This is a genomic window from Candidatus Binatia bacterium (genome assembly GCA_023150935.1).
Lineage (GTDB): Bacteria > Desulfobacterota > Binatia > HRBIN30 > HRBIN30 > JAKLJW01.
Map to the genome: position 1 here is coordinate 1 of JAKLJW010000026.1, position 57,671 is coordinate 57,671.

Below are 57,671 nucleotides of genomic sequence, written 5' to 3' on the forward strand. Positions count from 1 at the left end.
ACTCTCCCGCGCATCAGGTCCGGCAACTGGCGTAGCTCGCCGAGCAGGCGCTCGCGCCGGGCCTCGAGCTGGGAGCGGTGGCGGTTCGTCATATCGGACACGCTATAGCGCTTGCCCAATCGCATCTGTCAAGGCCTTCCGACTCCACCCGGCGGGTTTTCCGAACCCCTTTGGGCTACTGGGTCTTCACCGCTTAGCGCCGGATCAGGGCCGTACCTGCGCTATTGACGGATCGCAGTGGATATCGTAGCGCGGCAACTCCCTTTGTTGGGCAGTTGGAAGATGACCGATCTGCCGATAGCCGAAATGCAGCCCGTCATCGGAGGACCGCGCGTGGTCCTCCGGCCGTTTCGACGCGAAGACGCCGCCGCCGTCGAGCGGCTCGCCGGTGCGAGAGAGATTGCAGACACCACCCTCCGGATCCCGCATCCCTACCCGGAAGGAGCAGCCGCGGCTTGGATCGCGACGCATGCGCCCGACTGGGCCGCCGGGAAGAATGTTCACTTCGCCATCGCCTTCCCGTGCGGCGAGCTCCTTGGCGCCATCGGCCTGGAACTTGCCCGTGAGCAAGGATGGGCCGAACTCGGGTATTGGGTCGGTCTTCCGTATTGGAACAACGGCTACTGCACCGAGGGCGGCATCTTGGTCCTGAAGTTCGCTTTCGGAGATCTGGGGCTGCACCGGGTTCAAGCGCGGCATCTCGTCCGCAACCCGGCATCGGGCCGCGTCCTGGAGAAACTCGGGATGCGCCGCGAGGGCATCCACCGCGAGGCGGTGAGGAAGTGGGGTCGGTTCGAGGACGTCGCGAGTTACGCGACCCTCGCTTCGGAATGGGAAAGAGAAGGCCGGAAGTGACGGCTCTGCCCGACCGGAACACAACTCGGCCCGCAGAAACGACGGACCTTCTCGCCGGCTCGAGTGTGCCGGGCGCGCACGCCCACGACCGTGACCGTCACCCGGGGTCCGCCGATTCGCTTCGCTCGAAGAACTTGCGCTGCATGGACCCCTGCCGTGTCGGTGCGGATACGTTCGAGGGTGGGAGCCGAACTGGTCCGTGCCGGCAGCGCGCTGGAAAGCCGCACGCGGCGCCTGGCCGGCGTTCAGCAACCGAGCACGATCTTGCCGAACGCGCCCGGTTCCATCACCAGGCGATGCGCCGCCGCCGCTTCGGCCAGGGGCAGCTCGCGGCCGACGATCGGTCGCAGTACCCCGGCTTCGAGACCTGCCGCGATCCCCGCGTAGGCCGCGAGGAGATCGTGTTCCGGCGCCACCAGTAGCGACATCCCACGCACGTCGGCGTCGCGCCGCATCAACTCGCGCGGATTGATTTCCACCGACCCGCGACTGCCGATGACGACGACGCGCCCCCGCGGCGCCAGCACTTCAAGGTCTTTGCCGAGGTTCGCATTGGCGAGCATTTCGAGGACGGCGTCGACGCCGTGCCCGCCGGTCGCGGCGAGGACGGCGCCGAGATAGCCCTCGCTGCCGTGGTCGAATGCGTGGTGGGCCCCCTGTTCGCGCGCCAACTCCCGGCCCCGATCCGTTCCCGCCGTTGCCACGACTCTGCAGCCGTGTGCACGGGCCATCTGAATTGCAGCAATGCCGACGCCGCCGCTGCCGCCGTGGATCAACACCGTTTCCCCGGGAAGCACCCGCGCACGTTGAAACAGCGCCCGGTACGCGGTTCCGTAGGGGATACCCAGCGCGGCACCGGCGGCGAAACCGACACCGTCGGGCAGCGGATGCACCTGGCGCTCGACGCACACCGCCCGCTCGGCGTACGCCCCGCTGAGCGTCCCCGCGGTAAACACGCGGTCGCCGGCACGCCAGCGGGTAACCCCACTGCCGACGGACTCGACGACCCCGGCCGCGTCGAGCCCGGGCGTGTACGGTAACGGCGCACCGTATCCCTGAGTCCCAGCGCGAATATAGGTGTCGACCGGATTGACGCCCGCGGCATGCACTCGCACAACCACCTGTCCGGGCCCAGCCTGCGGGTCCGCCAGGTCGACGTAATCGAGTACTTCGGGACCGCCGTGCGCGGCGACGCGGATGGCTTTCATACCAGGCCGGCGGTTAGCCCCAACGCCACCCACCCCAACCCCCCGATCCGCGGCATCCTTACCCGCACGTGGAAATTCCCCCGTCGACCGGGATGACCGTGCCGGTCAGGTAGGCGCCGGCGCGCGAGGCGAGGAAGATCGTCGCGCCGGCCATGTCTTCCGGCTCGCCGATGCGGCCGAGCGGGCAGGCGCCGACGATGGCGTCGCGGAAGTTGCGCAGAGTCTCGGCCATCATCTTACTCTCGAACGGCCCGGGCGCGATCGCGTTCACGGTAATGTGTCGCGGGGCAAGCTGATGCGCCAGCACGCGCGTAAGATGATGTACGGCAGCCTTGCTGGCGGAGTACGCGTAAGTTTCGAGCACCGGCGCGCGCAAGCCGTCGATCGAGCCGATGTTGATGACCCGTGCGGGGTCCTGCGGCGTGGCCGCCTTCACGAGTAGATCGAGCATCGCCCGGGTGAGGTGGAATACCGACTTGACGTTCAACGCCAGCACCTTGTCCCATGCCGCGTCGGGGTACTCGGCCAGCGGCGCTCCCCAGTTGGCGCCGGCATTGTTCACCAGCACGTGCACGGCGGATTCCCTCGCCGCCACGGCGGCCGCGAGCGCCTTCGTCCCGGCCTCCGTGCCGAGATCGGCCGGCACCGACACACACGTCCCGACCTTCGACAGCTCGCCGGCGACCTGGTCGCAAACGTCCGCCTTGCGCGAGGAGATATAGACTCTGGCCCCGTTCTCGACGAAGCCCCGGGCGATCATGAGTCCGATACCGCGAGAGCCGCCGGTTACGACGGCAACCTTGCCTGCGACCGAGAACAAGTTCTTCACCAGGTGCCCTCCTCGAACATGGCGTCGAGCTTGCCGGCTCGCCGCCGCAAGAACTCCCGCTGCTGCGGGTGCGTGAGAATGTACAGATCGCGGCGCTCGATACCGCGCACGACACGGCGCGCGACTTCCTCGGCCGGAATAGTTCCGCCCTTCATTTCCTCGGCAGGCGGGAGCACGGGTTCGGGGCCCGGGTTGCGCAAGTGCGCCGGGCGCATCCGCACCGTGTTCTCGTTGATATTCGTGGCAACGATCATCGGGCAGAGCACGCTGACACCGATACCCAGCGGCTTCAGCTCGCGGTGCAGCGATTCGGTCAGACCGACGACGGCGAACTTGGAGGCGCAGTAGATCCCGAGCCACTCCATGCCGACGAGGCCGGACATCGAGGCCGTGTTGACGATGTGTCCACCGGCGCCCTGCGCGACGAGCAGCGGAACGAAGCATTCGACCCCGTGTACGACGCCCCAGAAGTTCACGGCCATCGTGTACTCCCAGTCGCGGTGGGTTGCCGTGCTCATCTGGCCGAAGAGGGCGACGCCGGCATTGTTGCAGACGATGTGCACGGCGCCGAAGCGCTGCCGGGCCGCCTCGGCCAGGGCCCGTACGCTCTCGAGGTCGGTAACGTCCGTCCGTACCCCGAGCGCCTCGCCGCCGGCCGCCGTCAGCTCGCCCACGGCGCCGGCGAGCGCGGCGTCGTCCAGATCGGCAAGCACCAGCTTCGCGCCGCGCGCCGCAAACGCACGCGCCATGGCCATGCCGATCCCGCCGGCCCCGCCGGTGATCACCGCCACCCGGTCTTTGAAAGGATCGCTCATCATCGGCTGGAGTAGCACGCGGCCACCGGCGATGAAAACATCCCCGACCACGCTCCGGTCCCCGTGTTACCTTCGACTCACTTGAACGCGTCGATCAGCTCTTGCAACGCTACCAGTTGCCCGCCCCGGGTCGACGACGGCACCAGGATGGGGGTCTTCAGACCGGTGGCATACCAGGCTTCGAGTCCATCCCGCACCTCGGCAGCGGTTCCGAACAGGGTGCAGTCGCGCAGCCACCTGTCGCTCATCAACGACGGCAGCTTGTCGTGTTCGCCACCTTCGATGGCGGCCTGGATGGCGCGCATCTCGTCTTCGTAGCCGGCCTCGATCCAGTACGCCCGATAGTTGGGCAACATGACGTAGCCGGTAAGCGTCTTGCGATTGACGGCCGCGGCGGCGGCCCGGTCGTCGGCGATGCACACGGGAATCATGTTGCCGATGAAGAAGTCGCCCTGACGCGCCGCCGCGGGAAGAAACGAGATCGAGGCGGCCATGTGCGAGCGGGCGGCGTTGGCCCAGACCGCACCCTGGGCCAGTTCGGCGGATAGTTCCGCCATCTTGCGTCGCAGCGCCGCGAACACGATCGGCGGCAGGGTCCCCCAACGCTGAGCGCCCTTCTGCAGTTGAGCGGTGAACTCCCGCACGTCAGCCAGCGGCTTGCCGGTGCGCACACCGAGGCGGTCGGTCACCGGGGCATGGCTGATACCGATGCCGAAGCGGAAGCGGCCGCCGCTCAGCTCGTGGATCATGGTGACGCTCTGGGCGTAGTCGAACGGGTGGCGCGTATAGATGTTGGCGATGCTGGTGCCGAACGAAATCTCTTTCGTACAGAAGGCCAGCGCCTCGCACAGGCCGACGTTGTCGCCGAAGCTCGGGCAGTAAATCCCGGCGAAGCCCTGGCGCTCGACTTCGGCCGCGGCTTCGAGTGTGGCGCGCCGCTTGCCGGCCATGGCCGCCAGACTGACCGCCGGTTTGCGCAGATTGGTAGGCATGGCGCGGGCTACTCCTCTTCCTCGATTTCGCCCTGTTCGCCCCACCGCAGCTTGCAGCGCTCGGAGCAGAAATAGTGCGTCCAGTTGTCCACGACCACGATTTCGGGGCTTTCGGCGGTTTCGGCGGGAATCGCCGCGCCGCAATGTTCGCAATTCTTCGGTTCGGGCATGGGAGAGCCTCCTCGGGACGCTGGGACAGCGCCGTCGCTGCAACGCGAGATGCAGTCGATAACACGGGAGGCCACGGGAGGCCACGGGGTACCGCGGCCCGCGACCGTCCCCGCGACCGTCCCCTTGCGGCACTCGACCGGGAGGCGTATGGGGGGGCGCCTGAGGGAGGTATCCGTATGGCGAGCGTCGCAGCCCTGATGGTCACGGAAATGGTAACCGCTAGTCCCACGGAAACCGTGGCCGAGGTCGCGCGGCGGATGGCGGACAACAAGATCGGCGCGGTGCTGGTCGTCGACGGCCAGCGGATCGAGGGCGTCTTTTCCGAACGCGATCTGCTCAACCGCGTCGTCGCCGACTTTCGCAATCCGGAAACGACGAAGCTCGAACACGTCTGCACCCGCGACATCGTGACCATCGACGTCAAGGCACCGGTGAAAACCGTGCTGGACATCTTCCGGGAGAAAAAGATCCGCCACCTGCCCGTCGTCGACGGCGGCAAGCCGGTGGGCATTCTGTCGGTGCGCGATTTCCTCGAGTACCTCGTCGGCGGACTCGAACGTTACATCGACGACCTGCGCTACAAGCGCGAACTCGCCGAGGGAGTCGACCCCTACGACCATATCGGCGGGTCGTACGGCAAGTAACGGCACCATCCCATAACGCGCTGCCGTTGAGCTGCGGCGGGCCAATGGATCGCCGCTATAGCCCGTCGCCAGCTCGAACGGCGGGTTAGCCTCGGCGGTGCTGCCACTCCGCCGGATCGCGACTCGCGTGCAACACCGCGAGCACGATAGTGATGTCGCCTTCCACGGCGAAGTAGACGGCGTACGGAAAGCGCCTGACGAGCGCGTGACGAATGCCGCCGCGCAGTTCCTGGTACTTGAGCGGGCTGTCGGCGATGCGGTTGTACGATGCCCGAACTTCATCCAGAAACTCGACGCCGAGCCCTGCCTGTTCCGTCTCGTACCATTCGAACGCCGCCTCCACATCGAGATCGACGGACGGCTCCGAGATCAACCGAGACTTGGTCACCGCGGCTTCTTGGCCCTCTCGGCCAAGCGATCGATCACTTCGTATGCTGAGCGAGCACGACTCGGATCACGCCGGTATTCGGCGAGGCGTTCCTCGGCGACTTGCAAGTGGCTCTCCGGAACGGGTAGCTCTCCCGGCCGCTCGGCAATTCGATCCCACAGGTCCTGCAGATATCGAACCTGTTCGGTCTTCGACAGTTCCGTGAAACCAGGTGGCTCGGCAATCGTTGTCTGTTGCATGCTTCGATCCTCGGCCCCGACAATACCGTAAGCCCCGTGCGGCCGCCAATGGTGGAGGCTAACGGCGCGGTTCAGGCGCGGCGGCGCTGCCAGCCGGAAGCTCCCGCCGCCGCATAGCCGGCCGGCGCCTCGGCGACGCTGTAGCCGCGCCGACCGAGCTTGGTCAGCATGGCGACCACATCGCACCCGGGCCTGCACACACAATGGCCGGCGTCCTTTCGCAAAAGAACCGTCCCTCAAGAGCGGAGTTATGGCCATCGCACGGCCGCATCGCCGTGCGCCGAGCGTGACCGGCCGGTTATCGCTGTCACCCCGATGACGATTGCGAGCCGGTAGGCAACGCCGCCGCCGGCAATCTGCCGGCGTTCCCCGCATCTAAAGCAGGCTGCCCGGGCTGGCCTTCGGCTTGCTCCACTGCAACGGCGACCCGTTTCCGCGGCCGCGGCACACGTGGCCGGGGCGGGCGCGAAAGGGAGCAGCCATGGGTCTGAGCCGCAACGTATCGATCGTACGCCGCAGCATCCGCCTGCGCATCCCGCCCTGGTCTCGCCATGCGATCTGCGCCGCCGGAACGGTCGTGGTACTCGCGGCGGTAAGTCCGCCGCTGCTGCACGCTCAGGATCTCGTCGCCCTCGCAGCGCCGGTGCTCGAGCGGACGGCGGGATCGACCGGGGCAACGACGCAGCCGGCCGAGAAGAGGCCCGACTTTCACCGCATCGACCTGCACTCGGTTCCGGCGCAGCGAGCGCCGGAACCGTTCACCCTGCGCGACTTCAGCCTCGGGTACAGAGCTGCGCCATTCACCCTCGGGCTGGCCGAGATCGGCCCCGATCCGGTCGATTGCTCGTTGGTGACCACCGCGCCGGCTGCCGGCCGCACGGCCGGCGGCCGGGCGTGTGCACAACCGATTCGCGTGAATCTGCTCTGGTGGTGAGGAAGCGCGACCGGAGGGGGGCGCGTCGCGCTTACTCTTGCGCCCGCACGAACGCCGGGCGCGAGGCCAGCCGGCCCACGTACTCCTGCAGTACCGGGAAACCCTCCAGCAAACCGAGGAACTGACCCCACGCCAGGGTCGAGCCGACCATCACGTCAGCGGTGCTGAACTCGTTCCCGAGCAGGTATTGCTTGCCTTGCAACGCGCCGGAGAGCACCTCGGCCACCTTCTTCCACGCCACTCTGCCCGCTTCGACTTTGGCCGGCGAGCGCTCTGCCTCGGGCAGCCTGACCGTGTTCATGAACACGTCGATAAGCGGCGGCTCCATGGTCGCGATGGTGTAGACGATCCACTGGTAATAGGGACCGCGCACCGGCGAGCCAACCGGCGGAGCCAGCCGCTTCTCCGGATACTTGTCCGCCAGGTAGGCGCAAATGGCCGCCGACTCGATCAAGGCCAGGTCGCCGTCGACCAGTGCCGGCAGTGCCCCGTGCGGGTGTATTTTCAGGTAGTCCGGGGCCTTGTGCTCCTGCTTCGACATGTCCAGAGTCACCAGCTCGTACGGTACTCCGATCTCCTCCAACAACCAGCGCGGGCGTATCGAACGCGACTGCCTGGCGTGATACAGCTTCATCCGTGTCCTCCTAACGCAACGTTGCGAACAGTGCGGGTATACTGTCTGAGCGTCGCCGTCGTGTCGACACCCTGCCGAACGGCGCACTGAAGCCGGTCCCCGGTCGAATTCCGGAACGAAGCCGGAACGGCCCGCCGCATGGACGTCTTACGCGGCCCGGCGTAAGGTTGGGCGGCTATGATCCTGCTCGCTGCCGTGCTGCTGCTTTCCTGGTCCACCGTCCTCCGATGCCACGAGGCCTTTGCCGAGGTCACACCGATCCCGAGTGCGGGCTGCGGCGCGACGACCGTGGCACACGGGCGCCCGCTGGATCGGACCATCTCCGTCGACGGCGTCGAGCGGCACTATCTGCTCGACGTCCCCGAAAGCGTGCGGGCCGGCAAGCCCGCACCGGTGTTGTTCGATTTCCACGGTCTCGGACACAGCGGGGCCGGGGTCTGGCGGGTATCCGAGTTCAAGGACATAGCGGCGCGTGACGGATTCATCGCCGTGTATCCCGACGGCTTGCCCGTGCGGCTCATCGGCCGCAGCGGTGCAGGGTGGGAGATTTACAAGATCGCCGGCAACCGCGACGTGGACTTCGTCCGCGCCCTCCTCGACTATCTCGAACGCACGTATTGCGTCGACCGCGCCCGCATCTTCGCCACCGGCTTTTCGAACGGCGGCTTCCTGAGTCACGTGCTCGCGTGTGCGCTGCCGGATCGCGTCGCCGCTGTCGCTTCCGTCAGTGGGGGCCGGGTGACGGTGCCGTGCACGCCCGGGCGTGGCGTCCCGGTGCTCATCATTCACGGCCGACAGGATACCGTCGTTCCCGTGGAGCAGGCCCGGCAGGCCCGTGACTTCTGGATACGGCACGACGCCTGCCGCGAGAGCGCCAGCAACGGTTGCGAATACCACCGCGAGTGTCGCGACGGGGCCGAAGTACGGTACTGCGAAGGCGACTTCGGCCACCGCTGGCCGCCCGCGGCCACGCAGCAGATCTGGGATTTCTTCCGCGCCCATCCCATGCCCGGGAAGTGACTCGGGCGAGTCTATCGGCCGGGCTGCGCGCTGTCGGGTTCGACGACTTCCTCGACGGTAAAGGGAACGCGCCGGCGAAAAGGTTCCGCGCGAATCGGGCAGTCGGACACCTCGCACACCGCGCACAGCGACCGCCGGCACGGATCGAGGTGAAACACGAACGAGCCTTCGATGGCGCCGGCGGCAAGCAGCCGTCGCTCGAGCGCGTCGGCGGTGTCGTGCGCGCGATCCACCGTCCAGAACTCCGGCATGACCAGGTGCGCTTCGACGTAGCTGAACCGGCCCGAACGAATGGCGCGCACCTGATGGACGCGGATCACGCCGGGTTCGGGCGTGGCGTTGAGGATCGCGACCAGCCTGCCGAGTAAAGTCACGTCCTCGGCATCGAGAAGGCCGCCGGCGGCTTGACGCACGAGTTGCAAGCCGGTCCAACCGAGATTCGCGGCGACGACGACAGCCACGAGCGGGTCGAACCAGACGATGCCGGTCACCCGCACCAGCGACAGGCCGGCGATCACGCCGACCGTCGTCCAGAAGTCGGACAGGACGTGCCGGCCATCGGCCACCAGGGTCAGCGAGTTGTGGCGTTGCCCGGTGCGGACGAGGAAGGCTCCGAGCGCCAGATTCACTGTGCCGGCGGCGGCGACGATTGCCAGGCCGGCGTCGAGCTCGCGCACTTCCACGCCCTGCACCAGGGCCGAGACCGCCTGGTAGACGATCAGCAGAGCGGCAGAGGCGATGAGGCCGCCCTCGAAGGTTGCGGAGAAGAACTCGATCTTGCCGTGCCCGTAGGGATGACCGCGGTCGGCCGGCGTCGCCGCGAGGTGCAGGCTGAAGACCGCGAAGCCGGCAGCGACGACGTTGACGATGCTTTCGAACGCATCCGACAAGATCGCCGTCGAACCGGTGAGCCGATAGGCGAAGAACTTGGCGCACAGGAGCACGGCGCTCACGGCGAGCGACGCCACGCCGGCCCGAAGCCGCACCCGCACGCCATCCGCCGGCGCTCCGGGTTCGTGTTCTATGTTCCGCGCGGCGCGGTCGGCACGGTCTTCCAACGTTCCGCTACTCCTCCCCGAGGGCCCGCCTGGCGTCGGCCATCGCGGCGCGGAAGATGCCCTGCGCCATCAGGGACGTTTCCGCCAGCATGCGGCGCTCGTAGACATCACGCTTGAGCGTCTGGGCCGCGGCGTCGCCGACGGCGGCACGCGTCGCCCATTCGGCCACGTGCGCCGCCAGTGCCAGGTTGCCGGTTTCGAGCAGCATGCGGCCGCGTGCCACCAGGCGGTCGACGCCGCCGGCCAGCGCGGCGACCTCCGCCGCCTGCGCCGCCGCACTGGCCGGCAGCAACTCGGCGGCGTTGCCGTTCCACCACCCGCCCCACAGACGCAGCAGGTTGCGCACGATGAACTTGGGATGGTCGTAGTTCGCCTGCAGGAACGGCCGCTGCGCCAGCTCGGGGTCCGGCTCGACCGCCTGAACGATTTCCTCGGGTGTCTCCCCGGCGTTCATCCGCGCCAGCACCCGATCGATCAACACGCGCAGATAGCGGGCGGTCTCGGTGAGCACCGTGCGCACCGCGGCGCGGCCGTGCACGACGAGACCGTGACCGGGGAAGAGCCACTCGGCATCCAGTCCCGCCATGGCTTCCAGGGCCTCGGCCCATTCCACCGGGTAGCGCTGCACCTTTTGCGGGTTACCGCAGTTCGGGGCCTGCCAGATGATCAGATCGCCGGTGAAGAGGTAGCCGCGGGCGGGCACCCAGACGTAGCAGGCGTCGTCGGTCTCGCCCCTGGCGGCAACATAGTGCACCTCGAGATCGCCGAGGCGTTGCGTCATGGCCTCGCGGAAGGTCACGCTCGGCCAGTGGAACCGGCTCGGGAACATCGGTGCGGGCAGGCTGAACTGGCGCTGATTGATGCGCGCGTTCCAGCCGTGGGTAAGCGCGTAGCGGCGGAAGCGCGCCGGGCAGTTCTCCTGGGCCACGATCAGCGGACGTTCGCCGGCCGCCAGGTACGGACCGAGGCCGAAGGCGTGGTCGGCGTGGCCGTGGGTATAGACCGCGGTGTGCAGAGGCGCATCGCTCCAGGCGCGTACGGCGCGGTGCCAGGCGTCGGCTGTGTGCTCGAAACCCGGATCGACGAGCAGCAAGCCGGCCGGCGTACGCAGGGCGTAGGTGTTCACGAACGTGGCGGCCAACAGCACGTCCGGCGCCGCTTCGTGGGAATCGGCGAAGAACTTGACCGTCGCGTGCAGTGGGTCGGCGGTAACCATCGGCGAAGACGTCGTCATGCTGGGAGGGTTACGCCATGAACGCGCGGCGGCGCAAGTTGCGTCGGAGGGCCGGCGGCGGGGGGACCGGCACTTGCGCCATGCGGACGTCGGCGTGCGGCGCTTACGGCGAGCCGACTTTCCTGCTATGCGGCGCGGGTGCCGGGACATGCGCTCAACGAGATCGAATCGAAGGCTCTGCTTGCCGGGGCCGGAATTCCCGTCATTCCGACCGTGCCGGCCCGCGCCGCCGCCGAGGCGGTTGCCGTGGCCGGTCGGCTCGGTTTTCCCGTTGCGTTGAAGGTGGTGTCGGCGGCGGTCGTGCACAAGTCCGAGGCCGGTGGAGTGCGTCTCGGGCTCGATTCGCCAGCTGCCGTCGAGGCCGCGTTCGCGGCCATCCTCGCCGCGGTTGGTGCGGCAAGGCCCGATGCAGCGATCGACGGCGTGTCGGTCCAGCCGATGGCGCCGGCCGGCGGGCTGGAACTGGTTGCCGGCGCGAACGTCGACCCGCAGTTCGGTCCCGTGGTGATGTGCGGCCTTGGCGGCATATGGGTGGAAGCGCTTAACGACGTGAGTTTTCGGCTCGTGCCGCTGACGCCCCGCGATGCCCGGGAGATGTGGAACGAGCTGGCGGCGGCCGCCGTGCTGAAAGGGACGCGCGGCCGAGCGGCGGTGGCGATCGACGCTCTCGCCGACGTGTTGCTGAAGTTGTCGGCGCTGCTCGTTGCGCGGCCCGACATCCGCGAGATCGATCTCAATCCGCTGCTCGCTTACGCCGACCGTGTCGTTGCCGTCGATGCCCGAGTGTTGCTGGAGATGGCTCCGTGACGCTGCCGTTTCGTCTCTTCGATCGCGCCTTTCACCCGCGCGTCGTCGCCGTCGTCGGCGACAAGGCGATGAACGGCTTCATGTGGTTGCGCGCGCTGCAGGGGTTCGCCGGAAGGCTCTATTCGGTGCAGATCGATCCGCACGAAATCGCGGCGATCGAGGCGCTCGGCGTACCGAACGTCCGCACTCTCCGCGAGATTCCGCAACCGGTCGACTACGCGGTCGTCGCGGTGCCGCGGGCGGTGGTACCGCGCGTGCTCGCCGATTGCGTGCAGGTCGGCGTGCCGGCGGTGACGCTGTTCACGGCGGGGTTTTCCGAAGCGGGTGACGACGAGGGCGTTCGTCTCGAACGGGAAATCGTCGCGCTGGCACAGCGCGAGGGCGTCCTCCTGATCGGTCCCAACTGCATGGGAGTGGCCAATCCGAGTCTCGGGCTGTGCAATTACCCCGGTCTGCCGTCGGGTGCGGCGGCGGCGGGGAAGGCGAGTTTCATCGGCCAGAGCGGCACGCACACCATCGCCTTCTGTCAGCGGGCGCCCGCTGACGGGCTGGGGGTCCGTACGGCGGTGAGTATCGGCAACGGCGCCGTCGCCGACGCGACGGACTTCCTCGCGTACATGCGCGACGACCGCGAGACGGCGGTGATCGGCGCGTACATCGAGGGTGTTCGGGCGGGCCGGCGCTTTTTCGAGGAGTTGCGGGCGACCACCCCCCGCAAGCCGGTGGTTCTGTGGAAGGGCGGCGTCAGCGCCGCCGGGGCGCGCGCAATCTTCTCGCACACGGCCGCCCTGGCCACCCCGACGGCCGTATGGCGCGGTATGGTCCGGCAAGCGGGAGCCCTGGCCGTCGATTCGCTGGATGCCCTGATCGACACGGCGCGGGCGCTGGCGGCAGGCAAGGGCGCAACAGGCTGGCGCGCGGGTCTGGTGGCGATGACGGGCGGGCCGTCGGTGGCGATGACCGACGCCTTCGCCGCCGCGGGTTTGTCGGTTCCGCCGCTCGACGACACGTCTCGCAGCGTCCTCGCGGAGTTCTTCCAGAAGGTGGGGGGAAGCTTCGGCAATCCGCTCGACGCCGGCAGTACCATCGTCATGGGGTTCCGGGCCGACAACCTGGAGCGCATCCTCGCGGTCCTCGACGCGGCGCCGGAAATAGATGTCGTGGCGCTCGATCTCGGGGCGGGCCTGACCCTCGACATCTGGCGGGAGCATCCCGATCTGGCCGCGACCGTTATCGCAGTGCTGGCGGCGTTCGCGCAGCGTTCGCCGAAGCCGTTCGCCGTGGTCGTCGACGCCCCGCACCGTCCGGCCGAATCGGCGGCGCTGCGGCGCCAACTGCACGACCGCGGCGTACTCGGCTTCGCCACCGCGCGGCGCGCCGCCTGCGCCCTGCGTCAGGTGGTCGAGTACACGCACTTGCGCATGGCGATAAGCTAGCCGCGCAGGGGCGCCGTGCGCGGGAGATCGGGCGCCCGCGCCTGAACGCCGAGGGCAACCTCGAGCGTCATGGCAACGAAGGCCGCAAAATACACCTCGCGTTGCCCGATGAGCATAGAGGTCAGAAACAGTAACAGGACGAAGAACACCGTCGACGACACCGCGATCGATCGTGCGTCATCCGCGAATCCCCCGACCGCCAGCCGGTCGACGAGTTCGCGCATCATGGAGTAGAGGAACGGCATGTCCATGAGCGGCACGGCAAGGCCGCTGCGCTCCGCGACCCGCTCCGACCGCTGCGCGGCGACGGTGACGGCAACCCCGAGCACGATCCAGAGAAAGAACAGCGGTAGCGGAGGACCGATGAACGACAAACTCGCGAGGGCCAGAGTGCGGTCGAGCAACAGGGCCGTACTCACCGCGCCGAGCCGTACGAAGCCAACGATACGGCCGTTGCGGACCCGTTCCGCGGCGAGGGCCTGTGCGATCGGGTCCGGAACTGGCGCGGTCGTCATGCTCGGTTGCCGACCTTACCAGGGCCAGCCCCGGACTAGCGTGACCGCAACGAAGACGATCCACAGCGCCAGCAGAACGTTGGCGCGGCCGAGCCAGCTCGCCTGCCGGCGCAGCGACTGTGCCGCCGGGCTGTCCGGGGACTCCTGCACCGCGACGGTGGCGCGCGGTCCGACGACGAAATCGTGCCAGGCGCTCACCGCGAGGATCGCCGCGAAAAGCAGGAGTTTCCATACGACAGCCCGGCCGAAGGGCGACATCAGGAAGTCCGGGTCGCGCAGATCGCCGAGCCTCACGCCGCGTCCATAGAGCTGCCAGGTGCCGGTCACCAGCAGAATCCCGAAGGACACCCAGCCGACGGTGCGAAAACGCAGCCCCGCCGCGTGCAGAAAGGCGGCGGCTTGCGCTCGATCGCCGCGCCGCAGCAGCGGCACCACGACGAGGACGAGAAAGAGCATGCCACCCACCCACACCATCGCCGCGAGGATGTGCAGCCACACCGAGAGGATATAGGCAGTTTCCATGACGCTCCGCTCCGCCGCCGGTAGCGCCGATTAGATACACGAAAGCGCCCCTGCTGGCGACGCCGAGCCGGCCTCTCCCCCGTAGTCGTACACGTACACGGCAACTCACCCGTAGACGTCAAACCGCTCGTGGTCCAACTTCATCGCTGCGTGCCATCGGTCCGTGTACGAGTACGCGTACGGAATGGAAGCTGGACTGGCGCTACGCGGCGAAGGCGGTAGCGGCCGGGTACGGACCGAACTGATCGACGCTAGGGCAGCGCGGGCGGGGTGAGGTCCACGGGCGGCGGGGTCGGACGGCGGCGGCTTCGCGACCGACGGCGGATCTCACCAGCAACGGGTCGTGCAGTGACCCACCGTCCACAGGGGGCAGGTCTCTCCGCAGCGTAGCCGCCCCTCGCTCAGCAGGCGCAGATAGGCGGCCCGCGCCCGCCGGTAGCGCGGATCGTCCTCCTCCCGCGGCGGGCTGCCAACCCGGCGCGGCGAGCGTTGTTCCTCGGGAGCGTCCAAAGGCATTGCCTGTTTTTCATTGTATCCGCCTGGCCCGCGGCGTGGTCAAGCGGTTTCCCCATGCGTGGAAAGCTGCTAACGGCAAGCCGCATCGGCGGCACGATCGCGCACCCAGGTATTCGCGGCTGGCGGCACGCATCGTAACCGGAGGGAGAACGGCCACGAGCAGCGCCGGCAAAAGAAGATCGATGTTCCGAGGCTTTTTGGGGCTGTTCGTCACCCTGCGTGGTCGCCTGATCCTGCTGGTCTGCTTTGCAACGGTGCCGGCGCTGCTGGCCATATTCTACGTCGCTGCCAACGAACGCGAATCGGCGATGCTGCGCATGGAGACCGAGGCCCGCCAGCTCGGTGTGCTGGCGTCGCGCGAACACTCGCACCAGTTGCTCGGCGCGAAAGACCTGCTGCACCGCCTCGGCTCGCCGCTGGCGTGCGGCGCCGTCGGCGCGGCGGAGTCGCCGTGTCCCGAGTACCTGCCGGCACTGCTCGACAGCCTGCCGCAATTCGCAAACATCGGCGTCCTCGACGTGCGCGGCCGCCTCGTCTGCAGCGCGGTCGGCTTCCAGCCGCCGCTGAACATGGCCGACAATCCCGTTTTTGCGCGGGCCCTGTCCTCGAACGAGGCCGAGGTGGGCTCGTATACGATCGGTCCGATCGTCCGCCGCCCGGTGCTGCACGTCGCCTACGCAATTCGCGATGCCTCGCAGCTCCCGTGCTGGGTGGCTTTCGTCGCCCTCGATCTGGGTTGGCTGGACAAGCTGGCGCACCAGGCCAAGCTGCCGCCCGACTACGCCCTGTTGATCACCGACCGCGAGGCCCGTGTTCTGGCGCAGTCGGGCGACACCGCGGCGGCCCCGGCACCCGGCGGCGCGCCGAGCATCGCCGGACTCGATCGGGTGCTGCACCGGACCGGCGGTCTGGTCCTCGACGTCGGCAAGCCACGCACCCGGCGTTTCTTCGTCGCCACTCCGATGGGGGGCATGAACGGCCTGTTCGCCGTCGTCGGCTTGCCGTACGAACAGGTACAGAGCGAGGCGGCCCGCGTGTTCTACCGAACCATGATCGGCCTCGTAGTCCTGACCGTGTTCACGATCGCCGTGGCAATTCTCGCCACCGAGGTTTCGGTTCTGCGCGTGGTCCACAGCCTTTCGAACACCGCCCGCCGCTTCGGAGCGGGCGACCTGTCGGTGCGGACGCCGCTCCCCGAAAGTCACGGCGAGTTGCGCGACCTGGCCAGCTCGTTCAACGTCATGGCGGACGCGCTTGCGGCCCGCCACTGGGAGGCGATGGCAACTCAGGAAAGGCTGCGGGCGCTGTCGCACCGGCTCCAGGTCGCGCGAGACTCGGAGGCCGAGCGCATCGCCCGCGAACTGCACGACGAGCTCGGACAGGTGCTGACCAGTCTGACTATCGACCTGACGCGCCTGCAGCGGGTCTGCGTTACCGGGGCTCGCGACGACTGCAATCGCGCGCTGCGCGAATCGGTCGACGCGATGATCGGGCACATCCAGGGTGCCATCGAGTTCGTCCGCCGCATTGCCACCGAGCTGCGGCCCGCCGCACTGGATCGGCTGGGTATCGCCGCGGCCGTACAGGGGCTGGCCAACGAGTTTGAAGCCAAGTCCGGCCTCGCCGTGATTTCCGACGTCCGCGACGCCGGCGACCCGTGCGATAATCTGGTTGCGACCACGTTGTATCGTATCGCCCAGGAGGCTCTTACGAACGTCCTGCGGCACGCTAATGCTACCGAGGTGCGCATCGATCTGGTGGGAACCGAAGACGGGCTGACCCTTTGTGTCCAGGATAACGGAATCGGCATGGACGACGCGTCGAGCGATAGTAAACACGCGCTCGGGTTGTTGGGCATGAAGGAGCGCGCACATCTGGCCGGCGGCTCGTGCAAGATCTCGAGTGCGCCGGGCGTTGGGACCACGGTGGAGGTGCGTCTGCCGCGGCGTGCTCCCGACGCGGTCGAGGACGGAGACTGACCATGCGTTTCCTGCTCGCCGACGACCACGCCATGTTTCGGTCGGGTTTGCGGCGCATTCTGGAGGACGAGTTCCCGGGCGTGGTCATCGGCGAAGTGGCGACCGCCAAAGAGCTGCGCGATCAGGTGCGCGCGGCGTCGTGGGACCTGTTGATTCTCGATATCTCTCTGGGAGAGCGGAACGGACTGCACGAGCTGCCGGCGCTGCGGCAGTTGCGACCGGCGCTGCCGGTAATCGTTCTCAGCATGTACGGCGAGCGTCAGTTCGTCATCGAGGCGCTGGGCGCGGGAGCCTCCGCATATCTCACCAAGGGCCGGCCGCCGGACGAGCTTTTCCGGGCCATCCGCGCCGTGCTGGCGGGGCGACGCTACATCGGGGAAACCCTGGCCGAGCAGCTCGCCGATCACCTGGCGATGGATGCGCGCGGCAAGCCGCACGAAGCTCTGTCGCCGCGCGAACTCGAGGTGTTTCTGCTGCTGGCCTCCGCCGCCTCGGTATCGACGATCGCGGAACGCCTGCGGCTGAGCGTCAAGACCGTCAGTACGTACCGCACCCGCATCCTCGAGAAGATGGGGCTCAAGTCGAACGCCGAGATCATCCAGTACGCGGTACGCCACGGGCTGGCGGCTTGAGCGTGTAGGACGAACACCTACCCGGGTTTTTTCCGTGTCCTACCCGACTGTCGGACCGTGACGGATACGTGTCGGCGCGCTTGTCGTGCATACTGAAGGTGCATGACAGACGGACGTTCCGAGCAGCACTCAGCGTTCGAGCCCGTGACTCGATTCGTCGATCAGGGGATCGAAGCCCTTCATCCGTCGCACTTCGCGGTGACGATGGCGACGGGCATCGTCTCGATCGCGTGCCAGCGCCTCGGGCTGGGACTGTTTGCCGAGTTGCTGTTCTGGATCAGCGTTCCCTCGTACTTGCTGGTGTGGCTGGCAACCCTGGTACGGCTCACCATGCACCGCAGCGCCTTCCTGCGCGACGTGCAGAGTCACGCGCGCGGTCCCGGGTTCTTCACTTCGGTGCCGGCAACCGGCGTGCTGGGAGTGCAGTTCCTGGTGTTGCGCAACGACCCGTTTGTGGCGACCGGTTTGTGGTTCCTCGCGGTGCTGCTCTGGCTGCTGTGCACTTACGGGATTTTCACCGCGTTGAGCGTGCGTGAAGAAAAGCCGGCCCTGGCCGACGGGATCAACGGTGGCTGGTTGCTGGCTGTCGTCGCCACGCAGGCGGTATGCGTACTGGGCTGCGGCATCCTGCCGCGCGACTTCGTCGACCGCAACACGGCGGCCTTCCTGCTGGCGTCGTGCTGGCTCGCCGGCGGCATGCTCTACATCTGGATCATTTCGCTGATCTTCTATCGGTATACGTTCTGCCGCTTTCTGCCGTCCGACCTGATGCCGCCGTACTGGATCAACATGGGTGCGGTCGCGATTTCGACCCTGGCCGGTACCAGTTTGCTCTCCGACCTCGGCGACACGGCGCTCATGACGTCCATCGCGCCATTCGTGAAAGGCTTCACCATCCTCTACTGGGCGACGGCGACCTGGTGGATTCCGATGCTCGTGGCTCTCGGCATCTGGCGGTACATCGTGCGGCGCGTCCGCTTCGCTTACGACCCGCTTTACTGGGGGCTGGTGTTCCCGCTCGGCATGTACGCGACGTGCACGTTCCGGCTGGTCGAGGTCTTCGACCTGCCGGCGCTGCTCTGGCTGGCCCGGGGGTTCGTGGTGGTGGCGCTGATCGCCTGGCTGCTGACTTTCTTCGGCCTCATGAGCCGGTTCGTATACGTGCTGGTCCTGTCGACCCGTTGCGCTGCCCGTTCACTGCCACTTACCGAGCGCGCCGGCGCTCGCGAAACGCTAATAGGAGATCAAGCATCATGATGAGCACACCGACTGTTTCCCGAACCGTGGGCGGCATCGCCGCACGCACGACGGCCCTCGAGGTTCGCACCGCGACCGCAGCCGAACGGCTGGCCCGAGCCGAATCGCAGCAACAGGTCGGCCGGTGGATGATCATGGCCGGGTTCGTCGTGACGATCCTCGGCGTCGTCGGCTATTGCGTCGCCTCGTTTGCGGGCGGCGTCAATGCCGGCATCTCCGACATCCTGTTTGCCAATGCGGTCCCGTTCGCGAGAACGACCCTCATCGGCCTCGGGATCGGGACGGCGCTCTGGTTGGTAGGCTCGTTCACTTACCTGCACGGCGTGATCATCGCCGACGAGCTTACCGCGAACGACGCCGCCCCGGCCGCCGAAGACTGACCGGTCGAGGCGCGGTAAGCCTCGGGGATGGACCCGGCCCTCTCGACGGCCGGGTCCATCCGACGATTTCCGCCGGATCCCGGAGCGCCCCCGTACCCTGGTGGGCGGCTCATTCCTTGTCGAGGTTGTCGTAGTAAGGAATTACCGTTTCGCCCTTGCCCTCGGCCGGCGCCGGTTCGGTGCTCGCGGCGCCCACCATTGCCAGGGTAACCGGCGAGATCGCGGTGGGATCGGTCAGGACATTTACGCAGGCCGGCGCCCCGGCGGCAAATGCTCGCTCCAGCGCCGGCCGCAGTTCCTCCGCTCGTTCGACATGCTCGCCGTGGCAGCCGAAGCCGGCGGCCGCGAGGTCGTAGCGGGTCGGCGCAAGATCGGTCACCACCCGATGCCCCTCACCGAAGATGAGGTCTTGGCCGTGCGCCGACATGCCCCACTGGGCATCGTTGTTGACCACGATGACGATGGGCAGGCGGTGCCGGACCATGGTGTCGAACTCCGCGAAGTTAAGGCCGACGGAGCCGTCGCCGATCATGCAGGCGACGGGACGCTGCGGGTGCGCGACCTTGGCGGCGATGGCGAACGGCAACCCGGTGCCGAGACAACCCAGATAGCCGTGCGACAGCCATCGGCCGCCGCCATGGATCGACGCGGCCATGTCCAGCCACCCCGACGTTTCACCCCCGTCTCCGACCAGCACCGCGTCGGGTCCAGCGATGCGGGCGAGTTCGTGCCCCAGTCGGTACGGATGGATGCGCGCGTTGCAGTCGTCCAGAGTATGGCCGAACATCGCCGAGGCCATGCTCGCCGCCTGGCGCACCGTCTGCTGCCAGAGCGATCGGTCGGGCCATTTTCGCTCGCCGGCGGCGGCCTCCAGGGCGCGTAGCATCTCGCCGCAGTCGGCAACGATACCGAGATCGACGTCGCGATTGCGGCCGATCTCCTCCCCGGCGATGTCGACCTGAATCAGTTCGCAACCGGCAAGGAACCCGCCGCCGCGTCCGCCGGTGAACAGACCGAGGCGTGCACCGAGAAGGAGAACGACATCCGGCGCCGCCCCGGCTCTGGCCAGCGCGGCGAGACCGAACGAGCTCCGCCCGCAGAGCGGATGATCCGCAGGCACGATGCCGTGCGCCTTACCGCTCGAAAACACCGGGATCCCGGCTTTTTCGGCGAAGGCGAGCAGGGCGGCGCCGGCGCCCGCGAACCACACTCCACCGCCGGCAAGAATTACCGGCCGCTCGGCGCGGGCCAGTCGTTCGACCGTCTGTTCGACGGCCGCCGGCGTCGGGGCGGGCGGGCTATCGGGACGCACCCGGCGCGGACAGACCACGGTCGACTCGTCGACCTTTCCGAACAGCACGTCGATCGGGATTTCGAGGAATACCGGCCCGGGTCGGCCGGTCGTGGCCACCCGCAGCGCCTGCGCGACGAGGTCTCCGATGCGATGCGTGTGGGTGACGCGGTGCGCCCACTTGGTAATCGGGGTCATGAGCGCCACCTGATCGAAGCCGCCTTGCAAGGGCAAAGTCTCGGCGTCTCGTAACGGCGCGGCGCCGCCGATGAACAGGGTCGGGACGCAGTCGAGGTAAGCGTTGGTGACGGCGGTGACGATGTCGGTGACGCCCGGGCCGGCGGTGACGATGGCGACACCCACCCTGCCGGTGGTGCGCGCCCAACCGTCGGCCGCGTGCCCGGCAGCCTGCTCGTGACGCGTGTCGACCCAGCGCACCTTACGACCGCGGGCGGCCTGATAAATGGCATCGAGATGCCCGCCATGGAGCGTGAAGACGACGTCAATGCCCTGCTGCTCGAAGACCCGCACCAGGATTTCACCACCATCGATCCGGCCCATTTCGGCGTTCCTTTCCGTCGACCTCGCAGCCCGGCAAGCCCCACTCTTTCCGATCATCGCGCGCAGTCGCCGGCAGAAGCAAGGCAGTCGCTCGCGCTTCCGGCCCCGCGGGGCTCGTGACCGACTGAGTTCTCGGCTACACTCCCGCCGCTGCCGGCAGCCCCTGCGGGCCCGCTGGCGTAATCGACGATGGGCAACAAGCGCAAACACAGGCGCCAACAGCGACAGCAAACACCCATCGGGATTGTCTCTGCCGACCCCGCGCCGGCGAGCCCCGCGACGCCGGCGAACGCCGCGGCTTCCCCGGGGCAAACGCAACCGGCAGCGCCGGTCGAGTCCAAATCCGTTCCGAACCGAGAACAGGTTCCCCTTTCTGGCGAGCCATATCGAGGCCTTTCGCAGCGTTCGTCCGCGGTCTCGGCGGCCGCGGCAACCGCGTCGAAACCTTCCGTCGCGGCGCCGCCGCCAGCGCTCGCAGCAACCTCTCCGGTGGTCATCGGCCCGCCTGCGCCGGCCGAACCCGACGAGCCGCCCTGCCCGCCACAGCCGGTACCCGAGTACGCGCCTGAGGACGAACCGCCGCCGTTCGAGGAGAGCGTTCCGGTCGTCGAGGTCCGCCCATCGCTTCACGTCGTCCAAATCTCCCCGGAGCTGTCGCCGATCGCCAAGGTCGGCGGTCTGGCCGATGTCGTCTTCGGTCTCGGCCGCGAGATGCAATTGCGCGGCAATAACGTCGAGGTCATCCTGCCCAAGTACGACAACGTGCGCCACGACCACATCTGGGGATTCACCGAATCGTATCGGGATCTGTGGGTACCGTGGGGAAACGGGAGCATCCACTGCACCGTGTACTACGGCGAGGTTCACGGCTTACGCTGTTTCTTCATCGAGCCGCACTCGCGAGAGAACTTCTTCAATCGCGGCAGCATCTACGGCAGTAGCGACGACATCTTCCGTTTCGCCTTCTTCTCGCGCGCGGCAATGGAATTCATCCTGCACTCGGGGCGCCGTCCCGACGTCATCCATTGCCACGACTGGCAGACCGGGCTCGTACCGGTGCTGCTCTACGAGATCCACGCCCGGATCGGCCTCGGACACTGCCGCGTCTGCTTCACGATCCACAACTTCAAGCACCAGGGCCTTGCCGGCGCGCCGGTCTTGCACGCGACCGGCCTGCACCGGCCGGAGTTTTTCTTCAGCCCGGACCGGCTGCTCGACAATCACAACCGCCATGCGATCAACTTGATGAAGGGCGGTATCGTCTACGCCAACTTCGTAACCACGGTGTCGCCCCGCCACGCCGCCGAGGCACGCAGTCACGGCCAGGGCTTTGGCCTCGAACCCACCCTCGATGCGCATCACCTGAAATACGGTGGCGTGCTGAACGGCATCGACTACGACACGTGGAACCCGGAGAAGGACCCGCTGCTGGTCAGAGCCTTCAGCGCCGCCGATGTCGAGGGCAAGTACGACAACAAGCGGGCGCTACGCGAGCGCCTCATGCTCGCCCATAGCGAGAAACCGATCGTCGCTTTCATCGGCCGCCTCGACCCGCAAAAGGGTCTCGAGCTCGTGCGTCACGCGATCTTCTTCACCCTTCAGCACGGAGGCCAGTTCGTGCTCCTCGGAGCCAGCCCGGATGCGGGGATCAGCGGGCACTTCTGGCAGTTGAAGCGCCAGCTCAACGAAAGCCCCGATTGCCACCTGGAGATCGGCTACGACGAGGAACTGGCGCATCAGATTTACGCCGGCTCCGACCTGATGGTAGTACCGAGCCGGTTCGAACCGTGCGGACTGACGCAACTGATCGCCATGCGTTACGGCAGCGTGCCGGTCGTACGCGAGGTCGGCGGCCTGGCCGACACCGTGTTCGATAAGGACTATTCGTCCAAACCGCTCGACCAACGCAACGGGTACGTGTTCGTGACCTACGACAATCAGGGGCTCGAGTCCGCCCTCGGGCGCGCCATCGCGTGCTACTACCAGTACCCGGAGCACTTCCGAACGCTGCTGCTCAACGGCATGCGCACCGATTTCTCGTGGCACACCCCGGGACAGCATTACATGAACATCTACGATTACATTCGGGAGAAGTGAGAGGGGGCATGTGGGCTTGGGGGGCGTGAGGGTTTGCTGCCGATGCCTCCTCATATGGCGGCCTCGCGGCGTAACACCCTGCTCGCCATGACAGCCTCAGGGCCACGGCAAAGTCGTTGACGGAGGGTGTACACCAGGCCTGCCCCTCGATACACGGCCCAAGAAGACGGGCCGTTACTCGGGGCGAACGGTCTTGTGGTCTTGCTGAACCCGAAAAACCCGTTCGAGCCGAGTAGCCGCCCTCTTCTGGCGGCGTATCGAGGCTCTGTCAGCGACTTTGCCGTGGCCCTGATGACAGCCTGCGATCCGATTGCGGCTGCGGCACCGACGGAGTAGGGAAGGCGCGGAGGGGACTATGGCAGAGAAGATGAGTAAGGCGCACCGCCAGGCGATGATCATGATGATCGCCTATCTTTCGATGGCCGCTTTCGGCGTCGTCGCCGTCGTGGTCTGGACCCGCTTCTTCCGTTGAAGCAGCGCGCCTCCGCCCGAACTCGATACCCTGGGTCCGCCGCCCCTCCGTTGCCTGAGCCTCTCCCTGCGCTACCCTGCGCAGCGGCATGCAACCGTTCGAGCATCGTCTTACGGTCAACGGCATTGCGGTCACCGTCTTCGAGTGGCACCCGACGGCGCGCGGCGCGCAGGACACCGTGCTTCTCGCCCACGCAACGGGATTCCACGCGCGGTGCTGGGACCGCGTTGTGGCGCAGCTCGGCCACCGTCACGTACTGGCGCTCGATCAGCGTGGACACGGCCGCAGCGACAAGCCCGCGGCGGTACACTGGCGCGAATTCGGCCGCGACCTGGTCGAGGTCATCCAGACCTTCGACCTGACCGGTGTCATCGGGGTCGGCCACTCGATGGGTGGTCACGCGATGACCGACGCCGCCGCGGCGGCACCTGAACGCTTTCGCCGGCTTGTCCTGATCGATCCCGTCATCGCGGCGCCCGCCGCGTACACGCTCACCGATCCGTGGGGCGCGCTCGGGCAGGGCAGCGTTCATCCGGCTGCGAAGCGGCGCAGCCGCTGGAACTCCGCCGAAGAGATGGTGACTCGCTTCGCCGACCGGCGTCCGTTCGACACCTGGGATCGCGAAGTGCTGTGGGATTATTGCCGCTACGGTCTCCTACCCGCCGGGGACGGCGAGGGGTTCGACCTCGCCTGTCCACCCGTCTTCGAAGCGCAGGTGTACATGAACAGCCTGGGCAACGGCGCGGTGCACGACAGCGTGCGCGCCGTTACCGTGCCGGTTACCGTGGTACGAGCCATGGAGCCGCCCACCACGCGCGACGTGCTGGACTTCCGTTATTCCCCCACGTGGCCCGCCCTGGCAGCGCACTTCCGGCACGGCCGCGATCTGCACCTGCCCGCGCACACGCATTTCCTCCCCATGGAGAACCCCGCCCTCGCAGCGCGCCTGGCGTTGGGTGCGTGAACGACCGGGGCCGGTAAACCGGCAAGCCGTGGCGAGCAGCGGTTTCGCGCCGCCTCTCACCTGAACGCCGGCATGACCCGCTCGGCGAAGAGGCGTGCCGGCTCGCGCGGGTCGCGGCCGAAGATCTCCACAATGAACATCGTGCAGCCGAGGTCGACCATTTCGCCGATGCGGTCGACGCACTGCTGCGGCGTACCCGAGATTCCGGGCCCGAGGTGGCCGCCGTAGATGCGGTCCGCCTTCTCGCGATTGGCCGCCGCTTCCGCTTCGTTCTCGCCGATCACCACCATGCACTGCTGGGATACGATCAGCGTCGCGGGGTCGCGGTCGATGACGGCGCAGTGGGCCCGCAGCTTCTCGATCTTCCGCCCCAGATCGCTCTGATTAACTGCGAGGTTATTCCAGATGTCGGCGTGCTGCGCGGCGATGCGCAGCAAGACCTTCTCGCCGCCGCCGCCGATAAGGATCGGCGGGTGCGGCTTGCGTACCGGCTTCGGTTCGCAAAACACGGAATCGACTCGATAGTAGGTGCCGCGAAAGGTCGGTTGCGGCTCGGCCCACAAATGTTTCATCAGCGTTGCAGCCTCGTCGAGCTGCGCGAGACGCGTCGCCAGCGGCGGGAAGTCGAACCCGTAACCGGCGAATTCCATTTCGAACCAGCCGCCGCCGAGACCGACGATAACTCGTCCGCCGGCGATGTTGTCGAGCGTCGCCGCCATCTTGGCCAGCAGTGCCGGATTGCGAAATCCGACCGGCGACACCAGCGTCCCCAGTTCGACGCGCTCGGTGCAGGCGCCGACGGCAGCCAGCGTCGTCCACGCTTCCATGATCGGAAAATGCGGCATCGGGACGCCGTAGAGGTGGTCGTTGACCCACAGGGAATCGAAGCCCAGCCGCTCGAACTCTACGGCGGCGGCCCGTGTGTCGGCCCAGGTGCGTTTGATCTGCGGCAGAGTCGCGCCGAAGCGGACGGCAGGCATGAGGGTTTCCTCCGTTCAACCAGCGGCGGCGGCCGGCGGCCGGTCATTCGCCTCGGCGGACCGGCGTGCGGCGTGCCGGCTGTACACGTAGGCGGCGAAACGCTCGACTCCGTGAACGACGAGCTGCGTGCGCGGCGACGGAAAGATCTCGAACGCGTGTTGGGCGCCCGGTATTTCCGCGTACACGACCGGGTTGCTCGTCGCCTGTCGCAACATACCGGCGAAGTGGCGCGCCTCTTCTACCGGCACCAGCGTGTCCAGGTCGCCGTGGATGACGAAGAACGGCGGCGCCTCCGGATGGACGCGGCTCATCGGCGACGCTTTCGTGTAAGCCTCAGGGGCCTCGTGGTGGGCCGCCTTCATGATCTGCTGTTCGAGCAGGCGACTGAGGCCGTTGTGGTGCCAGTAGCTGTGCCGGTCGGTGAAGTCGTACACGCCATAGAACGCGACGCAGGCGGCTACCGTGGTGTCGAGCGACTCGAAGCCGGGCTGGTACTCCGGTTCATTCGCCGTCAATGCCATCAGCGCGGCGAGGTGCCCGCCGGCCGACCCGCCGGTAACGACGACGAAGCCGGGGTCGGCGCCGTACTCCGGGCCGTGCTCGTGAATCCAGCGTATGGCCCGCTTGCAGTCGATCAGGTGGTCCGGGAACGTTGCGTGCGGGCTCAGCCGGTAATTCGCGGTCACGCAAACCCAACCGCGCTCCGCCAGGTGGAGCATGAGCGGAATCGCCTGCTCGTTCTTGCTGCCCATCATCCAGCCGCCGCCGTGGATCTGCAGCAAGGTCGGGCAGCGCTGCGGACCTTGCCGTGGGCGGTATACGTCGAGCTTCAGGTTGAGGCCGTTGACTCGCGCGAAACCGATGTCGCGAATGCGTTCGACGTCGGGATGACGCATGGGAAACGGGCGCACGATGTGCCGCCACTCCAGATCTTCCCCGAACCGTGCCGCCAGGCGCGGCTCGATCGCGGTGCGGTAATTCGATCCGAGGGCGCTTTGCAGGGCCTGCTCGATAGCCGGTGCGGCGGAGAAGCCCTGACGGTAAGCGCGCACCAGAGCGAACCACGACGCCGCCGTGATCAGCAGACCGAGCTTCCCCGGCCAGGCGGCGAAGGCGCCCGCCCAGGCGAACAACAGGGTCACGATGGCCTGCACGGCAATCACCTGGGGGGTGAGTTCCGCCGTCAGCCAGCCGGCGACAAAGCTCAACGCGGCACGGCGCTCCGCGGCGTACGTCGGCCGGTAGACGTTATAAGTCAGCCACGCCCCGGCGAGACTCAACAACAAGAAGGACCACGACATACAGCCTCCCACCGATCGATCGGTGCCCACCGCATAGCGCCGGGGCGCAGCCAAAGGCAACCGTGGCGTCGGCGCATACAGGAGGGGGGCCGGATCTAACGCTCGATATCTCCTGGCGCGGGCCGCGCCCGCCACCCAGGACATGACCAAACGTACCCCGGGGGAGGGCGAGGCTCCCGCCGAGCCGCGCGCTCATCGGCGCGGCAGCGCCGAGTACCCTGGTTGGACTGAGCAATCTGCGCCGGGGCCGGCACCGTTCATGGCCCGCATTGAAGCAGCCCCGGCGAGAGACACGACGGCAGTACCTCATCCGTGGTGCCGTTACCATCGACATCGACGTCGACCTGGCCACTCGCCAGGTACACGACCCGCGCACTCCCGGAAGGGGTCGTCAGATCGACACCACCCGCCCGGGGACAGATTTCGGCCCCGGCCAGCAACAAGTCCGGCCTGCTCTTCAAAGTCACCCGCCCACCGTAACACGCCGCCGTCAGGGCGCCCTCGATCGCCACCTCGATCGGGTCGCCCGTATCGTCAATGGCCATCTCCAATCCGTCGAAGTCGACGTCGACGGGCCCACCATTCGGCGTCCGTAGCTTGCCCGGTCCGGTGAGAGTCAAGGTGTACACGGTTGGAACGCAATCGGCGCTGAAGGTGGTGACCTGGATCACGACCGTGGCGTTATTGAGCTCCAGGGTCGCCGCGTCTCCGCTCGGGGTCGATACCGACAGGATGCCGCTCCTGACCGCGAGCGTCGCGCCCCGGAGGTAGCAACTGCCGCCGAGCGACGGCGTCGCCGAGCCCTGGAGTGTCGCCGAGACCCGTCGCGTCTCCGCACCGGAACCGTCCGCGAAGATCGCTGTCACGTCCGCGGTGAAGCTCGTCAGACTCAGAGCCGCGCTGCCGTCGTAGGTGACCGTCCCGACGCCGTCCGCAAGTTTACAGTTATCGAGATCGACGGTCAGCGAGAACGGCGGACTGCCGCCCTCGGTCACCGTGCCGCCGAGTGGGCAAGCAGTGACCTGGGCAGCACCGTCGCGCCGGGTGGCTCCGTTCGTGTCCACCGTGACCAGTGCCCGGCTATCGAGGCTCACGCCGGTGGCAATGGCGCCAATCACGCTCGGAATCGCCCCGATCGTATTCACCAGAATGGTCGTGCCACCCGCCATGCGGCCGGCGGTGGTCGGCGTCGGCTCGACCGACGGACAGCCGAAGAGGGCATTGTTGACTGCCATGAGGATCTCGTCGATGGTCACTTCCCCGTCATCATTCGGGTCGCCCGCCTCGCAGGTGCTCACGTCGGCGAGTTCGAGCGCAATGTTCACCATCTTGAGAAGTTCGTCGACGGTGACCTGACCGTCGCAGTCGCAATCGCCGATGCACTCGCAGGGGCCGACCCCGCCGGTGGGCGTCGGCGTCGGGGTCGTGGTCGGGGTCGTGGTCGGCGAACCGCTGGGGGCGGTCGGCGTCCGCGTCGGCGTGCCCGTGACGGTCGGGGTCGGGGTGGGCAGCGAGCCGGCCCATGTGCTCGCCGAACCGCAGGTCACGGCCTGGCCGCCCAGCGTGGCCGCGAACTCGATCGCGTCGGTACCGCTTGCCGTCCCCGCGTACGTGAGCGCCGCCTGCCCGGTAGCCGTGGTGGTCAGGGCCTGCGTTAACGGCGCGTGCGGACCGGCACTGATCCGTGCAGTCACCGTAAGGCCCTGGGCGAGTGCGCCGTCGGCGCCGCGGAACACCGCCGTTGCGGTGTGCTCGGCGCCAATCGGATTGACCGCCGAGGCGGGTAGGACTTCGCAGAGCGGCCGCAGATCGCCCCACACCTTGGTGGCACTGCACTTCACCCGCTGCCCGTCCACGATACCGCTGAACTCGATTACGTCGGCGCCGTCGGCGGTACCGATGTACGAGAGTTGCGCCTCGCCGCCGGCATTTGTCTGAACGTTCTTTTGCAGGGCCGCGTTGGGCCCCGAGACGACATCGATGGCTGCGAATACGCCGGTGGCCGGGGTGCCGTCGGCACGGCGGAACGTTGCCGTTACCACATGCGGCGTCCCCAGTTTGTTCGTATCGTTGGCCGGTACGGCCGTGCATGCGGCTTGCGCACCACGCCACCTGTGCGTGGCACTGCAGGCAACCGCCTGCCCGTCCACAGCGCCGCTGAACTCGATGGTGTCCGTGCTCGCCGCTGCGCCTCCCGTGTACGAATACGAGGCTGCACCCGCGGCGTCAGTCGTGCGGTTGGCGCTCAACGGGGCGGCCAGCGAGACGTTGTTGACGGTGACCGCGACGGGGAGGCCGGCGACCGGCGCTCCGCCGGCTCTTCGGAATGTTGCGGTGACGGCGTGTTGCGCGCCGGCCGCGCTCTCGCCGGTCGCGGGCAGGGCTTCGCAGCTCGCCTGTCCTGCCGCAGCGCTGCGGCTGCCGCTGCACGACACCGTCTGACCGTCGACGAAACCGGTAAACTCGATCACGTCGGTGCCATCGTTCGGGCTCGCCGTATAGTCGAACACGATCTGCCCCGCATTGTCGGTCGTCCGCCGGAGGGCAATCGGCGCACTCGGCCCGTTGGCGATGTTGATCGTGGCGTCCACGCCGGGCGCCGGAGTGCCGTCGGTACGGGAGAAACTTGCCGTAACCGTGTGCCTCCCCCCGGGGGCGGTCACGGCAGTCGCCGGCAGAACTTCGCATGCCGGCTGACGCAAGGTCCATGTCTTTTCGGCCTGGCAGCGGACGACACGGCCGTCGACGACCCCGCTGAACTCGATGGTATCGGTGCCGGCCGCGGTCCCAATGTACGCGAGTTGCGCGTCGCCGTTCGCGTTCGTGGGCACGCGCTTGCCGAGTGCAGCGTTGGGTCCGTTCAGGACATCAATGGTCACCGGCACGTTCGCGATCGTCGTGTTGTCGGCGCGGCGGAAGGTGGCGGTAACGGTGTGCGGACGCCCGACCCGATTCGTCGCCATTGCGGGCACGGCCGCGCAGCTCGGCTGCGCCGCCGTCCAGCTCTTGGTCGCACGACAGGTGACCGGCTGGTTGTCGACGGTCGCACTGAACTCGATCGTGTCGGTCCCGCCCTGCGATGTTCCCGTATAAGAGAACGGCGCCTGCCCGCTACCGTTGGTGGTTGCCATCGAGTTGAGTTGCGGACTGGCCCCGGTTATGCGGATCGTCACCGGCAATCCGACAACGAAGCTCCCATCGCCGCGGCGGAACGTCGCGGTCAGGGCGTGTGACGTCCCCCCGGGGTTCGTCGCTGCCGGCGGGACCACGGTGCATGACGGCAGCGCACCCGTCCACGTCTTCGTTCCCCGACAGGTCACGAGCCGGCCGTCGACCGTGGCGCTGAGTTCGACGATGTCAGTGCCTGGATTAACGCCGCTATACGACCACGCCATCTGGCCACCGCCGTTGGTGGTGGCGGTTGTCTGGGTCGGGTTGGCGCCGGTGACCCGGATGGTGACCGGGGTAAGGGCGGCGGGGGCCGTGGTCGCGCGGCTGAACACGGCGCTGATGGTGTGTTGCGTGCCGACCGGGTTCGTCGCCGTCGGCGGACGCAGGTCGCAACTTGGCCCCGCGTTGGTCCACGTCTTCGTCGCCTGACAGCTCAGCGGCCGCCCGTCGACGGTGGCGTTGAAGGTCACAGTGTCCGTTCCTACCGCCGCACCGCCGGTCCACGCGAAGGGGATTTGCCCCGCGGCGTTCGTCGTCAGGTTGCGGGTGGAGGCGTTCGGTCCGGTCACCGTCGTCGTCACCGCCACCCCGGTTGCGGGCGACCCGTCGCCGCGGCGGAAGGTCGCCGTCACGGTGTGGGTCGTGCCGGTAGCGTTGGTCGCGACCGGAGGGGCCACGTCGCACGTGGGAGCACCGCCGACCCATGTCTTGGTCGCCTGACAGGAAACGTTCTGGCCGTCGATGAAGGCGGCGAACGTGAAGGTATCGGTACCGGCGCCCCCGGCACCCCGATACGTCCACGCGACCTGACCGTTAGCGCCGGTAACCGCGTCTGCCAACACCGCGTTCGGACCCGTGGCCGTAACCGACACGGGCACGGCCGCTGCCGGACGCCCGTCGCCACGCCTGAAGATGCCGGTGACCGTGTGCCAGGTTCCAACCGTGTTAACGGCGGTCCCGGGCACCAGATAGCAACTCGGCCGGCGGTCGGTCCACGTCTTCGTCGAGCGGCACGTCACCGTTCGCCCGTCCAGAAACGCCGCGAACTCGATCGTATCGGTCCCCGCCCCCCCGGCGCCGGTGTACTGCCAGCCAACCTGACCGGCCGCATTCGTCAGCGCGTCTACTTGTGCCCCGTTGCGGCCCCTCACACTGATCGAGACGGGTAGGCCGGCGACGACGCTGCCGTCCTCCCGGCGGAACACCGCAGACACCGCATGGGACGTGCCTACCGGGTTGGTCGACGTGGCCGGCACAACGTCACAGCGGCCCTGCCCGACCCGCCAGGTCTTGGTCGCGCGGCAGTTGACGACTTGATTGTCGATGAAAGCCGCAAAGGCGATGACGTCGGTACCGGCCTGCTGGCCCGTGTAGGTCCAGGACACCTGGCCGTTGGCGCCGCTGATCGCATCGGCAAGCACCAATGGGGTGGCGCCGGAGACATTAACGGACACCGGATCTCCCGCTGCCGCAGTCCCGTTGGCGCGGCGGAACGTCGCCGTGACCGTGTGCTGGGTGCCGACCGGATTCGTATCGCTCGACGGCGAAACGTCGCACGTCGGACGCGCCGGCACCCACGTCTTCCGGGCGCGGCAGGTCACAACACGGCCGTCGATAAACGCGCCGAACTCGATGGCATCGGTGCCGGCAGAGTTGCCGGTATAGGTCCAACTCACCCGGCCGTTCCCGTCGGCGACGCCGTCGGCGAAGACGGTCGGAGAGGCCCCTGAGACGTTGATCGAGACGGAACTCCCCGCCGCCGGCGCACCGTTGGCGCGGCGGAACGTCGCGGTCACCGTGTGGGATGTGCCAACCGGGTTGACGTCGCTAACCGGGGTCAGACTGCAGCTTCCTTGCGCGGAGACCCACGTCTTGGCGGCACGGCAGGTAACGACGCGGCCGTCGACCCAGCCACTGAACTCAATGATGTCGGTCCCGGGCACTTGACTGGAGTACGAAAGGCCGACGGCACCGCTGCCGTTCGTCCAGCGCCAGCCGCTGAATTCGCGATAGCCGACCGGCAGGTCCGCGATGCTGACCGCAACCGGGATGCCGATGGCGGGCGCCCCGTTGCGGTGGCGGAAAACCGCCGTCACGTCGTGATCCGTCCCGACGTAGTTAGCCGCCGCGGCCGGGACCACCTCGCAGGTCGGGTGGTTCGAGACCCACGTCTTCGTCGCCCGACAGGCAACCAGGCGGTCATCGATAAAGGCACGGAACTCGATGACGTCGGTCCCGGGCGTCCGTCCCGTGTAGGACCAGCCAACGTCACCGCTCGGGCCGGTCATGGCGGATGCGAAGACGGTAGGATGGACACCGCTGCTGGTGATCGAGACGTCGATGCCGGCTGCCCGCGTGCCGTCGATGCGGGTAAAGACCGCCGTCACGGCATGCTCGTCGCCGACGCGATTGACCGCAGTCGAGGGGACTACGGAGCACGTTGGTTCCTCGACGACCCAGGTTTTCGTCGCCCGGCACCTGACGATCTCGTCGTCGACGACACCGGCGAAGTCGATGACGTCGGTCCCTGCGTTCTCGCCTACATACGCCCAACCGATCTGGCCAAACGCATCTGTCGCCGCATCGGCGAGAATGGTCGGGCTGGCACCCGACACGGTCACCGACACGGGGACGTTAGCCGCGGGCAGGCCGTTGGCGCGGCGAAAGACCACTCCAACCGAATGGGTGGTTCCAACCCGGTTGACCGCGGAGCCCGGGAACACGCTGCAACTGGGCTGCACTGCTACCCACGTCTTGCTCGCGGCGCAGCGCACGAGTGTCCCATCGACGACACCGGCGAACTCGACGAGGTCGGTACCGGCCCTCTGGCCGGTCCACTGCCATGCGATCTGGCCGTGCGCCTGGGTCACACCGTCGGCTAACACCGTACCGTGCGCACCGGTGACGGCAATCGAAACCGGGACGCCGTCGACGGGCGAGCCGTTTGCACCGCGGAAGATTGCCGTCACGACGTGATCGGTCCCGACGGCATTCACGGCGCTGCTCGGAACCGTTTCGCACGTCGGCGCCTGTTCGGCCCAGATCTTGCCGGCGCTGCACCCCACGACCTCACCATCGACGACGCCCGCAAACTGGATCACGTCTTCACCCGCCTGCTCGCCAACGTACGGCGGGGTAACGACCTGTCCGAACGCATCGGTTTCCGCATCGATGAGAATGGTCGGGCTGATGCCGGAGATGACCACCGACACCGGGATGCCCGCCGCGGGCGAGCCGTCGGCGCGCTCGAACGTGGCGACCGTCACGTGTTCGGACCCGAGCCGGTTGGTCGCCAATTCGGGCGACACATGGCAGGCCGGCCGCGGCAGCCGCTGCGTCGGCGTCGGGGTCGCGGTCGGCGTCGGGGTAAAGGTCCGGGTCGGCGTCGGCGTCCACGTCCGGGTCGGCGTCCAAGTCGGTGTCCAGGTCGGCGTGGGGGTCCAGGTTGGCGTTCGCGTCGGGGTGCGCGTGTGGGTAGGTGTCCACGTGTGGGTCGCGGTGGCAGTGCGGGTTGCGGTCGAAGTCGCCAGGCTCTGCCAGGTCTTCGACGCGGTGCAGGCGAACTCGAGGCTCCCGACCAGGCCGCTGGCCCGGATACTGTCGGTGCCGACCGCCATGCCGCCCGTGTACTGCAACGCGACATTCCCGCTCCCGTCGGTACTGCCGCTGCGGGTGGTGCCGCTGTTCGGTCCCGAGATCACCGTCAGGTCAACCGGCACGCCGGTGGCGGCCGATCCGTTGCCATGACGTACGCGTACGGTGACGTTGTGCGCGGTGCCCACCGGGTTGAGGTCGCTCGCGGGATCGATCGTGCAGGTGGGCGGCGACGTCACCCACGACTTGGTCGCCGAGCAGTTGACGATCTCCCCGTCAACGATACCGGCAAAGTCGATGACGTCGATGCCGGCGTTGAGCCCTTCGTAAGTGAACACAACCTGCCCGTTTTGATTGGTTACCGCGTCGGCGATGACGGGATTGGCACCGCTCAGGTTGCTGACCGACACTAAGGCGCCCACGGCGAGGAGGCCATCCGCCGTCCGGAAGGTCGCGGTAACCGTGTGGGTCTGGCCCACCAGATTCGTGTCGTCGATCGGCTCGACCGTGCAGGGTGGCGGCGGGTTGCCCCAATACTTGGTGGCTGTGCAGCTGAACGAGCCGCCGCCGCTGCCGCCCGACGCCTCGATAACGTCGCGGCCGGTTCGCCCGGCGACGCCGGTGTAATTGAACCCAACGGAGCCGCTGGCGTTGGTCACCGCGCTGCCGGACGCGCCGACGTGGGGGCCGGACGTGACTTCGACTTCGACCGTTTCGCCGCTCGCCGGCGAGCCGTCGGTGTTGGAAACGTAGACTGTGAAATCGTGTCGGGTCCCGGGGGCGTTGGTCGCCTCGGGGGGCTCGATCACGCACTCCTTCGGTTTGACGATCTGGCCGATCTTGCCGCGTACCGCCTGCTCGAAGTCCTCGAAGGTGTTGGTAATGATGACAAAGCCCGGACTGGTAAACGGCGGCGCGATGTAGCCCGGCTGCGGATAAACGAACTGATCGCGGAGGAAGTCGATCGCCGTCTGCGGCGCGTCCACGGCTTCGGCGTTGATTTCATCGATGCCGGCACTAACGGCGGCATTGCGCGACGCCACGGCGGCGGGCTGACTGTCCGGCACACCGTCCGTGACCACGTTGATAACCCGCCGGCTGGACGTACACGCGCCCCCGGCAATCAAACTGGCGCACAGGTCCACCGCGGAGGCCAGGTTGGTTCCGCCGTTGCTCTTGGGCATGGTCCGGAGGGCGTTGGCGATACTGTTCGCGGTCGCCTGGGAGTCGATAACGGTCGGGGTGACGCGGGTCGTCGAACTACTCGAGAACTCGACGGCACTGATCTCAATCGCACCACTCTGGGGCACAACGGAGGAGTCGGCGATCGCGTTGGCGAGGCCGTTGCGCATGAGGTCGAATTCGCTGGTGCCGATGCTGCCCGACCCGTCGATGGCGAGGCAGAGGCGCACGTTCGGACACCCGTTGGCCCGGGCGATGGAGGGGGTGAAAAAGGCGAGGACGAGGACGGCCAGCAACACGCTCGTATCGACCCACCTGCCTGGGAAGCGACCCGCTGCGTTCATCATTTTCCTCCGTCCCCGGGGCCAGCGCCACCACCCGGCCGCATGCAACTCGCGCCCCCGGCCTCGGGTTACGGCTCGCAAAACCGAGACCACACTGGCGGTAACCGTCAGCGACGTTTTTCTTCGGACTGTTTCACGCGCGTACACAAGAGTCAAACAACTATTCCGAAGGTTGCGAATCGGCGGGACGCGGGGCTGAACAGGTCAACCTTCAAGCTGGCGCGCGACCGGCACGGGCGGCCCCGAGCCATGCCAGGCGCATGGAGTTCCACCTGCGGCATCCGCCGTTTTCGTTCGCGCCGAGTGACACCTACCTTACCCGGCGCGTATCGCGGCCCGCGAGATCTCACGAATAACGCGGGTCAGGGATCCGAAAGGCGAACCCAAACCGACTTGAGCCTGGTGTAGGCTTCGAGCGAATGGATGCCCATCTCGTGTCCCCATCCGCTCTGCCTCACTCCACCGAACGGGCTGGCGAAGTCGTAGCAACCGTAACGGTTGATGAAGATCATGCCCGCGTCGAGCGCCTGCGCAACGCGATGCGCCCGTGCCACATCCCCCGACCACACTCCCGCGGCGAGACCGTACGACGTGTTGTTGGCAAGGGCCACTGCCTCCGCCTCGTCCGCGAACGGCGCGACGCACAACACGGGCCCGAAGATCTCCTCCTGTGCAAGGCGGCTGTGCGGGTCCACATTCGCAAAGATCGTCGGGCGGACGAAGAACCCCTCCGCATTGGCGCCCGTGCTGTCGCGTTCGCCCCCCACCAGCAACCGGGCGCCGCTGCGGACGCCGTCGTCGATGGCATGCAGTATGCGGTCGAAATGCGGGCGGTTGCACTGCGGGCCCTGCTCGCTGCGTGGATCGAACGGGTCGCCGCAGACCGCCTTTGCCGCGCGCGCGACGAGCGCCTCGACGACGCGCTCGTAGATGCCTTTCTGCAGCAGAAAACGTGTCGGCTCCGAGCACTTCTCCCCCTTCTGGGAGAACATCAGATGGAAGGACCGATCGACGGCGAAGGCCAGGTCGGGGACATCGTCGAACACGATGTTCGGCGACTTGCCGCCGAGCTCCAGCGTAACCGTCTTCAGGTTCGACTCCGCCGCGCCGACCAGGATGCGGCGCCCGGTCGCCGTGCTCCCGGTAAATGCGATCTTGTCGATACCGGGATGGCGGGTCAGGCGCTCTCCGGCTTCGACGTCGCCGAGGACGACGTTGACGACACCCGGCGGCAGAGTGCCGTCGGCGTGCAATATCTCGACGAAGCGCAGCAGAGAAAAGGGCGTGAACGGCGAGGGCTTGACCACCGCCGAGTTGCCCATCGCCAGCGCCGGCGCAAGCTTCCAGGCGGCCAGCAGCAGGGGAAAGTTCCAGGGCACGATGAGCCCGCAGACACCCACCGGCACGCGCTGTGTGAAGTTCACGAACGGCCCATCCACCGGGCAGGTTTCGCCGTAGTACTTGTCGGTCCAGCCCGCGTAATAGTCGAAGACGTCGGCCGTGTCGGGCATGTCGTCTTCGTAGGCTTCGCGGTAAAGCTTGCCGTTCTCGAGGGCGATGAGAGTGGCCAGTTCGGCACGGTTCGCCCGCACCAGTTCGCCCATGCGCCTGAGACAGCGGGCCCGCTCGCGGCGACTCAGCTTCGGCCAGGCCCCGCTTGCGAAGGCACCGCGGGCCGCGGCGACGGCGCGGTCAATTTCCTGCCCATCCGCCACGCCAAACGCGCCGTGCGTCCGGCCGGTCGTCGGATTAATCGTTTCGCGGACAACGTCGCCCGGAGCGGCCCACTCCCCTCCGACGTACGATCGCTTCAGGTCGGCGATCCACTTGAGCGCCCACTCGGTGCGTGCGGGTTCCATGCGGCTCTTCGTTCTACCGCCACGGCGGCCGAACGCAACCGGCGACGAGCAAGGAGGGCGAGTTGGAGAAGGCGCCTGTGCGGGGCGCGGCCACTCAGGGGCGCGCCCCGGGGGCGCTAACTACTCAAGCCCGGCGACGGCGTCTTCGGACGATGCGAGCGCCGCCGCCGACCAATGCGAGGCACAGCACGGCAAGCCCGCCTTGCCCCAGTGTCGGCGCACCGATGGCCTGCCCCCCGCCGCCGGTGTCCGGCCGCTCCTGATAATCGAAGGAAAGGTCCTCGATCAGAAACCCGCTACCGCCGGTCAGAGTGACCGTCTTGATGTAAGCCCCGGTGTTACCGTCGAACACGCCGACCTGGGAGTTGAAGATGTCGGACACGTAGAAGTTGGTGCCGTCGAAAGCGATACCGGTAGCCTGGAACCCCGGCGTGATGAACGCCGGCTGCAGGAGGTTGCCGTTGGTGTCGTAGACGTCGTAAGGCGCATTGACCGCATCGCCGCGGTTCGAGATCAGCTTGCCGTTGAAGAACTCCAGCCCATCGCAATAACTGGTGCAGTTAGCCAGCGTGACGGTGTTGAGCAGGGTCCCGGTCGGGCTGAAGTAGTAGGCCTTGTTGGGACCCGAGTAATCGCCGACCCAGAAATTGGTGCCGTCAAAGGCGATCGTGGATAGACCCGTAACGCCCGGAACCGAGAAGGCCACGCCGAGGTCCGCGCACGTGTTGATGTCCATTATGTAGATGTTGTTGCTGTCGGCGACGGTGAAATACGCCACATTGCCGACCACCACTATGCCACGGCCGTTGCCCTTGCCGGGCGAGCAGCTCTGCAAGAGAGCCCCCGTTTGAGGGTCGATGGTATCTATGCGGTTGGAGCCGGCACTGTTTCCGTAAAGCTTGTTGGCCTGACCGTAGGCCGGCAACCCCAGGGCGATACCGACGAAGCACGTAACGACCGCCGCGCGCGAGATCCTCATTGATAAACACCCTCCCAACCGACGCCGGTACGCTGAAACCGGGCCGTTGTCAACCGACAAAGCCAGCCTCCCCGCAACCCCTCGGGCCCACCCCCCCCCCGCGCCCAGTAAGTCGGTAAACGCGGACGTCCGACCGATCCTCCGCTTCGCCGCGCGCCCGCATGCCCGAGCCCCGGAGGACCGCCGCGGTGGCGCAATGAAGGCCGTTCTTCAGGCTTGCAGTGTCACGACGAGCGGCACTCCGAAGCGCGCGAAATCGCGATCTTCGCTCAGAATCTCCGCCACGCCATGCTCTCGGCAAACGGCCACCACTTGCGCGTCGAAGGCCAGGTTGCCCTGCACGGCCCCGCTGCGACACGACTCGGCAAATAGCGCCGGGAACATAGGTCCCGGCACGAGAATCCGAGCCGACGGACTCCCCAGTACCTGATCGAGGAACGCCAGCGCCGTTTCGAGATCGGTGGGCGGATGGAAGATGCGCGGGTGAGTCACGACCCGCACGAACTCGCCGATGCAGAATGCCGGCAGTGCCCAGGGCGTGCCGCCTTCCACCAGCTCCGTCAGGCGCTCGATTGCAGCCGTGTGCAGCGCCATCTCCTCGCGGTGGGCGTAAACGAGGATGTTGGTGTCGATCGCAATCATCGGCGATCGTCGAGCAGCTCATAGAGAGCGTTGCGATCGGCGATGTCGATTGCCGGGGGGCGCGAACCGCGAATCGTCGGCGGCGAGAAACGATACTGCGGCTTGCCCTTGGGCCGTGGCGCGAGCCGCGCCCGCAGCGCTTCCTCGACCACCGCCCGCAACGTGGTGCCGCGCGAAGAAGCGTAACGCCTGGCACGCTCCAGCAGGCGGTCGTCAATATCGAGCGTCGTCTTCATATGGGTCAGCAATATCATTGGCCCATACAGGCGGCAACATCGAGACCCACGGTACTGGCGCATACACCGCGTGGGACAACCACCACAGCCGCCGACCTGCCTGCCCGTCGATATCGCGGGCGCTCACGATATCGACCGCGACGCCGGATTCGAATTCCCCGGCGGCGGCGATTTCAGCCTGCGCCCCGGCAGCCCCGCGCTCGACGCCGGCGACATCCTGCCGCGCGAAACCTTTGCGCCCGGTAACGTGTCAGTCTCGCCATGGGCCTCTCACTAATACCGCGAGCCTGTCGGCGCGGGGCCGGTTGCGCTACCCGCGAGTTGTCCGCCGCCGGCTTCTCCCCGCGTTGCCACAACCCAGGCATCGCGATACAGACCGCCCACCTATGACCCCGTCCGCAAGCATTGGAACCGCCGCCGCGGTCGCGCTCGGCACCTTGCTGTCGGCCATCCCTGCCGGGGCCGCTCCGGTTTCGCAGGCCTTCAAGCTCGACCACTTCGGCTATCGCACCGGCGATCCCAAGATTGTCATCGTCACGAGCAATCCTGGGACGACCATCGAACTGCGCACGCCCGCCGATACGGTGGCCTTCACGATTCCCACCGACGGCGGGTCGATTGCCGCCAGGGGCGCCGACGGTCCCGCCTCCGGCGACAACGTGTGGTGGGTCGACTTCGGTAGCTTCGCCACCTCGGGCACGTACCGGCTGTACAGCCCGGCCATGGGCGCCCAGTCGTACGACTTCGAAATCGCCGATGACGTCTACGCCGACCCGGTGCGCACCGCACTGCACACGTTCTACCTGCAACGCTGCAACACGCCGAAGACGGCAACGCATGCGGGGGTCTGGGCGGACACGGCGGCCTGCCACATGACCGACACCACGACGGGTCCGGCGGCCGGGCACAACGACTACGGGTCGAAGAACCTCGCCGGCGGCTGGCACGACGCCGGCGATTACAACAAGTATGTCTGGGGTGCCGTGTCGCAGGCGATTCGCGCCATGCTCCGCGCGTACGAGCAGAATCCGACGGCGCTGCGCGACGACGACACGAACATCCCGGAATCCGGGAACGGTACGCCCGACCTCCTCGACGAGATCGAATGGGAACTCGACTGGATGCTCGCCATGCAGTTGCCCGACGGTTCCGTGCTGTCGCAGATGCACGTGAACGGCTACGCATCGACGTCCCCGCCGAGCGCCGATCCGAACGTGCGCTACTACCGGAATCCGGACCTGGAGTCCGGTTCCGTCGCTGCCGGCACGTTCGCTCTGGCCTCGCGCTTCTACGACGCGGTCGGCATGACGACCTATGCGACGACGTTGCGCAACGCGGCACTGTCCGCGTGGGCATGGCTTGCCGCGCAGCCTCAGCACAGCCATCACAAGGTCTGGGCCGCCGCCGAAATCTTCCGCATGGATCCGTCGCAAACGGCGGCCCAGACTTACGTCGACAACTACCACCCCGGCAACTGGGGCGGCGTGTTCTTCAATGTCGTCGACTACGACACGTTCGCCGCCCTGACGTACGTCGACACGCCGGGCGCAACCGCCGCCGTCGTCAGCAACATGCGTGCGGACATCGCCGACCAGGTCGACTACATCTTCTCCGAGAACGACCTCTACCGAAACGGCATGCCGGCGTGGTCGTACTACTGGGGCTCGAATGCGATTCGGGCCGGCTACGGCCTGTTCCTCATCGAGGCCGCGCGCCTCGATGCCACCGGCTCGCACACCACCGACGAGTGCCGGCAGCACGCGCTCGACCTCTATCACTTCTTCCACGGGCAAAATGCCCTCAACATGCTCTATCTCACCAACATGGCCGCCCGCGGCGGCGAGCACTCCTCTTTCCAGTTCTACCACTCGTGGTTCGGCGACTCGGCCAGCGCGTTCTCGCTGGCGACGTTCATGGGAAAGCCGCCCGGGATCGTCGAGCCCGACTACCCTTACTTCAAGGGCACCGACAACTTCGGTATCGGCGACAACAAGACCTCGACCCTGGGACCGCCGCCGGGATTCGTAACCGGTGGGCCCAACAAGGACTACGCCGGCACGGCCTCGCCGCCGCTTGGCGCCGTGTACTACAACCGCTTCTATCGCGACTGGGCGGATCAGACCGAGTGGACCGTGCGGTCGTGGGAGATCACCGAGAACTCGATCGGCTACGAGGGTCCGTACGTCGCGCTTGGCGCCTACTTCCTCGGCCCGCCGGTGTGCGACAACAACGGTACCTGTGCCGGGGCCGAGACGGTCCTGAACTGCCCGGGCGACTGTAGCACGATCGCCACGCTCGACGCCTACCTAACGTACAAGGCGAGCGCGCCGGGCCGAGACGCCGGCGGGGTCCCGCTCGCCAACGGGAACGCCCTGCCGTCCGACTGGATCGTCACCGTTAACGACCGTCATCTCGACGACGCGGCGGCCGACGATCCCGAGAACTTCGAGGTGCGCGGCGTGGTGGGAGTCACGAACCCGCTGGTGCGGGATGCCGGCGGACCGCCGCTCGCGCCGGAGCGGCACTACCTCCGCTACGCCATGCTCCCGGGTCCGCAGAGCGTCGCCCCGGCGGTTGACGGCGTCTTTCCCAAACCGACCAAACACATCGGCCGCATCTGGCAGCTCCACAACGGACTCGGCACGGTCAACGTGCAGTCGCTCAAGGTGCGGAGTCTGTGGTTGCCGGCGAGTACGAGCACCACCGCAGCCCCGGCCGCCCCGAGCGACGCCACACACTACGTGTGCTACGGCGTGAAGCCGACACGCGACGGCACGGACCAGACCCCGGGGGGCAAGCTGGCGGGTAACCTGCAGGCGTTCGTCGAGGACGAGTTCGACGACTGCGCGCTCGATGCCGCGGGCTCGCCGAGCTTTGCCGGCAGCGCCGCGGAGGGCAAGTGCCTGTTCGACCTCCAGCGCCCTGTGGAGCTGTGCAACCCCATGGACAAGAGCGCGGTCCAGCCGCCGCGCCAGAGTTCCGCAACGGTCGCCGGCTCGACGGCGAGCAACATGACCAGCTTGCTCTGCTACAAGGCCAGGCTCGCGGCGCGATTCAAACACGCGGGCACGGCAGCGCTGGCCAACGCCGCCGTCGGTGCGAGCGTCAGCCCGGCGCAGGCGAAGCATGTCAAGCGCCGCGCCAAGAACGGCAATCCGCTCTACAGCGCTCCGGGCAATCTGTTCCCCAACCCGGTTCTGGTCGACACCACCCGGGCCGAGCTGATCTGCCTGCCCTCCGACGTGCTCGGCATGTAGCCCGCGGCAACGGCCGCCGGCGAGCTACGGCAACAACGAACTGCCGGGTTTCCGGGCAGTGCTGCCCGCACTCGGGCGCATACCCGCGCCGCGTCGGGTCGATCCCCCGTCGAAACCCGCTTTGGGAAGCTCTCCGGCGGTTGGCATCCCCCTTGCGTCTAAGTACTCCGGTTCATTAGTCCGGCGACGTATTCCGTTCGTCCCGAGTAGCGCCATCTTTTCGGCGGCGTATCGAGGGGCGGGGCCGCAAAGCCGCTCGCCAGGCTGCCCCTCGATACGCCCCTGAGAAAACGGGGCTACTCGGGGCGAACGGGAAGCGTCGTACGGAATACGTCGCCGTAATTGTGCCCATCAATACTAAGGTTTGCGAACGACCTTCTTCGGCAGGGACACGATGCGCAGGATGAAATTGGTGGCAATCGGGAACGGCATGGCGGGCATTCGCACACTCGAGGAGTTGCTGCGCGTCGCCCCCGATCTGTACGAAATCACCGTGTTCGGCGCCGAGCCGCATCCGAACTACAACCGCATACTCCTTTCGCCCGTGCTGGCCGGTGAGCAGCGTTTCGAAGCGATCGTCCTGAACGATTTCCGCTGGTACGCGGATCACGGGATCACGTTGCACCCGGGCAGCAAGGTGACGTGCGTCGACCGGCAGGCGCGCGTTGTGGTCAGCGCGGATGGCAGGCAGGAGTCCTACGATCGCCTGCTCTTCGCGACCGGTTCGGTGCCGATTCGGCCCCCGATCCCCGGCACGGATCTGCCCGGCGTGCTCACCTTTCGCGACATTGCCGACACGCAGGCAATGATCGAAGCGGCGGCGCGACACAAAGACGCGGTCGTGATCGGGGGCGGCCTGCTCGGCCTCGAAGCCGCCAACGGCCTGCTCGCGCGCGGCATGAACGTAACGGTAATCCACCTCGCCCCCTGGCTGATGGAGCGCCAACTCGACGCTACGGCGGCAGCCCTGTTGCAGACCTCCCTCGAACAGCGCGGCCTCCGCTTCCTTCTGAACACGCAGGCCCGAGAGATCGTCGCTGACGACGCCGGCCGCGTCGGTGCCGTGCGCCTCAACGACGGCGCCGAAGTCCCAGCCGCGCTCGTCGTGCTCGCCGTCGGCATCCGCCCCAACGACGAGCTGGCGCGCGCATGCGGCTTGCACTGCGAGCGCGGCATCGTCGTCGACGACACGATGATGACCTACGACCCCCGCATCTACGCCGTGGGCGAGTGCATCTCGCACCGCGGGATCTCGTACGGATTGGTGGCCCCACTCTTCGAACAGGCGAAGGTTTGTGCCAACCATCTCGGCCATCTCGGCTTCGCCCGATACACGGGCTCGACGGTCTCGACGAAGCTCAAAGTGACCGGAATCGACATCTTCTCGGCCGGCCACCTGGGCGGCGATGACGGTGCCGACGAGATCACGCTGCTCGACCGCGGGGGCGCCGTGTACAAGAAGCTCGTCTTGAAGGCCGACCGCCTGATCGGCTCGGTGCTGTTCGGCGACACTGCCGACTCGAGCTGGTATTCTCGTCTCGTCAAAGACGAGACGCCCATAGGCGAGTTGCGCGGCCGCCTGATCCTCGGCCAGCCGGCGCTCGGAAGCTCCGGACACCAGGGCGAACAAAACGCCGCCGCGCTCCCCGACGACTTCGAGGTGTGCGGCTGCAACGGCGTGTGCAAGGGTACCATCGTCCGTGCGATCAAGGAGAAGGGGCTCTTCACGCTCGATGACGTGCGCAAGCATACGAAGGCGTCGTCGTCGTGCGGCTCGTGCACCGGTCTCGTCGAGCAGCTTCTCGCCTCCGTCGTCGGCGGTGCGTATCAGCCGCGGTCCGCCTCGCAGACGCCGGTTTGCGAGTGCACGGACTACACGCACGAAGAAGTACGTCGCGCGATACGCGACCACGAGCTGCTGTCGATTCCCGAGGCGCTGCGGTTCCTCGAGTGGCGTACGCCGAACGGCTGTGCCACCTGCAGGCCGGCCCTCAACTACTACCTGCTGTGCGCCTGGCCCGGAACGTACCGGGACGACCCGCAATCGCGTCTGGTCAACGAGCGGGCGCATGCGAACATCCAGAGAGACGGCACCTACTCGGTGGTTCCACGCATCTACGGCGGGGTCACCACACCGGCACAACTGCGACAAATCGCCGAGGTGGCGGAGAAGTATGCCGTGCCCACCGTGAAGATCACCGGTGGGCAGCGCATCGACCTGCTCGGCGTCAGGAAGGAGGACCTGCCTCGCGTCTGGGCCGACCTCGGCATGCCGTCCGGGTTCGCCTACGGGAAGTCCGTCCGCACCGTGAAGACGTGCGTGGGATCGGAATGGTGCCGCTTCGGCGTGCAGGACTCGACCCGGATGGGGATCGAGCTCGAGCAGGGGCTCGATCGCGTATGGACCCCGCACAAGGTGAAACTGGGAGTATCGGGCTGCCCGCGCAACTGCGCGGAGTCGACGATCAAGGATGTCGGCGTCGTCGGCGTCGACTCGGGATGGGAGATCTACGTCGGCGGCAACGGCGGGACGAAGGCCGAGGTCGCACAGTTCCTGGCGAAGGTCGCTCTCCCCGCGGAAGCGATGGAATACACCGGCGCATTCTTGCAGCTCTACCGGGAGGAGGCGCGCTATCTCGACCGCACGTCGCATTGGATCCACCGGGTCGGGCTCGATTACGTGAAACGGCGCATCGTCGCGGATGCGGAGGGCCGCAAGGCACTGTACGCCCGACTGACGGAGGCGCAGCGCGATGTCCCCGATCCCTGGGCGCTGCGCGTCGCGCGCCGGGATCCCGAATTCGAAACCATCTCGGCACGCGACCGCTACCCGAGCGAGAGGAATCGCAATGAGTCCATGGCTGAGAGTCTGCCCGCTCGATGATATCCCGCGGCTCGGGGCTCGGGTTGTGCACACCGAGATCGGAGACATCGCGGTATTTCGCAACGCAGAGGACGAGGTCTTCGCCCTCGCGGATCGCTGTCCCCACCGGGGCGGGCCACTCTCCCAGGGGATCGTCTTCGACCGCCGCGTCGCGTGCCCGTTGCACGGCAGGACGATTCATCTGGAAAGCGGCGAGGCGCAGGCCCCGGACGACGGGTGCACGCGCAAGTACCGGGTACGAATCGAGAAGGGCGTGGTGCATCTGAACCTGCAGTCCTAGGAGCCTGTCGGAGAAAGCGGCCCCCTCGCCCTTCGACGGGCTCAGGGCGAGCGGAAAATGCTGTGAAATCAAGGCAGAGCCCGCTCGTGCTGAGCTTGTCGAAGCACCATCGTGCCTTTCCCCGACAGGCTCCTAGAAAAGGGTGTCGGAGTCTTCCCTGACGCGCCTCCGCCGCCGTGGCACGGCGCGGGCGAAGTCCGCAACCCATAGCCTGACCAGCCTCGCCTTTGGGACGGCGAGGCTCCTGCCGAGCCGCGACAGTCCGACGACGGCCATTTTGTGCGCCCGGCGGCGATTGGGTTCCCGCCACCAGTCATGCTCTACTCCGGTCATGACCGGCACGAACCCTGGCGCCGCCGTGGACCTCGCCGCAGCCGCGGCGGCGATCGAACCTTTACTCGCCGAGGCCGGGGCACTGACCCTGCGTTGGTTCCGCACCCCGGTGCAGATCGACGACAAGGGGGGAGCTCACGGTTACGATCCCGTGACCGAAGCCGACCGCGCCGTGGAAACGTTACTGCGTGACGGGCTCACGGCGCGCTTCCCCGAACACGCGATCGTCGGCGAGGAGCACGGCAAGAGCGGTCCGCCGGACGCGCGGGTGCGCTGGATTATCGATCCCATCGACGGCACGCGAGCTTTTGTCAGTGGCATTCCGGAGTGGGGCATTCTCGTCGGCCTGACGGTCGACGGCCAACCGGTAGCCGGCTGGGCCCACATACCGTACCTCGGGGAGACGTTTGCCGGCGTTGGTGGCCGTGGATGGTTCGAGCGAACAGGGCAAGGGCAACGGCAACCGCTACGCACCCGACCTACCACCGAACTCGCGGCGGCCACCCTGTTCTGCACGCACCCTTCGACGTTCGCAGCGGCCGGTCGACTCGCCTTCGAGCGCCTTGCCGCGCGCGTCAGGCTGCAACGCTATGGCGGCGATTGCTACTCGTATTGCCTGCTCGCCCTCGGACACATCGACCTCGTCGTAGAGTCGAGCCTGCAGCCGTACGACATCGTACCGCTGATGCCGATCATCGCCGCCGCCGGCGGCGTGGTAACCGACCCGGGCGGCCGCCCACCCCTCGACGGCGGCACGGTCATCGCCGCCGCAACCCCGGAGCTGCACGCGCAGGCAATGGCAGTGTTTGGGGGCTTGAGGTCTTGAGGTCTTGAGGTCTTGAGGGCTTGGGGTCTTGAGGGCTTGGGGTCTTGAGGGCTTGGGGTCTTGAGGGCTTGAGGTCTTGAGGGCTTGAGGGCTTGGGGGCTTGGGGGCTTGGGGGCTTGGGGGCTTGGGGGCTTGGGGGCTTGGGGGCTTGGGGGCTTGGGGGCAGCCGGTATCTGCAGCCTTTCGTTCTAACCACGCGGCCCCCAAGACCCCAAGACCCCAAGACCCCAGGACCCCAGGACCCCTACATCGCCACCTCGCCGGTGACCGTCGCTTCGTAGCCGACCTTTTTCAGGGCCTCGATCATCGAGGTCTTGCTGGCGGTCTGATCGCAAACGACGTAAGCCTCTTTCTTGGCGAAATCTGTGGTAACGGTCCGTACCCCCGGTACGGATTGCAGGGCGCCGCGGACGCGCGCCGAGCAGCTCGATGGTCAGGTCATGCCGGGAACGCTAAGGATAAGTCTAGTACCCGCGTTCCCGCTGGGCGGCTGGCTCTGGGCGCGGCCGAGACCCGGAATCGCGAGGGCCGCACCGGCCAGCAACGCGGTGATGAATCGACGCCGATCGGTTACCATGTGACCTCCGTGAGACATAATGAACTCGCCATACGATTCCACAAAGGAAACCGCGGTGCCAGAGGCCACCGCATACGCGCGGGAGGGAATGCGATGCGTGCATGGTTTGCGTTCACTCTGACCCTCGTGCTTTCGAGCGGCGCCGGGGCCGGCGAACCCGCCAGCTACTCCCCGGATACCGTGCCGGCCGCCCTTCAGCCGGCGGCGGCGCGGGCCACCCAGGCAATGACGCAACTTCAGCCGCGGTTGTTGCAGATGCTGACCGCCGCGCTGAACGAGGGCGGGCCGGCAGCGGCGATTCGGGTCTGTAAAGCCGACGCGCCGGCGCTCGCGGCGGCGGCCGGCAAGGAATTCGGGGTGGAGATCGGGCGCACCAGCTTCCGGCTGCGCAATCCGAAGAACGCGCCGCGCCCCTGGGCGCAGCCTTTCGTTGCCGCCGCCGCAGGCCGGAAGGCCGGGGCCGTCCCGGCGCGGGTCGTCGACCTCGGGAAGGGACGGGTCGGCGTCTTGCGGCCCATCCCCATGCAGCCGCTGTGCGTTGCCTGCCACGGTCCGCGCGATCGGATCGATCCCGCGGTGAGGGCGGCGCTGGCCGAGGCGTATCCTGCCGACGAGGCGGTGGGATTCGAGGACGGCGAAGTGCGCGGCTTCATCTGGGCGGAGGCCCGCTAGAGGCGGCTTCCACCGGTCTCAGTGCGGGCTTCGCCCGCCCGTTACAGATCCCCCGCCTCCCCGAAGCTCACCTCTTCCTCGGTGCGGTTCTCGAAACGCGTGTACTCGGACATGAAGGTGAGGGCCACGGTGCCGGTGGGTCCGTTGCGTTGCTTGCCGACGATCACTTCGGCGGCACGGTCCTCGGCGCCCTTGTCGTAAACGATCGGCCGGAACAGGAAAGCGATGACGTCGGCGTCCTGTTCTATGGCGCCCGATTCGCGCAGGTCGGCCATCACCGGCCGCTTGTCGGCACGGGTCTCCACCTGACGATTGAGCTGCGACAACGCCACAACCGGGACGTTGAGTTCCTTCGCCAACGCCTTCAGCGCACGCGAGATGCTGGATATCTCCTGCTCGCGGCTGTCGCTGTCGTGACCGCGCATGAGCTGCAGATAGTCGACGACGATCAGGCCGAGGTTGGCGTCGCGGTCGCGCTTCAGGCGGCGCGCCTTGGCGCGCAGTTCGAGCACGCTGAGGGCCGGCGTGTCGTCGATATAAATCGGCGAGTCGGCGAGCCGACTGGCCGCCAGAGCAAGCCGGGGAAAATCCTGCTCGGCCGCGAGGCCGGCGCGCACCCTCGATTGATCGACCCGGGCCTGAGAGCACAGCAGGCGAAGAACGAGCTGCTCCTTCGACATCTCCAGCGAAAAGATCGCCACACCGATCTTCGACTGCACCGCCGCGTACTCGGCGATGTTCAGGGCAAAAGCCGTCTTGCCCATGCTCGGACGCCCCGCCACGATGATCAGGTCCGACGGCTGCAAACCCGCGGTCATCCGGTCGAGGTCGATGAACCCGGACGGCACGCCGGTCACCAGCTCCTTGCGTTCGTAGAGCTGCTCGATGGCTTTCATCGAGTCGACCATTATGTCGCGGATGCGGAAGAACGTCGGCCGTACTTTGCGTTCGGAGATGGCGAAGATCTTGTGCTCGGCTTCGTCGAGGAACTGGTCGACGTCGGCCCCCGATTCGTAGCCGGCCATCGCGATTTCGGTGGCGGTCTGAATCAGGCTGCGCAGGATCGCCTTTTGCCGAACGATGCGCGCGTAGTAGGCGGTATTGGCGGCGGTGGGAACTTTGTCCACGAGCTCGGCGAGATAGGCGGCACCGCCAATGTCGGCGAGTTCGGAGCGCGCCTTGAGGACGTCGGTGAGCGTGATGAGATCGACCGGCTCGCCGCGCTGGTTCAGCTCGACCATCGCGCGCATGATGCGGCGGTGCGACTCGCGGTAGAACTCCTCAGGGCTAACCAGCTCGAGGGCGCGATCGATGGCCGTGTTGTCGAGGAGTACGCCTCCGAGCACCGCCTCCTCAGCCTCGATGCTCTGCGGCGGTAGCTTGCGGGTCGTCTCGTCGAGCTGGTTCATGAGAAGCGGCAAGGTAGCAGACGCCCCCGCACCGGCAAAGCGGCAGCTTGCGAGCGCGGGTTCTCCCCGCTGTCGGTTCCCTCGCTTGCTCGCCGTGCGCAGACTTCCGCTTCAGGACAAGACGGCGCGCGCGCCGTAGACCCGGTAGAGCAGCACGTAAATCGCCACGCCGGTTACGGAAACATAAAGCCATACCGGCAAAGCCCAGCGCGCGATGCGGCGGTGCTCGACGAAGCGCCCGCGCGCGGCGCGGTAGAGCGCGAGCAAGGCCAGTGGCGGGACCAACGCCGCCAGCACCGTATGCGAAGCGAGAATCGTCAAGTACACGATGCGAATCGCGCCCGTACCCGGGAAGCGCACGCTGCCGGCGACGCTGTGGTAAGCGAGATAGGAAATCAGAAACGCCACCGATACCGCGAATGCCGCCATCATGCAGAACCGATGTGCCGCCACCGCTTTCCTCCGAATCGACACGTAGCCGAGACCGAGCAGCACGGCGCTGGTCGTGTTGAGCAACGCGTTGAGCAAGGGCAGGTCCAACACGCTCACGACGCCGATCCTCCACGCAAGATCGAAATGTCGGCGAGCAGGCGATCGACGTCGGTTGCCTCCGTGCCGTGGTAGTAGCCGCGGATCTGAAGTGCGGAGTCGACGAGCACGAACCGGTCGCTGTGGGTAATGAGCTCCCCGGCCGCCGGTTCCTGACCCTCCGGCTGAGGTTCCACGGCCAAACGAAAGCCGTCCTGAACGAGCGCATAAAGCGCCGCCCGGTCCCCGGTCACAAACCGCCAGCGGCCAGTGTCCGCTCCGAAGCGGGCAGCGTATTCGCGCAACACTGCCGGCGTATCGTGGAGCGGGTCGACACTGAACGATACCAGCCCGACGTCGTGCATCCCGGCGCGATCGAGCGCCGTCTGCACGCGCTTCATTTGGTTCGTCAGCACCGGGCAGATGCCTCCGCAGCGCGTGAAGATGAAGTCCGCCACCCAGACGCGCCCGGCGAGGTCGCGTTCGCCGATCGCACGCCCGTCGGCACCGACCAGCGCGAACGGCGGTACGGTGCCCAGCCTGTCCAGCGTCGCACCGGTCCGGTCAGTCCCGGCTTCGCGACAGGCAGCGAGCAGCACGGCGATTGCGACCACGACCGCCGCTCCGCTGCGAATCGGGGTTCGGCTTGCCATTACAGCAGATAGAGAAGAGCGAACACGGGAACCCACAATCCGCACCCGTAGTACCAGAAGATGGCGCAACTGCGGACGAAACCGCTGACCGGTATGGTGCGCCCGCCCATGACGACACCGGTCGTCGCCGCCACGATCCAGAAGACCCCGCAGAGCACGTGCGCACCGACCCCGGCAACCAGGACGAGGAACGTTGCCGTGTACCCACCCGACGCCGGGGCGAAACCCGCCGAGAACATCCACACCAACTCGGCCGACTGTCCGGCCACGAATGCAAAACCCAACAGCGCCGTCGCCGCCAGACCGGTCTCGATGTCGAAACGCCGGCCGCTGTCGGCCGCCGCCATCGCGCGGCGCATGGTCACCGCACTGAAGAGCAGGATGCCGGTGTGTACCCAGGTGGTCATCACGGGCAGCGGCGGCAGGCTGGCCGGCGGCCAGTACGCGGCCGCGGCGCGCAAGGCCAGCGCAATCGTCAGCAGGCCGAGGAATACGAAGGTCTCGACACCGAGGAAGAGGACCACCAGCGGCGGCGGTCGGCGGCCCGGCTGTGGCGCGACGGGTCTCTGACCCGCCCGGTTCCGCCCTCCCGGAATCACCGTCAAACGGTGCGGGACGGGTCGGCGACCCCGCCTGTACGCCGGTGCCTCGCGCATGACCGTCAACGCCCCGGGTCCGGGCCGCCTCGGCTCACGGGCCCACCGCGTGCAGGCCACCTGCGGGTCATCCGAACAGCAACGAGCCGACTGCCTTGTCGAGCGCCATCACGAAGAGTAGCGCCGGCAGGTAGATCAACGACGCCACCAGCAGTTGCCGGGCGGCGGGCACGGTGCGGGTGCGGGCGAACGAGACTCCGTAACCGAGGAAGACGGCGCCCAGGACGAAGGCTATCGGCAGGTACGCGGGACCCGCCAGGCCCACCGCGCTCGGCAGCAGCCCGACCGCCAGCAAGGCCAGACAGTTGGAGACGATCTGTATACCGGTGCTGCGCGCGTCTTCCTCGACGACCGGGAGGAGACGAATGCCGCCGCGGGCGTAGTCGTCGCGGTAAAGCCGCGCAATCGCCAGCGAGTGCGGGAGTTGCCAGAGAAACAGGATCGAGAAAAGGACACCGGCCTCGATCCCCAAACCGTCGCGTGTGGCGGTCCACCCGATCACCGGCGGCAGCGCACCCGGTACCGCCCCGACCACGCTGCAAAACGGCGTGTAGCGCTTCAGCGGCGTGTAGAGGAAAAGGTAGGTCAGCGAGATCGTCGCGGTGACCGCCGCACTCAGGGCGTTGACGGCCAGCCAGAGACATCCGATTCCGGCTGCCGTCAGCAAGACGCCGAAGCAGGCAGCCTCCATCGGCAGTAAGCGCCCGTCGGGAAGCGGGCGCCGGCGCGTACGCTCCATCAGCGCATCGGTGTCGCGTTCCAGGAACTGGTTCAACGCCAGCGTGCCCGCCGCGGCCAGAGCGGTGCCGGCAAGGGTCGGTAAGAGCAACAGGGGGTTGGTGGCTGCGTCGCTGCCAAGGTAAAAGCCCACCACCGTGGTGATGAGGACCATCAAGACGACCCGGGGCTTGGTCAGCTCTACGTAATCGAGCAGTCGGAGGCGCGGCCGCGGCCGTGTCGCCGGTCGAGCGTCGCTTTCGACCGCCGCAGCCGGACACGGAACCGAAAGCGCGGAATCTGCTCCCAGAAACGCCGCCCCCTCCACATGCTCGGTGTTCGATCTTCTGCGTCCCATGGATTTCCCTCAACGGGTTCTTGCGCGCGCGGCCGTCACGACGATTCAAGCGGCGATGCGCCCCGCCGGCAACCAACCGTTCGGATATGCCCGAAAAGGCGCCGGCGGGCAACGTACCCGGCAACCCGGGGTCCGCAATCGGTCCTTCGGATCGAGTTCAACTCGCGGGGACGGAGAGTTCCACCTCGAGGCGGGCGCTCCCGCGCTGCACCGAGAGGACGGCGGGGTCTTCCCCTTCGCGAGCCCGCAGCTTGGCGCCAAAATCGCCCACGCCGCCCACTGCCTCGCCGTCGATCGCCAGGATCACGTCGCCGCGCCGCAGGCCGCCCGGAACCTCCTCCCCGTCGACGGCGGCCACGATGACGCCGCTCCCGGCGGGTAGCTCGAAATGATCGGCAAGGTCGGTCGTGAGATTCTGCACGGTCACGCCGCCGAAGTGCACGCTGGTCTCGGCGGCGGCCTCCTGACGCAGGTCGATCGCACGGTCTCCGGTTAGCAGGCCGTTGGCCACGAAGATCGGCCGCTGTACCCGCACGGCCAGGGCGATGGCGTCGCTCGGCCGGCTGTCGATGTCGAAATCCTTGCCGTTGGCCTCCAGGTAGATGCGCGCGTAGTACGTACTGCCCTTGAGATCGTTGATGACGACCTTGCGAACCCCAACGCCGGCGGACTCGAGGATCGTCTTCACGAGATCGTGCGTCATCGGACGGGGCGGACTGATGCCCTCGATCTGCATGGCAATGGATTGGGCTTCGAGTGGACCGATCCAAATGGGCAAGGCGTGCTTGCGATCGGCGTCCTGCAGCAGCACGACCGGGGACTGCGAGGCGGTGTCGAAGCCGACGCTGCGAACTTCCACCTCGATGTCCGGCGGGGCACCGCCGCGACAAGCCGTGCCGACCAGAACGATCGCCGCAAGCAGCAGCCCGGGGCGCCCCCTGTACGCCCGCGGCGGCATACGGGACGCGGCCTCACCGGCACTGACGAACTGGCTCATCGAGACGGCCCTCACTATGTCGCGCTCCCGTCGACCGGAAGCCTCTTCAGGTCACCGCGTCTCGTCCCACCGCCACGGTTCGATCCTACGGAGCGTCCTCCGGCGATTCAACCCGGAAAGCGCGACGGCCGCTCGAGGTGGGCGGCGAGGCGGGCTTCGAGGACGGCGAGTTCCGCAAAGCCGGGACCTCGCCGCACCAGGCGGTCGCGGCCTTTCGGGGCCTTGACGATGACGATGGCGCCGATCTCCGCGAGCCGACTCAAAGCGTTGCCGATGGTCACGTTGGAGTTGCCCTCCGGCCGTCCCACGTCGCCGAGGGCGACATAAGCGGCGAACCGCTTACCGGTTGCCTCGACTAACTGCTTGTACGGCACGGCCGCATCGGCCTTGATCTGCGCCACGGTCAGCGTCGCTACCCAGTACGCCTCGCAGAAATTGTCGAGCAGATGCGCGGTTGCCCGCACGAGCGGATGGGCGCGGTCCGCACTCCCGCCGTCGACGGCGCCTTCGGTGTGAAAGTACGCCAGCACCCGGTCGAGCTCGGCGCCGATGGTCGGTCGCTCGGGCAGGGCGAACTCCCAGCGATACAGATCCAGCCACCACTCGACGTCTTCGCGCAGGGCCTGCCCGCGCAACCCCTTGCGCAGCGCGCTGGCGACCAGTGCCGCGAACAAAAAGAAGTGGATCGTGTTGTTCTTGTAGAAGTTCAGGCTCAGCCGCTTCTCCGCCGGTACCTCGACGATGCCGTCGTCGATCTGGACCCAGCGCACCAGGCCGGAGTATTCGAGGAATGTCAGCGTGTCCTTGCAGGTAGCCGCGTCCCGCTCCAGTCCCGCCGTGGTCGGCGCGTCGACGTGCCGCAGAAAGCGCAGCAGGAGCTGCACCGTCGCGAGGAAATGCGGATAGCGCCACGCGGTGTGGGTCGAATTGAGCAAGACGCTGGCGGCCAACGGCGTCGGGCCGACCACCGCGACCGAATTGACGTCGCGCAACAACCGGAATCCCAGCTTCTGCGTGAAGCGGCGCTGCTCTTCCGCGATTGCCGGATCGTGCGCACCTTTCTGGAACCGCTCCAGTCGGTCGCCCATCGCCTCGCGCAAAGAGATCGGGTCTGCAAACGACACGTGCACCGCACCGCGCTTCTTGTGGAGAATCTTGCGTGCCTCGAGGAGTCCGAAGAGGGTTTCCTTCTTTTTCGTCTCCCCGACCAGTTCGCGCTGATAAGCTTCTTCCTCGACGACCCGCTCGTACTGAATCGACACCGGGACGAAGTAGAGGTCGTAACGGGCCCCGCTGACGAAGGCGTCGACGATCGTGCCGAGCATCCCCAGCTTCGGCGTCAATATCTTCCCGGTCCGGCTCCGTCCGCCTTCGATGAAGAACTCCTGCGTGTAACCCTGCCGGACGAGAAAGGTGATGTAGCTGCGAAACACCGCCCGATAGAGTTCGTTGCCCTCGAACGAGCGCCGCACGAAGTAAGCTCCGGCACCCCGAAACAGCGGACCGAGCGGCCAGAACGAGAGGTTGATGCCCGCGAAAATGTGCGGCGGACTCAAGTAGTTGCGGTGGAACAGGTACGAGAGCACGAGGTAGTCGAAGTGGCTGCGGTGACAGGGCACCAGTACGACGGGACCCTGCTTGACGCACTCTACGACCTTCTCGATCCCGCGATACTCGAGGCCATGGAAGATGCGCGGCCATAGGCGGTCGAACAGCAGTTCGATCAGCGCGAAGTAGCCGCCGCTGAAGTTGGCGGCGATCTCGTCGAAGTATCGTTCCGCCTGACGCCACAGGCGGGACTCGGGCTCGCGCACTTCGCCGGCCCTGAGGTGCACGATCGCCGCCAGCTCGCGGTCCTGCAAGACGATGCGGCGCACCGTTTCCCGCGGCAACAGCGCCGGTCCCCAGACCACGCGTTCCTCGCGATACAGAAAGATCTGCAGCGCGCGCGCCACCCGGCGCAGCAGACGGTCCGGCCCCTCGGCGGCATAGCGCCGCGTCCATTCCTGCACATCGATCTGCTTGCCGACGGTAATGCCGGTTTCGTGCGCGTTCCACAGCAGCGACAGAAGACGCTTCATCTCGCCGGGGAACTCCTGCACGCTGTAGAAGAGCGCCGGCAGACGGGCGTCCTTGCGCCGGAAACCGCGCCCGCGGAGCACCGCGATCGGCACCAGAAACACGTTCCCGCCGCCGGCCGCCCCCGCCTCCATGACTTCGCGCAGGTAGTTGACCCCGGCGGGCGTCGGGCCGGTCCAGGCGCGCTGCAGACCATCCTTGACGACGCTGCGGGAGCGGCTGCGCATGAACACCAGTACGGGCCTTCCCTGCCGGACGAGACGCCCGCAGCGCTGTCGTTCGACCGCGGCGCGTTCCGCGTGCACATGGGCACCGCGATGCCGCAGACGGGAGCGAACGATGGCAATGAGCTCCCGCAACGGACGCAACCATGCCGTCTGCAAGTCGGCGACGAAGTGCGGCAACGGCAGTCCCTCGCGGAGCAGGATGGACGCGACGAGCATGAAATCGACCAGCGAGCGGTAGCGCATGACGTAGACGAGGCTGCCCCGCGCCGCGAGGCCGCGCAGGTGCTCCACCACGTCGGGATCGACACGCACGTGAACGAAGAACCGGCGGGCGAGAAAGCCGGCCCAGAATCCGAAGCGTGTCAGCGGCCCCGGCTCGGACTCCGCCAGCGGGGTGAAAGCTGTCGAGGTTTCCGCCTTGCCCATGAGAGGGCAACTCTAGCACGCCATGCCATTCGCTGCCCGCGGATTCACGTCCATGAACCGTCATCGCAGGTCGAGGTGTCCTTCAAGCCGGCTCCTGGCGAGGGAATTCTCGGCGCCGGCGGCTGCCCGCGACCCGAGGTAGGGACGCATCGACGCCGTGCCCCTGGTGCGCCCGGCAAGACAAGACCCGGGTAAAGACAAGCGGTGCGCCAGTAAGGTAGAGGGGAGAGGAAGCCCGGTGTAGAGGAGGACCAGATGTCGCTTTCCATGAGCAAAGCCGAGCGCGAAGCGTTTCTTGCCGACGTTCACGTTGCCGTGCTCAGTGTCGCGCGCCCGGATCGGCCGCCGCTGACCGTACCGGTATGGTACGCCTACGAGCCGGGCGGCGACATCTGCATCGCCACCGGGGCGCAGGCCAAGAAGACCGGGTGCATTCGCGCCGCCGCACAAGCGAGCCTGTGTGTGCAAACCGAGACGCCGCCGTACAAGTACGTCACCGTCGAGGGTCCCACGACGATTGTCCCGCTCGACGACGACGCGTTCGTCCGGCGCGTGGCCCACCGTTATCTCGGGGAGCAGGTCGGCGACTACTACGTGCAGTCGACGGCCGCCGAGCGCGCCCGGTCCGGCGAAGTTCTCATCCGGATCACCCCGCGGCGCTGGTTAACGGTCGACTACGCGAAGATGGGCGGGTGAGTGACGATGCCCGGGAACTCGTGAATGCAAAACCGGGGAATTGCCGGCGCTGCCGGCCTTCGGCGATCTCACAAATGCGCTCACCGGCCTACCGGTGCCATGGACTGTCAATGGGCCGCGAGAAACCGCGTTCAGAGTCTGTCGATAAACGGCCAAACCCGGCTTCGACAAGCTCAGCCTGAGCGGTGGTGGAATTGATTTCATTGGGTTTTTCTGCGCTCACCCTGAACTCGTCGAAGGGTGAACGGGAGTTTATCGACAGTCTCTTCAGGCGGATCACCCGGAGGCCGACCGGAAACCCCCTCGCCCCGAAGCCCCCAAACCCTCAATCCCCCTCCTCCACCGCCACCGGTATGCGACCGCCGACGCGGGGGAAATGCGTCAGTAGCTGTCGCATTACCTCGGCGATGCGGTCGTCGTCGAAGCCATCCTCGATCACCACCGACGCCGTGCCCCGCCAGACCATTTGTCCCGTGCCGGCGTCGTCTATCGTCACGAAGAACACCCCTTCCTCGTACCCGAGCACGAAGGCTTCCGACGGCCCCTGCCGTCCGCCGGTGTCGCGGTAACCGATGTAATCGCCGATGCTGTCCGTGGTCCGGCGCTGACACTTCAATCGCACACTGAGGCGCAAGTCCGGCCGCGACGGGTCGAGTCCGTATCCCTTGCCGTTGAGATCGCCGTCGACCGTGGTGCGCAGGCGCCACTGCAGCAACGGGATGTCCAACCGCGGGCCGTAGCAGTCGACCTGCGGATCGCCCTTCCAACCGTAAGTCCGGTAAAGCGAGAAGGGCGCCGTCGGGTCGTATTCGCTACCCACCGTCACTTTCTTCCCGGTGCATCCCCCGCCGGCCGCGACCAACATCGCCACGACCATCGCCGCACGCCGCAGGCTCCGGTTCAACATGTCCCCATCCCTTCCGCTCAGCGGCGCACCGGGCCGGGCAGGATGAAGTTGTAGCGCTGCCGCAAGAGACGCGTGCGCACGAACCGGTCGAGGCGCCGCAGCTTCAGGTACAGCTCCAGCAGCTTCGCGTCCTTCTCGTAGTAACGATCGACCTCCCCACGTTCCAAAGGCCGGGCACCGAGGTCCGCACCCTCGCTCCCCAGCCACGCATTCACCCGCTCCAGGACCAGCGGAATCCGGTCGGGACGGCCCTCCTTGTGGAAGTTGCCGAGCAGGTCGAGCAGTAGAGTGTGCGGGCGGAAGTAATCGTCGATGTACGCCTGCACGGCGCGCGACCGGCGATAGAACGGCCGGATCGGCGCCGGCGCCGGCGCCAGGAAGAGCTCGATGTCGATTTCGTCGATGCCGTCCCGGCGCAAGTACGGGGTCCCGACGTCGAGCAGCACGGGC

Annotated in this window: 49 protein-coding genes (1 of these 49 running past the window's edge); 19 read left to right on the forward strand and 30 right to left on the reverse strand. The window is 67.2% G+C overall.

The genetic code is table 11. From position 1 onward, the window contains the following. The first annotated feature begins 282 nt into the window (after window positions 1–282). Window positions 283–855: a GNAT family N-acetyltransferase gene (locus L6Q96_15285; protein MCK6555918.1), complete on the forward strand. Its 573-nt coding sequence runs from the start codon at window positions 283–285 to the stop codon at window positions 853–855. A gap of 245 nt (window positions 856–1,100) precedes the next feature. Here L6Q96_15285 and L6Q96_15290 read toward each other — a convergent pair whose 3' ends face one another. Genes L6Q96_15290 through L6Q96_15310 form a run of 5 tightly spaced genes read right to left on the reverse strand, consistent with a single transcriptional unit; the run spans window position 1,101 to window position 4,869 of the window. Next, on the reverse strand, window positions 1,101–2,063 hold the full coding sequence (locus tag L6Q96_15290) for an NADPH:quinone reductase (GenBank protein ID MCK6555919.1): 963 nt from the start codon (window positions 2,061–2,063) through the stop codon (window positions 1,101–1,103). Window positions 2,064–2,121: 58 nt separating this feature from the next. Further along, the gene (locus L6Q96_15295) at window positions 2,122–2,892 is read right to left on the reverse strand and encodes an SDR family oxidoreductase (protein MCK6555920.1); all 771 of its coding nucleotides are present in this window, start codon (window positions 2,890–2,892) and stop codon (window positions 2,122–2,124) included. Continuing rightward, window positions 2,889–3,758: an SDR family NAD(P)-dependent oxidoreductase gene (locus tag L6Q96_15300; GenBank protein MCK6555921.1), complete on the reverse strand. Its 870-nt coding sequence runs from the start codon at window positions 3,756–3,758 to the stop codon at window positions 2,889–2,891. Before L6Q96_15300 ends, L6Q96_15295 begins: the two co-directional genes overlap by 4 nt. 26 nt (window positions 3,759–3,784) lie before the next feature. Beyond that, window positions 3,785–4,699 carry an LLM class flavin-dependent oxidoreductase gene (locus tag L6Q96_15305; GenBank protein MCK6555922.1) on the reverse strand — a complete coding sequence of 305 codons (915 nt, stop codon included), beginning with the start codon at window positions 4,697–4,699 and terminating at the stop codon, window positions 3,785–3,787. An 8-nt stretch (window positions 4,700–4,707) separates the two neighbouring features. Further along, window positions 4,708–4,869 (reverse strand): hypothetical protein, encoded by a 162-nt coding sequence (locus L6Q96_15310; GenBank protein ID MCK6555923.1) that lies wholly within the window; start codon window positions 4,867–4,869, stop codon window positions 4,708–4,710. A gap of 177 nt (window positions 4,870–5,046) precedes the next feature. Between L6Q96_15310 and L6Q96_15315 the strand changes: the two genes are divergently transcribed. Next, complete coding sequence (locus L6Q96_15315) at window positions 5,047–5,514, forward strand: CBS domain-containing protein (GenBank protein ID MCK6555924.1); 468 nt, start codon at window positions 5,047–5,049, stop codon at window positions 5,512–5,514. Between the two features lie 85 nt (window positions 5,515–5,599). Here the strand turns inward: L6Q96_15315 and L6Q96_15320 are convergent, their stop codons facing one another. Then, window positions 5,600–5,902 (reverse strand): type II toxin-antitoxin system RelE/ParE family toxin, encoded by a 303-nt coding sequence (locus tag L6Q96_15320; protein MCK6555925.1) that lies wholly within the window; start codon window positions 5,900–5,902, stop codon window positions 5,600–5,602. Then, on the reverse strand, window positions 5,899–6,141 hold the full coding sequence (locus L6Q96_15325) for an addiction module protein (GenBank protein MCK6555926.1): 243 nt from the start codon (window positions 6,139–6,141) through the stop codon (window positions 5,899–5,901). Before L6Q96_15325 ends, L6Q96_15320 begins: the two co-directional genes overlap by 4 nt. Window positions 6,142–6,622: 481 nt before the next feature. Between L6Q96_15325 and L6Q96_15330 the strand changes: the two genes are divergently transcribed. Next, window positions 6,623–7,075, forward strand: a complete 453-nt coding sequence (locus L6Q96_15330; protein ID MCK6555927.1) for a hypothetical protein — start codon at window positions 6,623–6,625, stop codon at window positions 7,073–7,075. A gap of 31 nt (window positions 7,076–7,106) precedes the next feature. On the opposite strand, the gene L6Q96_15335 is transcribed toward L6Q96_15330, so the two are convergent. Further along, window positions 7,107–7,709 (reverse strand): glutathione S-transferase family protein, encoded by a 603-nt coding sequence (locus tag L6Q96_15335; GenBank protein ID MCK6555928.1) that lies wholly within the window; start codon window positions 7,707–7,709, stop codon window positions 7,107–7,109. A gap of 177 nt (window positions 7,710–7,886) precedes the next feature. Between L6Q96_15335 and L6Q96_15340 the strand changes: the two genes are divergently transcribed. Next, complete coding sequence (locus L6Q96_15340) at window positions 7,887–8,729, forward strand: dienelactone hydrolase family protein (protein MCK6555929.1); 843 nt, start codon at window positions 7,887–7,889, stop codon at window positions 8,727–8,729. Between the two features lie 11 nt (window positions 8,730–8,740). Here L6Q96_15340 and L6Q96_15345 read toward each other — a convergent pair whose 3' ends face one another. Continuing rightward, window positions 8,741–9,787 (reverse strand): cation diffusion facilitator family transporter, encoded by a 1,047-nt coding sequence (locus tag L6Q96_15345; GenBank protein ID MCK6555930.1) that lies wholly within the window; start codon window positions 9,785–9,787, stop codon window positions 8,741–8,743. A gap of 7 nt (window positions 9,788–9,794) precedes the next feature. Next, on the reverse strand, window positions 9,795–11,021 hold the full coding sequence (locus L6Q96_15350; protein MCK6555931.1) for an MBL fold metallo-hydrolase: 1,227 nt from the start codon (window positions 11,019–11,021) through the stop codon (window positions 9,795–9,797). Window positions 11,022–11,159: 138 nt separating this feature from the next. Here L6Q96_15350 and L6Q96_15355 point away from each other — a divergent pair, with 138 nt between their 5' ends. Further along, window positions 11,160–11,828: an acetate--CoA ligase family protein gene (locus tag L6Q96_15355; protein MCK6555932.1), complete on the forward strand. Its 669-nt coding sequence runs from the start codon at window positions 11,160–11,162 to the stop codon at window positions 11,826–11,828. Further along, window positions 11,825–13,264, forward strand: a complete 1,440-nt coding sequence (locus L6Q96_15360; protein MCK6555933.1) for a CoA-binding protein — start codon at window positions 11,825–11,827, stop codon at window positions 13,262–13,264. Before L6Q96_15355 ends, L6Q96_15360 begins: the two co-directional genes overlap by 4 nt. Here the strand turns inward: L6Q96_15360 and L6Q96_15365 are convergent. The 3 genes from L6Q96_15365 to L6Q96_15375 form a co-directional block, all read right to left on the reverse strand. Beyond that, the gene (locus L6Q96_15365) at window positions 13,261–13,779 is read right to left on the reverse strand and encodes a hypothetical protein (GenBank protein ID MCK6555934.1); all 519 of its coding nucleotides are present in this window, start codon (window positions 13,777–13,779) and stop codon (window positions 13,261–13,263) included. The genes L6Q96_15360 and L6Q96_15365 overlap by 4 nt on opposite strands. A 15-nt stretch (window positions 13,780–13,794) precedes the next feature. Then, window positions 13,795–14,301: a DUF4149 domain-containing protein gene (locus tag L6Q96_15370; protein ID MCK6555935.1), complete on the reverse strand. Its 507-nt coding sequence runs from the start codon at window positions 14,299–14,301 to the stop codon at window positions 13,795–13,797. 327 nt (window positions 14,302–14,628) lie between these two features. Then, window positions 14,629–14,817, reverse strand: coding sequence for a hypothetical protein (locus tag L6Q96_15375; GenBank protein MCK6555936.1), 189 nt, complete (start codon window positions 14,815–14,817; stop codon window positions 14,629–14,631). A 182-nt stretch (window positions 14,818–14,999) separates the two neighbouring features. Between L6Q96_15375 and L6Q96_15380 the strand changes: the two genes are divergently transcribed. From L6Q96_15380 to L6Q96_15395, 4 genes are all read left to right on the forward strand, one after another. Continuing rightward, window positions 15,000–16,796: a histidine kinase gene (locus L6Q96_15380; protein MCK6555937.1), complete on the forward strand. Its 1,797-nt coding sequence runs from the start codon at window positions 15,000–15,002 to the stop codon at window positions 16,794–16,796. A gap of 2 nt (window positions 16,797–16,798) precedes the next feature. Next, entirely contained in the window at window positions 16,799–17,428 is a 630-nt protein-coding gene (locus tag L6Q96_15385) for a response regulator transcription factor (protein MCK6555938.1), read from the forward strand. Window positions 17,429–17,530: 102 nt separating this feature from the next. Continuing rightward, window positions 17,531–18,685 (forward strand): tellurite resistance/C4-dicarboxylate transporter family protein, encoded by a 1,155-nt coding sequence (locus L6Q96_15390; GenBank protein MCK6555939.1) that lies wholly within the window; start codon window positions 17,531–17,533, stop codon window positions 18,683–18,685. Further along, window positions 18,682–19,065, forward strand: coding sequence for a hypothetical protein (locus L6Q96_15395; GenBank protein MCK6555940.1), 384 nt, complete (start codon window positions 18,682–18,684; stop codon window positions 19,063–19,065). Before L6Q96_15390 ends, L6Q96_15395 begins: the two co-directional genes overlap by 4 nt. A gap of 109 nt (window positions 19,066–19,174) precedes the next feature. On the opposite strand, the gene L6Q96_15400 is transcribed toward L6Q96_15395, so the two are convergent. Beyond that, window positions 19,175–20,917, reverse strand: a complete 1,743-nt coding sequence (locus tag L6Q96_15400; GenBank protein MCK6555941.1) for a thiamine pyrophosphate-binding protein — start codon at window positions 20,915–20,917, stop codon at window positions 19,175–19,177. Between the two features lie 489 nt (window positions 20,918–21,406). On the opposite strand from L6Q96_15400, the gene L6Q96_15405 reads away from it, so the two are divergent. Together L6Q96_15405 and L6Q96_15410 are read left to right on the forward strand one after the other, a co-directional pair. Then, window positions 21,407–23,014, forward strand: a complete 1,608-nt coding sequence (locus tag L6Q96_15405) for a glycogen synthase (protein ID MCK6555942.1) — start codon at window positions 21,407–21,409, stop codon at window positions 23,012–23,014. Between the two features lie 560 nt (window positions 23,015–23,574). Next, window positions 23,575–24,450, forward strand: coding sequence for an alpha/beta hydrolase (locus L6Q96_15410; GenBank protein MCK6555943.1), 876 nt, complete (start codon window positions 23,575–23,577; stop codon window positions 24,448–24,450). 56 nt (window positions 24,451–24,506) lie between these two features. Here L6Q96_15410 and L6Q96_15415 read toward each other — a convergent pair whose 3' ends face one another. From L6Q96_15415 to L6Q96_15445, 7 genes are all read right to left on the reverse strand, one after another. Next, the gene (locus L6Q96_15415; protein MCK6555944.1) at window positions 24,507–25,430 is read right to left on the reverse strand and encodes a TIGR03560 family F420-dependent LLM class oxidoreductase; all 924 of its coding nucleotides are present in this window, start codon (window positions 25,428–25,430) and stop codon (window positions 24,507–24,509) included. Between the two features lie 15 nt (window positions 25,431–25,445). Beyond that, window positions 25,446–26,732 carry an alpha/beta hydrolase gene (locus L6Q96_15420; protein MCK6555945.1) on the reverse strand — a complete coding sequence of 429 codons (1,287 nt, stop codon included), beginning with the start codon at window positions 26,730–26,732 and terminating at the stop codon, window positions 25,446–25,448. A gap of 257 nt (window positions 26,733–26,989) precedes the next feature. Continuing rightward, window positions 26,990–35,026 carry a DUF1194 domain-containing protein gene (locus tag L6Q96_15425; GenBank protein MCK6555946.1) on the reverse strand — a complete coding sequence of 2,679 codons (8,037 nt, stop codon included), beginning with the start codon at window positions 35,024–35,026 and terminating at the stop codon, window positions 26,990–26,992. A 359-nt stretch (window positions 35,027–35,385) separates the two neighbouring features. Beyond that, on the reverse strand, window positions 35,386–36,882 hold the full coding sequence (locus L6Q96_15430) for an aldehyde dehydrogenase family protein (protein MCK6555947.1): 1,497 nt from the start codon (window positions 36,880–36,882) through the stop codon (window positions 35,386–35,388). 124 nt (window positions 36,883–37,006) lie between these two features. Further along, window positions 37,007–37,861 carry an IPTL-CTERM sorting domain-containing protein gene (locus L6Q96_15435; GenBank protein ID MCK6555948.1) on the reverse strand — a complete coding sequence of 285 codons (855 nt, stop codon included), beginning with the start codon at window positions 37,859–37,861 and terminating at the stop codon, window positions 37,007–37,009. A gap of 210 nt (window positions 37,862–38,071) precedes the next feature. Then, complete coding sequence (locus L6Q96_15440; GenBank protein MCK6555949.1) at window positions 38,072–38,503, reverse strand: PIN domain-containing protein; 432 nt, start codon at window positions 38,501–38,503, stop codon at window positions 38,072–38,074. Beyond that, on the reverse strand, window positions 38,500–38,739 hold the full coding sequence (locus L6Q96_15445; GenBank protein MCK6555950.1) for a type II toxin-antitoxin system VapB family antitoxin: 240 nt from the start codon (window positions 38,737–38,739) through the stop codon (window positions 38,500–38,502). Before L6Q96_15445 ends, L6Q96_15440 begins: the two co-directional genes overlap by 4 nt. 70 nt (window positions 38,740–38,809) lie before the next feature. Here L6Q96_15445 and L6Q96_15450 point away from each other — a divergent pair, with 70 nt between their 5' ends. The 6 genes from L6Q96_15450 to L6Q96_15475 all read left to right on the forward strand — a co-directional run bounded on the left by L6Q96_15450 (window position 38,810) and on the right by L6Q96_15475 (window position 47,568). Further along, window positions 38,810–39,016, forward strand: coding sequence for a hypothetical protein (locus L6Q96_15450; protein ID MCK6555951.1), 207 nt, complete (start codon window positions 38,810–38,812; stop codon window positions 39,014–39,016). A 109-nt stretch (window positions 39,017–39,125) separates the two neighbouring features. Next, entirely contained in the window at window positions 39,126–41,996 is a 2,871-nt protein-coding gene (locus tag L6Q96_15455; protein ID MCK6555952.1) for a glycoside hydrolase family 9 protein, read from the forward strand. A 394-nt stretch (window positions 41,997–42,390) separates the two neighbouring features. Continuing rightward, a complete protein-coding gene (nirB, locus tag L6Q96_15460; GenBank protein ID MCK6555953.1) occupies window positions 42,391–44,880 on the forward strand; it encodes a nitrite reductase large subunit NirB in 2,490 nt (829 codons plus the stop codon). Then, entirely contained in the window at window positions 44,846–45,160 is a 315-nt protein-coding gene (gene nirD, locus L6Q96_15465; GenBank protein MCK6555954.1) for a nitrite reductase small subunit NirD, read from the forward strand. Before nirB ends, nirD begins: the two co-directional genes overlap by 35 nt. A gap of 331 nt (window positions 45,161–45,491) precedes the next feature. Further along, entirely contained in the window at window positions 45,492–46,319 is an 828-nt protein-coding gene (locus L6Q96_15470) for an inositol monophosphatase family protein (GenBank protein MCK6555955.1), read from the forward strand. A 670-nt stretch (window positions 46,320–46,989) separates the two neighbouring features. Next, window positions 46,990–47,568: a DUF3365 domain-containing protein gene (locus L6Q96_15475; GenBank protein ID MCK6555956.1), complete on the forward strand. Its 579-nt coding sequence runs from the start codon at window positions 46,990–46,992 to the stop codon at window positions 47,566–47,568. 41 nt (window positions 47,569–47,609) lie between these two features. Here L6Q96_15475 and dnaB read toward each other — a convergent pair whose 3' ends face one another. From dnaB to L6Q96_15510, 7 genes are all read right to left on the reverse strand, one after another. Then, window positions 47,610–48,977: a replicative DNA helicase gene (gene dnaB / locus L6Q96_15480; GenBank protein MCK6555957.1), complete on the reverse strand. Its 1,368-nt coding sequence runs from the start codon at window positions 48,975–48,977 to the stop codon at window positions 47,610–47,612. A 111-nt stretch (window positions 48,978–49,088) separates the two neighbouring features. Next, window positions 49,089–49,526: a DUF420 domain-containing protein gene (locus tag L6Q96_15485; protein ID MCK6555958.1), complete on the reverse strand. Its 438-nt coding sequence runs from the start codon at window positions 49,524–49,526 to the stop codon at window positions 49,089–49,091. Continuing rightward, window positions 49,523–50,119, reverse strand: a complete 597-nt coding sequence (locus tag L6Q96_15490; protein ID MCK6555959.1) for an SCO family protein — start codon at window positions 50,117–50,119, stop codon at window positions 49,523–49,525. The genes L6Q96_15485 and L6Q96_15490 overlap by 4 nt, the downstream gene beginning before the upstream one ends. Before the next feature lie 38 nt (window positions 50,120–50,157). Next, the gene (locus L6Q96_15495; protein MCK6555960.1) at window positions 50,158–50,682 is read right to left on the reverse strand and encodes a cytochrome c oxidase subunit 3; all 525 of its coding nucleotides are present in this window, start codon (window positions 50,680–50,682) and stop codon (window positions 50,158–50,160) included. A gap of 199 nt (window positions 50,683–50,881) precedes the next feature. After that, window positions 50,882–51,889, reverse strand: a complete 1,008-nt coding sequence (gene cyoE / locus L6Q96_15500; protein MCK6555961.1) for a heme o synthase — start codon at window positions 51,887–51,889, stop codon at window positions 50,882–50,884. A 157-nt stretch (window positions 51,890–52,046) separates the two neighbouring features. After that, the gene (locus tag L6Q96_15505; protein MCK6555962.1) at window positions 52,047–52,886 is read right to left on the reverse strand and encodes a DUF151 domain-containing protein; all 840 of its coding nucleotides are present in this window, start codon (window positions 52,884–52,886) and stop codon (window positions 52,047–52,049) included. Window positions 52,887–52,993: 107 nt separating this feature from the next. Then, window positions 52,994–55,618, reverse strand: coding sequence for a 1-acyl-sn-glycerol-3-phosphate acyltransferase (locus L6Q96_15510; protein ID MCK6555963.1), 2,625 nt, complete (start codon window positions 55,616–55,618; stop codon window positions 52,994–52,996). Window positions 55,619–55,873: 255 nt separating this feature from the next. Here L6Q96_15510 and L6Q96_15515 point away from each other — a divergent pair, with 255 nt between their 5' ends. Continuing rightward, complete coding sequence (locus L6Q96_15515; GenBank protein MCK6555964.1) at window positions 55,874–56,314, forward strand: TIGR03618 family F420-dependent PPOX class oxidoreductase; 441 nt, start codon at window positions 55,874–55,876, stop codon at window positions 56,312–56,314. A 325-nt stretch (window positions 56,315–56,639) separates the two neighbouring features. On the opposite strand, the gene L6Q96_15520 is transcribed toward L6Q96_15515, so the two are convergent. After that, window positions 56,640–57,221: a DUF4136 domain-containing protein gene (locus tag L6Q96_15520; protein ID MCK6555965.1), complete on the reverse strand. Its 582-nt coding sequence runs from the start codon at window positions 57,219–57,221 to the stop codon at window positions 56,640–56,642. Window positions 57,222–57,238: 17 nt separating this feature from the next. After that, window positions 57,239–57,671, reverse strand: partial view of a DUF6206 family protein gene (locus tag L6Q96_15525; GenBank protein ID MCK6555966.1) — the 3' portion only. It continues 533 nt past the right edge of the window; the window shows 433 of its 966 coding nt (coding positions 534–966); the start codon falls outside the window, past its right edge; it ends in the stop codon at window positions 57,239–57,241.

Coding starts and splice junctions, on each gene's coding strand:
- L6Q96_15285 (MCK6555918.1), top strand. CDS start 283: ATGACCGATCTGCCGATAGCCGAAATGCAGCCCGTCATCGGAGGACCG.
- L6Q96_15290 (MCK6555919.1), bottom strand. CDS start 2,063: ATGAAAGCCATCCGCGTCGCCGCGCACGGCGGTCCCGAAGTACTCGAT.
- L6Q96_15305 (MCK6555922.1), bottom strand. CDS start 4,699: ATGCCTACCAATCTGCGCAAACCGGCGGTCAGTCTGGCGGCCATGGCC.
- L6Q96_15310 (MCK6555923.1), bottom strand. CDS start 4,869: ATGCCCGAACCGAAGAATTGCGAACATTGCGGCGCGGCGATTCCCGCC.
- L6Q96_15315 (MCK6555924.1), top strand. CDS start 5,047: ATGGCGAGCGTCGCAGCCCTGATGGTCACGGAAATGGTAACCGCTAGT.
- L6Q96_15325 (MCK6555926.1), bottom strand. CDS start 6,141: ATGCAACAGACAACGATTGCCGAGCCACCTGGTTTCACGGAACTGTCG.
- L6Q96_15330 (MCK6555927.1), top strand. CDS start 6,623: ATGGGTCTGAGCCGCAACGTATCGATCGTACGCCGCAGCATCCGCCTG.
- L6Q96_15335 (MCK6555928.1), bottom strand. CDS start 7,709: ATGAAGCTGTATCACGCCAGGCAGTCGCGTTCGATACGCCCGCGCTGG.
- L6Q96_15340 (MCK6555929.1), top strand. CDS start 7,887: ATGATCCTGCTCGCTGCCGTGCTGCTGCTTTCCTGGTCCACCGTCCTC.
- L6Q96_15350 (MCK6555931.1), bottom strand. CDS start 11,021: ATGACGACGTCTTCGCCGATGGTTACCGCCGACCCACTGCACGCGACG.
- L6Q96_15365 (MCK6555934.1), bottom strand. CDS start 13,779: ATGACGACCGCGCCAGTTCCGGACCCGATCGCACAGGCCCTCGCCGCG.
- L6Q96_15370 (MCK6555935.1), bottom strand. CDS start 14,301: ATGGAAACTGCCTATATCCTCTCGGTGTGGCTGCACATCCTCGCGGCG.
- L6Q96_15375 (MCK6555936.1), bottom strand. CDS start 14,817: ATGCCTTTGGACGCTCCCGAGGAACAACGCTCGCCGCGCCGGGTTGGC.
- L6Q96_15380 (MCK6555937.1), top strand. CDS start 15,000: ATGTTCCGAGGCTTTTTGGGGCTGTTCGTCACCCTGCGTGGTCGCCTG.
- L6Q96_15385 (MCK6555938.1), top strand. CDS start 16,799: ATGCGTTTCCTGCTCGCCGACGACCACGCCATGTTTCGGTCGGGTTTG.
- L6Q96_15390 (MCK6555939.1), top strand. CDS start 17,531: ATGACAGACGGACGTTCCGAGCAGCACTCAGCGTTCGAGCCCGTGACT.
- L6Q96_15395 (MCK6555940.1), top strand. CDS start 18,682: ATGATGAGCACACCGACTGTTTCCCGAACCGTGGGCGGCATCGCCGCA.
- L6Q96_15400 (MCK6555941.1), bottom strand. CDS start 20,917: ATGGGCCGGATCGATGGTGGTGAAATCCTGGTGCGGGTCTTCGAGCAG.
- L6Q96_15410 (MCK6555943.1), top strand. CDS start 23,575: ATGCAACCGTTCGAGCATCGTCTTACGGTCAACGGCATTGCGGTCACC.
- L6Q96_15415 (MCK6555944.1), bottom strand. CDS start 25,430: ATGCCTGCCGTCCGCTTCGGCGCGACTCTGCCGCAGATCAAACGCACC.
- L6Q96_15420 (MCK6555945.1), bottom strand. CDS start 26,732: ATGTCGTGGTCCTTCTTGTTGTTGAGTCTCGCCGGGGCGTGGCTGACT.
- L6Q96_15425 (MCK6555946.1), bottom strand. CDS start 35,026: ATGATGAACGCAGCGGGTCGCTTCCCAGGCAGGTGGGTCGATACGAGC.
- L6Q96_15430 (MCK6555947.1), bottom strand. CDS start 36,882: ATGGAACCCGCACGCACCGAGTGGGCGCTCAAGTGGATCGCCGACCTG.
- L6Q96_15435 (MCK6555948.1), bottom strand. CDS start 37,861: ATGAGGATCTCGCGCGCGGCGGTCGTTACGTGCTTCGTCGGTATCGCC.
- L6Q96_15440 (MCK6555949.1), bottom strand. CDS start 38,503: ATGATTGCGATCGACACCAACATCCTCGTTTACGCCCACCGCGAGGAG.
- L6Q96_15445 (MCK6555950.1), bottom strand. CDS start 38,739: ATGAAGACGACGCTCGATATTGACGACCGCCTGCTGGAGCGTGCCAGG.
- L6Q96_15455 (MCK6555952.1), top strand. CDS start 39,126: ATGACCCCGTCCGCAAGCATTGGAACCGCCGCCGCGGTCGCGCTCGGC.
- nirB (MCK6555953.1), top strand. CDS start 42,391: ATGCGCAGGATGAAATTGGTGGCAATCGGGAACGGCATGGCGGGCATT.
- nirD (MCK6555954.1), top strand. CDS start 44,846: ATGAGTCCATGGCTGAGAGTCTGCCCGCTCGATGATATCCCGCGGCTC.
- L6Q96_15470 (MCK6555955.1), top strand. CDS start 45,492: ATGACCGGCACGAACCCTGGCGCCGCCGTGGACCTCGCCGCAGCCGCG.
- L6Q96_15475 (MCK6555956.1), top strand. CDS start 46,990: ATGCGTGCATGGTTTGCGTTCACTCTGACCCTCGTGCTTTCGAGCGGC.
- dnaB (MCK6555957.1), bottom strand. CDS start 48,977: ATGAACCAGCTCGACGAGACGACCCGCAAGCTACCGCCGCAGAGCATC.
- cyoE (MCK6555961.1), bottom strand. CDS start 51,889: ATGGGACGCAGAAGATCGAACACCGAGCATGTGGAGGGGGCGGCGTTT.
- L6Q96_15505 (MCK6555962.1), bottom strand. CDS start 52,886: ATGAGCCAGTTCGTCAGTGCCGGTGAGGCCGCGTCCCGTATGCCGCCG.
- L6Q96_15510 (MCK6555963.1), bottom strand. CDS start 55,618: ATGGGCAAGGCGGAAACCTCGACAGCTTTCACCCCGCTGGCGGAGTCC.
- L6Q96_15515 (MCK6555964.1), top strand. CDS start 55,874: ATGTCGCTTTCCATGAGCAAAGCCGAGCGCGAAGCGTTTCTTGCCGAC.
- L6Q96_15520 (MCK6555965.1), bottom strand. CDS start 57,221: ATGTTGAACCGGAGCCTGCGGCGTGCGGCGATGGTCGTGGCGATGTTG.